The organism is Rhodopirellula sp. JB055 (genome assembly GCF_043100905.1).
GTDB lineage: Bacteria > Planctomycetota > Planctomycetia > Pirellulales > Pirellulaceae > Rhodopirellula.
Genome location: NZ_JBICHO010000208.1, coordinates 1 through 43,003, shown reverse-complemented (window position 1 = coordinate 43,003; position 43,003 = coordinate 1). Strand labels below are relative to the sequence as shown.

At 56.2% G+C, this 43,003-nt stretch carries 31 protein-coding genes; 18 read left to right on the top strand and 13 right to left on the bottom strand.

Annotated features, from left to right (window positions below):
* Window positions 1-659 precede the first annotated feature (659 nt).
* Together ACF8AM_RS08680 and ACF8AM_RS08675 are read right to left on the bottom strand one after the other, a co-directional pair.
* Complete coding sequence (locus ACF8AM_RS08680; RefSeq protein ID WP_392555252.1) at window positions 660-2,054, bottom strand: DUF1552 domain-containing protein; 1,395 nt, start codon at window positions 2,052-2,054, stop codon at window positions 660-662.
* Window positions 2,055-2,071: 17 nt separating this feature from the next.
* The gene (locus tag ACF8AM_RS08675; protein WP_392555251.1) at window positions 2,072-4,018 is read right to left on the bottom strand and encodes a DUF1592 domain-containing protein; all 1,947 of its coding nucleotides are present in this window, start codon (window positions 4,016-4,018) and stop codon (window positions 2,072-2,074) included.
* Between the two features lie 232 nt (window positions 4,019-4,250).
* Between ACF8AM_RS08675 and ACF8AM_RS08670 the strand changes: the two genes are divergently transcribed.
* The 4 genes from ACF8AM_RS08670 (at window position 4,251) to ACF8AM_RS08655 (ending at window position 9,515) form a co-directional block, all read left to right on the top strand.
* Window positions 4,251-4,880, top strand: a complete 630-nt coding sequence (locus ACF8AM_RS08670; RefSeq protein WP_392555250.1) for a PH domain-containing protein — start codon at window positions 4,251-4,253, stop codon at window positions 4,878-4,880.
* Window positions 4,877-6,520 carry a PH domain-containing protein gene (locus tag ACF8AM_RS08665; protein WP_392555249.1) on the top strand — a complete coding sequence of 548 codons (1,644 nt, stop codon included), beginning with the start codon at window positions 4,877-4,879 and terminating at the stop codon, window positions 6,518-6,520. The genes ACF8AM_RS08670 and ACF8AM_RS08665 overlap by 4 nt, the downstream gene beginning before the upstream one ends.
* Window positions 6,521-6,621: 101 nt before the next feature.
* Window positions 6,622-7,641, top strand: coding sequence for an ATP-binding cassette domain-containing protein (locus ACF8AM_RS08660; protein ID WP_392555248.1), 1,020 nt, complete (start codon window positions 6,622-6,624; stop codon window positions 7,639-7,641).
* On the top strand, window positions 7,638-9,515 hold the full coding sequence (locus ACF8AM_RS08655) for an ATP-binding cassette domain-containing protein (protein ID WP_392555247.1): 1,878 nt from the start codon (window positions 7,638-7,640) through the stop codon (window positions 9,513-9,515). The genes ACF8AM_RS08660 and ACF8AM_RS08655 overlap by 4 nt, the downstream gene beginning before the upstream one ends.
* Before the next feature lie 409 nt (window positions 9,516-9,924).
* On the opposite strand, the gene ACF8AM_RS08650 is transcribed toward ACF8AM_RS08655, so the two are convergent.
* On the bottom strand, window positions 9,925-10,845 hold the full coding sequence (locus ACF8AM_RS08650) for a sugar phosphate isomerase/epimerase family protein (RefSeq protein ID WP_392555256.1): 921 nt from the start codon (window positions 10,843-10,845) through the stop codon (window positions 9,925-9,927).
* A 249-nt stretch (window positions 10,846-11,094) separates the two neighbouring features.
* Here ACF8AM_RS08650 and ACF8AM_RS08645 point away from each other — a divergent pair, with 249 nt between their 5' ends.
* The gene (locus ACF8AM_RS08645) at window positions 11,095-12,279 is read left to right on the top strand and encodes an NAD(P)-binding domain-containing protein (RefSeq protein WP_392555246.1); all 1,185 of its coding nucleotides are present in this window, start codon (window positions 11,095-11,097) and stop codon (window positions 12,277-12,279) included.
* A gap of 52 nt (window positions 12,280-12,331) precedes the next feature.
* On the opposite strand, the gene ACF8AM_RS08640 is transcribed toward ACF8AM_RS08645, so the two are convergent.
* Complete coding sequence (locus ACF8AM_RS08640) at window positions 12,332-13,945, bottom strand: amidophosphoribosyltransferase (protein WP_392555245.1); 1,614 nt, start codon at window positions 13,943-13,945, stop codon at window positions 12,332-12,334.
* A gap of 135 nt (window positions 13,946-14,080) precedes the next feature.
* Entirely contained in the window at window positions 14,081-15,571 is a 1,491-nt protein-coding gene (locus ACF8AM_RS08635; RefSeq protein WP_392555244.1) for a sodium/glutamate symporter, read from the bottom strand.
* A gap of 261 nt (window positions 15,572-15,832) precedes the next feature.
* Between ACF8AM_RS08635 and ACF8AM_RS08630 the strand changes: the two genes are divergently transcribed.
* Together ACF8AM_RS08630 and ACF8AM_RS08625 are read left to right on the top strand one after the other, a co-directional pair.
* Window positions 15,833-16,636 carry an MBL fold metallo-hydrolase gene (locus tag ACF8AM_RS08630; protein ID WP_392555243.1) on the top strand — a complete coding sequence of 268 codons (804 nt, stop codon included), beginning with the start codon at window positions 15,833-15,835 and terminating at the stop codon, window positions 16,634-16,636.
* 51 nt (window positions 16,637-16,687) lie between these two features.
* Window positions 16,688-18,220 carry a GMC family oxidoreductase gene (locus tag ACF8AM_RS08625; protein WP_392555242.1) on the top strand — a complete coding sequence of 511 codons (1,533 nt, stop codon included), beginning with the start codon at window positions 16,688-16,690 and terminating at the stop codon, window positions 18,218-18,220.
* 21 nt (window positions 18,221-18,241) lie between these two features.
* On the opposite strand, the gene ACF8AM_RS08620 is transcribed toward ACF8AM_RS08625, so the two are convergent.
* Entirely contained in the window at window positions 18,242-18,808 is a 567-nt protein-coding gene (locus tag ACF8AM_RS08620) for a MaoC family dehydratase (RefSeq protein WP_392555241.1), read from the bottom strand.
* 526 nt (window positions 18,809-19,334) lie between these two features.
* On the opposite strand from ACF8AM_RS08620, the gene ACF8AM_RS08615 reads away from it, so the two are divergent.
* Window positions 19,335-20,111 (top strand): DUF1080 domain-containing protein, encoded by a 777-nt coding sequence (locus tag ACF8AM_RS08615; RefSeq protein ID WP_392555240.1) that lies wholly within the window; start codon window positions 19,335-19,337, stop codon window positions 20,109-20,111.
* Between the two features lie 319 nt (window positions 20,112-20,430).
* The gene (locus tag ACF8AM_RS08610; protein ID WP_392555239.1) at window positions 20,431-25,797 is read left to right on the top strand and encodes an SUMF1/EgtB/PvdO family nonheme iron enzyme; all 5,367 of its coding nucleotides are present in this window, start codon (window positions 20,431-20,433) and stop codon (window positions 25,795-25,797) included.
* 45 nt (window positions 25,798-25,842) lie between these two features.
* On the opposite strand, the gene ACF8AM_RS08605 is transcribed toward ACF8AM_RS08610, so the two are convergent.
* Complete coding sequence (locus tag ACF8AM_RS08605; protein ID WP_392555238.1) at window positions 25,843-27,354, bottom strand: C1 family peptidase; 1,512 nt, start codon at window positions 27,352-27,354, stop codon at window positions 25,843-25,845.
* A gap of 160 nt (window positions 27,355-27,514) precedes the next feature.
* On the opposite strand from ACF8AM_RS08605, the gene ACF8AM_RS08600 reads away from it, so the two are divergent.
* The 5 genes from ACF8AM_RS08600 to rimI all read left to right on the top strand — a co-directional run bounded on the left by ACF8AM_RS08600 (window position 27,515) and on the right by rimI (window position 30,238).
* Window positions 27,515-27,982 (top strand): hypothetical protein, encoded by a 468-nt coding sequence (locus ACF8AM_RS08600; protein ID WP_392555237.1) that lies wholly within the window; start codon window positions 27,515-27,517, stop codon window positions 27,980-27,982.
* Between the two features lie 9 nt (window positions 27,983-27,991).
* Window positions 27,992-28,948 carry a glycosyltransferase gene (locus ACF8AM_RS08595; RefSeq protein ID WP_392555236.1) on the top strand — a complete coding sequence of 319 codons (957 nt, stop codon included), beginning with the start codon at window positions 27,992-27,994 and terminating at the stop codon, window positions 28,946-28,948.
* A 141-nt stretch (window positions 28,949-29,089) separates the two neighbouring features.
* Window positions 29,090-29,365 carry a hypothetical protein gene (locus ACF8AM_RS08590; RefSeq protein ID WP_392555235.1) on the top strand — a complete coding sequence of 92 codons (276 nt, stop codon included), beginning with the start codon at window positions 29,090-29,092 and terminating at the stop codon, window positions 29,363-29,365.
* A gap of 7 nt (window positions 29,366-29,372) precedes the next feature.
* Complete coding sequence (locus ACF8AM_RS08585; protein WP_392555234.1) at window positions 29,373-29,498, top strand: hypothetical protein; 126 nt, start codon at window positions 29,373-29,375, stop codon at window positions 29,496-29,498.
* A gap of 263 nt (window positions 29,499-29,761) precedes the next feature.
* Window positions 29,762-30,238 (top strand): ribosomal protein S18-alanine N-acetyltransferase, encoded by a 477-nt coding sequence (gene rimI, locus ACF8AM_RS08580; protein WP_392555255.1) that lies wholly within the window; start codon window positions 29,762-29,764, stop codon window positions 30,236-30,238.
* A gap of 137 nt (window positions 30,239-30,375) precedes the next feature.
* Here the strand turns inward: rimI and ACF8AM_RS08575 are convergent, their stop codons facing one another.
* The 6 genes from ACF8AM_RS08575 to ACF8AM_RS08550 all read right to left on the bottom strand — a co-directional run bounded on the left by ACF8AM_RS08575 (window position 30,376) and on the right by ACF8AM_RS08550 (window position 36,916).
* A complete protein-coding gene (locus ACF8AM_RS08575; RefSeq protein ID WP_392555233.1) occupies window positions 30,376-31,584 on the bottom strand; it encodes a lichenase in 1,209 nt (402 codons plus the stop codon).
* Between the two features lie 15 nt (window positions 31,585-31,599).
* Window positions 31,600-31,806, bottom strand: a complete 207-nt coding sequence (locus tag ACF8AM_RS08570) for a hypothetical protein (protein ID WP_392555232.1) — start codon at window positions 31,804-31,806, stop codon at window positions 31,600-31,602.
* 241 nt (window positions 31,807-32,047) lie between these two features.
* On the bottom strand, window positions 32,048-33,244 hold the full coding sequence (locus ACF8AM_RS08565; RefSeq protein WP_392555231.1) for a DUF1559 domain-containing protein: 1,197 nt from the start codon (window positions 33,242-33,244) through the stop codon (window positions 32,048-32,050).
* Window positions 33,245-33,471: 227 nt separating this feature from the next.
* Window positions 33,472-34,608: a cellulase family glycosylhydrolase gene (locus tag ACF8AM_RS08560; RefSeq protein ID WP_392555230.1), complete on the bottom strand. Its 1,137-nt coding sequence runs from the start codon at window positions 34,606-34,608 to the stop codon at window positions 33,472-33,474.
* Window positions 34,609-34,724: 116 nt separating this feature from the next.
* On the bottom strand, window positions 34,725-35,072 hold the full coding sequence (locus tag ACF8AM_RS08555) for a P-II family nitrogen regulator (RefSeq protein ID WP_392555229.1): 348 nt from the start codon (window positions 35,070-35,072) through the stop codon (window positions 34,725-34,727).
* Between the two features lie 443 nt (window positions 35,073-35,515).
* Complete coding sequence (locus ACF8AM_RS08550) at window positions 35,516-36,916, bottom strand: ammonium transporter (RefSeq protein WP_392555254.1); 1,401 nt, start codon at window positions 36,914-36,916, stop codon at window positions 35,516-35,518.
* A 1,466-nt stretch (window positions 36,917-38,382) separates the two neighbouring features.
* On the opposite strand from ACF8AM_RS08550, the gene rho reads away from it, so the two are divergent.
* The 4 genes from rho (at window position 38,383) to ACF8AM_RS08530 (ending at window position 42,796) form a co-directional block, all read left to right on the top strand.
* Window positions 38,383-39,648 (top strand): transcription termination factor Rho, encoded by a 1,266-nt coding sequence (rho, locus tag ACF8AM_RS08545; protein WP_392555253.1) that lies wholly within the window; start codon window positions 38,383-38,385, stop codon window positions 39,646-39,648.
* 68 nt (window positions 39,649-39,716) lie between these two features.
* Complete coding sequence (ribH, locus tag ACF8AM_RS08540; RefSeq protein WP_392555228.1) at window positions 39,717-40,184, top strand: 6,7-dimethyl-8-ribityllumazine synthase; 468 nt, start codon at window positions 39,717-39,719, stop codon at window positions 40,182-40,184.
* Between the two features lie 91 nt (window positions 40,185-40,275).
* Window positions 40,276-41,595: an ATP-binding protein gene (locus tag ACF8AM_RS08535; protein WP_392555227.1), complete on the top strand. Its 1,320-nt coding sequence runs from the start codon at window positions 40,276-40,278 to the stop codon at window positions 41,593-41,595.
* A 199-nt stretch (window positions 41,596-41,794) separates the two neighbouring features.
* Window positions 41,795-42,796: an SGNH/GDSL hydrolase family protein gene (locus ACF8AM_RS08530; protein WP_392555226.1), complete on the top strand. Its 1,002-nt coding sequence runs from the start codon at window positions 41,795-41,797 to the stop codon at window positions 42,794-42,796.
* Window positions 42,797-43,003 lie beyond the last annotated feature (207 nt).

The following is a 43,003-nucleotide window of genomic DNA, read 5'->3' as shown; positions in this document are numbered from 1 at the left end:
CAGCTCATCCAGGCGGCGCCCTGTTTTCTCGGTTGGATGGTTCGACGGAGTTCCTCACGTCGAGCGTCGATGGCGAGTTGTTCCGCAGTCTGATCGATCCCAAAGACGGTGCCCCCTGAATCGAGATTAGTTGATCTTGCGAGAGAGGCCCGGAGGGCCGGCAGATCCTCTGCCGGGGCCGTGAGGCCCCGTGTATGGATTGGACAATGTAGCAAGCCCTGAAGGGGCGACAGAGTTGAGTGTTCTCTGTCACCCTTTCAGGGTTTTAGTTGTGGGGGTGGGAGCTGTTCCGGGGCCTGACGGCCCCGGCAATGGCTGTGTCGGCCCAATCGGGCCTGCGTGCTAGCCGGTGCGTTGCGTAAGAGGCCCAGAGGGCCGGCAGATCCTCTGCCGGGGCCGTGAGGCCCCGGTGCATGGATTGGACAATGTAGCAAGCCCTGAAGGGGCGACAAAGTTGAGTGTACTCTGTCACCCCTTCAGGGTTTTAGTTATGGGGGTGGGAGCTGTTCCGGGGCCTGATGGCCCCGGCAATGGCTGTGTCGGCCCATTCGGGCCTGTCGCGCGTGGCAGGGAGGTCGCTGGATTCGCCAGAATTTCGATGATCCGGTTTGGATGCGACCGGATTCTTGGCGAATCCGGCTACGGTGAGTGGTGCCCAATCAGGTTCCTGCCAATTCGGTGAGTTCTGCTTCGCTATCGCCGAATCGTTCGAGGTCCAATCCGTAGCGTTTGGCCATCGAGAGATACAAGTTGCAGACGGGGACCTGGCCTTTGGCAGCGATGTGACGACCGGGCTGGATCGTGCCGCCGCCGCGACCGGCCAGCAACAACGGCAGGTTGTCTGGGTCGTGACGGTTGCCGTCGGAGAAGCTGCTCCCGAACATGATCATGCTGTTGTCGAGCAGGGTCGAATCGCCTTCCTGGATCGCTTTCATCTTTCGCAACATGCGGCCGAATTGCTCCGTGTGCCAGCGATTGATGAGCTGGTACTGAGCGATTTTTTCCTCTTTATTCTCGTGATGCGATAGTTCATGGTGCCCTCCATTGACGCCGTCGAGGAAGCGGAACGAGCGCCCCGACACATCGTTGGCGAACATGAACGATGCGACGCGAGTCGAATCGGTTTGGAAAGCGAGCACCATCATGTCCAGCATCAGATCGATGTGCTCGCGGAAATCACCCGGTGTCCCGTTTTCTGGGATCTCCATGGCGTGACCGTCGGCGATGCGTTCTCTTTCCGCTTCGTAGCGTTCGCGATGACTTTGGTCACGCGTGGCAAATTCAATTCGCTTTTCCACTTCGCGGACGGAGTCAAGGTACTCGTCCATCTTGAATTGATCGTCGCGACTGAGTTTACCGCGAACGAGATGAGCGTCCTCCAAAACATAGTCCAGCAGGTTCTGGTAGGAACGAGCCTCTGGTGTGCTCGTCTTCATTCGTTTGCCAAACAAGCGTTCGTAGACGACTCGCGGGTTGATGGCTTTGGCGACGGGGCGAGTCGGTGACTGCCACGAAATGTGCGAACCATACAAACGGGTGTAGCCAACGTTGCTGTCGATGCCGCTGATCACGGGGTCGATGCCCAATTCCAATGAAGGCAGAGGCGTTTGGTCGCCCACCTTGGCAGCGATCAATTGGTCGATGGAAACACCACCGCTGCTGATGTCTTTTCCGGTCGTTTTGGCGACCGGCATGCCAGTCAGGTAGTTGGCCGTTTTGGCGTAGTGCCCATCGCCGCCGTGCGAGTGTTTTTTGTCGAGACCAGACAATACGAGGAAGTCGTCTTTGAGATCCGCCAGCGGTTCGAGAGACGGTGACAACTCGTAATCCGCTCCCTCGGTTTCAGGCACCCAGTCCTTTTCCCAGACGCCGTTGGGGAAATACAGAAATGCTGTGCGAAGCGGCGGTTGAGGCTCGTCATTGGAGCGGCCGGACGAACTCGAATCTTGGGGCCAAGGACCAGCCATGGTTTCTGCCATGGAAGCCATCCAAGGCAGTCCGAGCACGGCTCCGCTGCCACGCAAAAAGCGACGACGAGGAATAGGCGTTTGCATGATCTACCTAAAAGGGCTCAAGGGGTGGCGGGCTTGAAAAAACGATTTCGGAAGGGGTAACTGGTCACAATGGTTTCCAGCACCACCGTGGCGCGTTGGTCGTTCTCGTCGAGTGCTTCCAAGCAATCGTCGACCACGCAACTGTCGAATTTGTTCAGCGAACGGCCCATCGCGAAACCGAATAGTTTTTTGACGAAGTGCTGTTTGAATTCACCACTTCGTCGCAGCAGCAACTGTTTCAATTCCTCCGGGCCAGAAAACGTTTCCCCCGAAGGCAGTTTCCCGCTGGAGTCGATTGCGAGACCGTCTTGGTCGTTCCGCCAGCGTCCGATTGCATCGAAGTTTTCCAACCCGAATCCAATCGGGTCCATTCGATTGTGGCAGGCGGCGCACTGAGGGTTCTTGCGGTGAATTTCCAGTTGTTCGCGCAGCGTCGCCGCATGGTCCGCTTCTGCTTCTTCCAGTGCGGGAACCCCTGGTGGTGGCGGTGGCACACGTCCGCCCAACACCTCTTCCAATACCCAGCGACCACGCAGCACGGGACTGGTCCGGTGACCGTAGGAAGAGCGAGTCAGTACAGCGGCGAGCGTGATCACGCCTCCACGGCGGCGATCCGAGAGTGGGATGCGTTTCCACGTCTCCGAGTCGTCGGATTCGGTCAGCCCTTGTTCGGAAGCATCCAATCCGTAGTAGGATGCGAGTGTCGCATTGGCATGAATCGAGTCCGCATCGATCAATTCCATCAACGGACGGTCGTCTCGAAAAACGTTCCAGACCGTTCGCACGGCTTCTTCTCGCATCGCAGCGGCCAAGTGTTCGTCGAAGTCCGGGAACAAGTTCTTGTCGGGTTTGGACTCGCCTTCGAACTGCGAAAGCCCCAACCATTGCAAACCAAAGTTTTCACCCAAGGCTCGCGATCGTTCGTCGGCGAGCATGCGATGCAACTGCGTGAGGATCTGTTCGTCGGTTGCCAGTTCATTGGCATCCGCCGCATTCATCAGCGTTTCATCAGGAACCGACGACCACAGAAACAACGCCAACCGCGTGGCCAGTTGATGTGGTGTCAAAGGTTGCACGCCACCGGCTTCGGATTCCGTTTCGACAACGAACAGAAAGTTGGGTGAGACGAGGATGGCCTTGAAAGCATCCGCTGTGGCTTCGCGAATGGAGAGGCCTGATTGTTGCGACGCATTCATCAACGCCATCAAGCGATCGACCTCCGAAGTTTCGACAGGGCGTCGCCAGGCTCGGCGAGCAAACTGGTGGATCGCCGCTCGAGCCTCATCTTCGTTGGATAAGCTGTTCAGCAGGTGACTGGCCAGCGAAGAATCGCCACCGGATTCCAACGCGTCTTGGATGACTTGGTTGGCAACGGCGAGGTACTGTTCGATGTGCAAGGCTGACGTGAACAGTGCGTCACCAGCGGTGTCAAACCCTTCGCCGCCCGAGCCATCCGATGGGATTTGCAACGATTCATCGACTGGCATTCCGACCAGATCGTGAATCGAGTTGAGGTATTCGGTCCGCGTGAGACGGCGGCTCATCACAACGCCGCGGTACCAGGCCTGGGTTTCTTCGTTGGCGAGTTTGGCACACTCGTTGTCGTCCGGTTTCGAATCGAACCAGCGATGAACGAGCGCTTTTTGTTCGTCGTTGAGTTGCGGGCTGCCTTCGGGGGGCATCTCGTTCAGACGAACTCGTTTGGCGACTTCTTCCCAAACCGTCGCGTTTTGCTGAAGATCCTTTGCCGCACCAAATCGATCCATGTCAAAACCTTCGGAGTCCGCGCCCCGGTGGCACTCGGAACAGGCCTGATCCAAAATCGGATAGATTGCTTCTTCGTACTGTTTTCGCCACGCGGCGAACGGATCATCGTCTGAAAACGAGATGGTGGGCACTGAGACGACCGCAAAGAATACGGCGCAGCAGAAAACGGGGCGGGCGAGTGATTTCGCTGGGAACATCAAAAGGATGCTCAAACGGCTGGAGGTGGGGGATTTCGCGTTCAAAGTGGAATTGTCCGCGGGCGGGACCTCTAGTCTACCCAATTCGGTCTGATCCTCCAACTTGAATCGGGCTGGGAAGGGAACGAATCGCGGAGGTGTTTTTCGGTTCCGTCCCATCAATCTCTTGTCCCCTTGAATCTCTAAGCATTGTGTCTCGTTGAAGACTTGCCCCCCGAAAGTGAATTGACTGATGAGCACGGACCCTGACACACATGCGAAGGAAGAGGTGATGAGGGAAGTTGAACCCGTCCTCGTTCCAACCGCGGAGCATCTGCCTGCCAGTGGACCCGGGCTGCAAACAGGCGGTGAAGGGGGATTTCAATCGTTGCCGATCGAGGCGTTGCGTTTGGATCGATTTGTGGGCGGCATTTTCATCGCGATTGTTGTGTTGGTTTGTTTGATCGGGATGATGATTCCCTTGTTTGTCTCCGAGGCAACGCTGGAAGTGTTGGGATGGGCAGCGACGGGGTGTTTGATGATATTGGGAGCGGTCATTTACGGAGGTTGGTTCTATCCCAAAGCGGCACACCGTTGTGCATCTTGGCGGATCAGTGAACATGGTTTGGAAATCCGCCGAGGCGTCTGGTGGCGACATCGAATCGTGATCCCGCATTCGCGAATGCAACACAGCGACATCGAGCAGGGGCCTCTGCAGCGAATGTATTCGTTGGCGACGCTGGTCATTCACACAGCGGGAACCAAGGATTCGTCGATTCAGCTGGAGAATTTAAACTTCGAAACTGCCGAGCAACTGCGAGATGCCCTGACGAGCGGTCACGGAGAAATGAGTCTCTTGCCTGAACGATCGGTGACGGCATGAGTTCAGAGCCGAAACCGCTGCATCCGATTTCGATCGTCTTTCAAACCGTCGCGGTTTTAAAACGCACGATCCTTCCACTGGTCTTGGTTGCTTGGAACGCAGCCCAGTCGAGTTGGCTTGGGTTCTTGGGGGCGTATGGATTTTTGGCGGTGATGGTTTCGGGTTTCGCGGTGATCGGATTTGTCCGCTACTGGTTCTATCGCTACCAGTTAGCGGACGGAGAATTGATCGTGACGTCCGGCGTCATTTTCAAGTCCAAGCGAAACGTCCCCGTCACAAGAATTCAGAACGTCGATCTGGTTCAGAATTTGTTTCACCGGATGTTGGGTGTCGCAGAGGTTCGCGTGGAAACGGCCAGCGGCACGGAACCCGAAGCGATCCTCAAAGTGCTCTCGCTCAGTGAAGTCGAATCGCTGCGTGAGCGAATCGAATCAGCGCGGCAACAAGGGGGGGCGTCCGAAGCGTCTCGAAACGGCGTCGCGGCAGAGCCAGTGGGCATTGGGTCAGATTCCGTTGGCACCGTTCCGAATGAGGAGACCTCGTTCGCAGACGCTGGACCGGTTTCGGCGACCACGACTTTGCTGGACATCCCGTTGAAGTGGTTGGTGCAAGCCGGTTTGGCCAGCAACCGCGGGTTTGTGATGGTTGGGATTGTCATTGGGATTCTCTCGCAACTCCTTGGCCGAGGCGATGAGTTGGCTCGCCGGATCACAAAGAGTCTGATTTCAACGAGTGATCTAAGTGTCCGAAACTCGCAATCCAGTTGGTGGGAATCATGGTTGGTTTGGATCGGGGCATTGGTGCTCGTGTTGGTGGTGATTCGTTTGCTTGGGATCGCTTGGTACGTGCTGCGGTTTCACGGTTATCGGTTGGAACTTCGTGACGAAAACTTGCAGCTCTCATGTGGTTTGCTCACGCGGGTCTCGGCCACGGTACCGCGACGCCGTATTCAGTGGATCAGCATTCATCGCACACCGCTGCAACGCTGGATGAAGCTGGCGTCGATTCGAATCGAAACCGCCGGTGGCGCTGGCAAGCAAAACGAAGACGCCGCGACGACAGTCACGCGTCGTTGGTTCGTCCCGATCATTCCCGAATCCCGTTTGGATGAATTGATCGAGCATCTTCGCCCGGGGTTGGATTGGTCCGAATCCGCGTTGACGTGGCAGTCTCTGGACGATCGGGCACGCAGGCGGATGCGGAAAAAGTCCATGTTGCGAGCCCAGGGCATCAGTCTTCTTGTGGCTGGAGCGGCTTTCCTTGTTTCGGATTCCCTGTATTCCTTGGCCTTCGGATTGTTGGCTGCACTGGTGTTGATTCCATGGAACATTTGGGTTTCGCATCGCAGGCATCACCATTTTGGATTCGCGGAATTGCCATCGGGCGAGGGAGTCGTCATTCGCGAGGGATTTTGGAACCGAAAGGTCAGTTGCACCTTCTACGACCGGATTCAATCGGTGAGTTGTTCGGAAAGTCCTTTTGACCGTCGGTGGAGGATGCAAACACTGCGGATTGATACCGCCGCAGCGGGCCCGGCCGATCACACATATCGGCTGCCGATGCTGTCTCAAGAGGTTGCCAGCGAGCTGTTCGAACGCTTGGCCAGCAAGACGTCACGAATTGAGATGGTTTGGGATTGAATGGGCGATCAGGGTGGGTGCCGCCTCGCGAGATTTGGAACTGTCCTTACAATGGCTCGTTTTTACGACCGAAATCGCACGTCTTCCTGCAAGTCCAACCCATGTCGATCATTGAAGTTCGCGATTTGACGAAGAACTACCGCGTTTATCAGAAACGCGAGGGGATCGGCGGCAGTATTCGCGGCCTGTTTCGTCGCGAATTTCGCGAGGTCACCGCCGTTCGCGGGATCGATTTGGAAGTCGATCAGGGTGAATTTGTTGCTTTTCTCGGTCCCAATGGAGCCGGAAAGACGACGACGCTGAAGTTGCTCAGTGGGGTCATTCAGCCAACCTCTGGCACCGCTAGCGTGATGGGGTACGTGCCTTGGGAGCGCGAAGATGGATACCGTCGCCGGTTCGCGTTGGTGATGGGGCAAAAGAACCAACTGTGGTGGGATTTGCCCGCCCGCGAATCGTACCGTTTGCACCAGCACATCTACGGGATTCCAGATAACGAATTCAAGACGCGGTTGGACGAGATCAGCGATCTATTGGACGTGACGCGTTTGCTCGATCAACCCGTTCGCGAGCTTTCGCTCGGCGAAAGAATGAAAATGGAATTGATCGCGGCGTTGTTGCACAATCCCGAGGTGTTGTTTCTCGACGAGCCGACCATCGGGTTGGACGTGATCGCTCAGCACAACATCCAGCAGTTCCTTCGGTACTATCAAGAGAAACGCAAGATCACGATTCTGCTGACCAGCCACTACATGAAGGACGTCGCCGCACTTTGCAAGCGTGTGGTGGTGATTGCGCAAGGCACGATTCAGTACGACGGTTCTTTGTCTGGGATCGTTGACAAATTCAGCGGCTACAAATTGGTCACGTTGCAATTCGCGGCTTCTGAAAATCTCACGCGTCCCGAACGGCTCGGGGATGTCGTGGACGAAAATTGGCCCAAGCTGACTTACAAAGTGCCACGTGCGGACGTGCCGCGATTGTTGGCTGAGACCTTGCGAGACCATGTGATCGAGGATGTGGTCGTGGAAGACCCACCGCTCGAAGATGTGATCGCTGACCTGTTCCGAGAGTCCATGGACGATTCCACCAACGACGTTTCCGAAAGCACCGCGACAGCATGATTTCACTGGATGATTTGACCATCGGTTTTCGCGGACCAGCTTTGCTGGACGGAGTCTCGGCACGCATCGAACGCGGGCAACGCATCGGCTTGCTCGGTCGCAACGGGGCCGGAAAAACCACTTTGTTGAAGATGCTGTCCGGCGACGTCACGCCGGACAACGGGCAAGTGATTTTGGATTCCAACGTGCGATTGGCACGGCTGACTCAGGACGTTCCTCAAAACGTGAAGGGAACCGTCCAAGACATCATGACGTTGCCTGCCGAACAGTTCTCGGAAATGGGGACGACGGCTGGGTTGGGAACGGCTCTCGGTCCGACGGATCACGCCACGTGGGAACCTTGGGAGATCGAACAAAAGATCGAGGAAACGCTCTCGCGAATGAACCTTGATCCGCAGACCGAATTCGAGAGTCTTTCCAGTGGGATGCGACGTCGCGTGTTGCTGGCCCGAGCCATTGCCAGCGAACCCGACATGCTGCTGCTCGACGAACCGACGAACCACTTGGACATTCAGTCGATCTTGTGGTTGGAAGATTTTTTAAGTCGTTGGTCGGGCACGTTGATGTTCATCACGCACGATCGATCGTTTCTGCAATCACTCGCCAACCGGATCTGGGAAATCGATCGCGGACGCCTGTTCGATTGGACATGTGACTACCAAACGTTTCTCAAACGTAAAGCCGCGGCATTGGATGCCGAAGAGAAGCAGAACGCTTTGTTCGACAAACGCTTGGCCGAAGAAGAGGTGTGGATCCGGCAAGGCATCAAGGCTCGGCGAACGCGGAATGAAGGCCGTGTTCGTGCCCTGAAAGCAATGCGGAACGAAGCCAATCAACGCCGCACCGTCGAGGGCAAAGCCAAATTGAATCTGCAGGTGGCAGAACGCGGCGGGGCTTTGATCACAAAAATGGAGAACGTTTCGTTCGCCTACCCAGGAACCGATCGAGTGATCATTCGCGATTTCACGTCGCTGATCATGCGTGGGGACAAGATCGGAATCATCGGCCCCAACGGGGCTGGCAAGTCGACTTTGTTGAAGTTGATCCTGGGCAAACTGGAACCAACATCGGGTTCGGTGAAATTGGGAACGAACCTGAAGATCGCTTACTTCGACCAGTTGCGCGATTCATTGGATCCAGAACTCACGGTCCAAGAGAACGTCGGCGAGGGCAGTGACAAGATTCAGGTTGGCAATGCGACCAAACACATCATGGGGTATCTGCAGGATTACTTGTTCACGCCCGAGCGAGCACGAACGCAGGTCAAGTTTCTCTCCGGTGGTGAACGCAACCGCGCGCTGCTCGCCAAATTGATGACCCAGCCAGCCAACGTCATCGTGCTGGACGAACCGACGAATGACCTCGATGCAGAGACGTTGGAACTGCTGGAAGAGCAATTGGTGGGCTTCGACGGACCGCTGTTGATGGTCAGTCACGACCGGACGTTTTTGAACAACGTTGTGACGAGCACGTTGGTGTTCGACGATGATTCGGATCCCGGGATCGTCAACGAATACGTGGGCGGGTACGACGAATGGGAGGCGGTGGCCAAACGGCGGAGAGCGGAACAAGGCACCACCAAAACCAGCGGCAAGAAATCGACTTCCAAGCCACCTTCGAGCAATGGAGATTCGGAGAAGTCGGCAGCGAAACCGGCCAAGCTTTCTTACAACGAGCAACGCGAATTGAAGCAATTGCCAGGAAAGATTGAAAAGCTTGAGGCGGAGATCGCGACGATCCACGAAGAGATGGCGGCGCCGGAGTTTTACCAGTCCGGCGGGGATGTGATTGCCAAGAAGAGCGAGGAATTGAAAGCGAAGGAAGAGGAACTCGCCCAGTCTTACGAACGCTGGGAAACGCTCGAAGCTCACTGAGTCCAGGGCATTGAGTCCAGGGCATTCGTGGAAGTGATGCGCACGAGAGTAGAACAGTTGTCCTCAACTGTTCCGTCGGGCAGCGTTCAGCCGCCAAGCCTCACCCCACCCGAGGTCGTTTCAACCATTGCGTCACAAGGCATCAACGAGGCGGCATCTCCTCACGTCGTCCCCTTCCAGGGCGACCGTTTGTTCTTCGCGATCGTTCTCGGGGCTCCCACCCCGAGCGAAGGATGCCGGCCCCATACGTGGCGATGCGTGGAGGTGATGCGCGCGAGAGTAGAACAGTTGTCCTCAACTGTTCCGTCGGGCAGCGTTCAGCCGCCAAGCCTCACCCCAACCGAGTTCGTTTCAACCATTGCGTCAACGAGGCGGCATCTCCTGCGCCGGCACCATCCGGGGAGATGCGTTACATCCTTGGCAGGAACATTCGGAGGTAGTCGTGGCTTTGTTTTAGAGCTCGGATTCGGTTTTCGATCGATCCTTCGTAGGCTCGGTCTTCGACTTCCACGCACACGGGGCCGCTGTACCCTGTATCGGTCAGGATCGAAAAGAATTGGCCCCAATCGACTTGTCCCAGTCCAGGGAGTTTAGGCGTGTGCCATTCGTTCGGGTTGGCGAATACGCCGACTTGATCCAACATCGCCTGATCGACCCGGACGTCTTTCGCGTGGATGTGCACCAAGCGATCTGCAAACGCTCGCATCGGTGTCAGGTAGTCCATGTGCATGAACACGGGGTGGGATGGGTCGTAGTTCAGACCAAAGTGTTCGCTGGGAAATGTCTCAAACATCCGCCGCCAAATCGCGGGGCTGGTCGCCAAGTTCTTGCCGCCCGGCCATTCGTCGTCGGTGAACAGCATGGGGCAGTTTTCGATTCCGATCCGCACATCGGCTTGGTCGGCTGCTTCAATGATCGGACCCCAGACCGATTCAAATCGGGGCCAGTTTGCGTCCACCGTCTTGGTCCAGTCACGACCCACGAAGGTGGTGACGCGGCCGATCCCGAGTTTGGAAGAGGCCTGGATCAACTGAATCAGGTGCTCCGCCGCGAGCCTGGATTCGTCTTCGTCTGGTGAAAGAGGGTTGGGGTAGTAGCCGAGCGAACTGATCGCGACGTCGTACTGTCGGCAGAGCGATTGGATTTCATCAATCCGTTCGTCCGATAGTTCGGTGACATCGATGTGGGTTGTTCCTGCGTACCGACGTTCGGCTTTCCCTGGGGGCCAGCACATCACTTCCACGCATTCGTAGCCACACTGACTGGCCACCGCGAACACTTGTTCTAAGTCGTACTCGGGCAAGATGGCGCTGACGAAACCAAGCTGCATCATGTGATTCACACTCGTAGGGGGCCGACGGCAGAAGTGAACAGGGGACGGTTTCGCGATTCGAACCGGTCCCGAATTTTGGTAGAATATAGCGGGTTTGATCATCGCTGATTGGCCGCAGGGGGTCTTCTTGCCAATCCATCACAATGTCTCGTTCCCGCATTCATGGCTGATTCAAAGACGTGCTGTCCTTGCGGATCAGTATCGTGAATTTGCATTCCCTTTCAAAATTTCATTGCCGGCAGTCTCGTGAAACCAACCGAATCCAGTGACGCAGCACCTCATGAACCCAATCGCGTTTGCGATGTGGTGGTGGTCGGTGGCGGGCCCATTGGGATCGAAACCGCGATTGAGTTGCGACAATACGGCATCGACGCGATTGTGTTCGAGGCTGGTCCGCTCGGGCATACCATTTCGTGGTGGGCACCCCAAACGCGTTGGTTCAGCAGCAACGATCGAATCGCGATTGCGGGTGTGCCACTGAATACCGTCGATCAATCCAAAGCCAGTCGCGAAGAGTATCTGAACTACTTGCGATGCGTGGTCGACCAGTTTGGCGTTCCGGTGCAAACGTTTTCAAAAGTTGACAAGATCGAGGCGCGTCCCGACCAGCCTCGTCGTTGGCAGGTGCAGGTGCGTTCGAAGTGGATTGAAGCGTCGGCGGTGGTCTTGGCGATCGGCGGAACGGATCACCCCAATCGATTGAATGTTCCTGGCGAGACACTTCCGCACGTGGATGGATACTTGCGAGAGACGCACCATTACCACGGTCGTCGAGTGTTGATCGTGGGGGGACGCAACAGCGCGGTCGAAGCGGCGATTCGTTTGCACCGCGTCGGTGCAAAGGTGACGTTGAGCTATCACCGAGAGGAGTTGCCAACGACCAGCATCAAGTACTGGTTGCGTCCTGAGATAGAGGGGTTGATTCGCAGCAAAGCAGTGGAGGCGTTGTTCCAAAGTCGCGTTACCGGAATCACTCCTGAACGAGTCGATCTAGAGCAGACTTTGCCCGATGGTCGTCATCACACGTTGCACATGCGTTTCGACGATGTGCTGACGTTGATCGGTTACGACCAAGACAAAACGCTTTTCAAGCAGCTCGGGATTCCAATGGAAGACCCTGGCAAAAAGCCCGTTTACGACGAAGCCACCATGGAAACCAAGCTGCCTGGCATTTATGTCGCGGGAACTGCGGTTGGTGGAACACAAAGCAGCAAGTACCAAGTCTTCCTGGAGAACTGCCACGTTCACGCAAAGAAGATCACCCAGCATTTATTGGAAAGCGGCCTGGGAAGTCCTTCAGGTAATGACGATGGAAACTCGAAGACCGGAAAGCGAACTTCCAGCGGCAAGCAATCCGCCGTGCGGGCAAGCTCCGCTTCCGGTTCCAACGAAGCCCTCACGCGCCAGATCGAGATGAATCCCGAAAGCTGAAGGCTTCGCAGGCGGTTGGTGGATTTACCCGTTGTTGGAACGCCGCTGCGAATCACTCGCTGGCAACGGCGGCGGCGAGTTGTTCGTAGGTGCGTTGATTGTTAACGCGAGTCCCACGATTGTCGCAGGCGATCTGGTACAAGTGTTGGCCGATCGGGGTCGGATACTTGCCCGTCACGCAGGCTTGGCAGAGGTGGTCCTCGGGCAAGTTGATCGCCCGTGCGATCGCCGACACCGGCAGGTATTGCAGTGAGTCGGCACCGAGATCGTCTGCCATGCGTTGCTGAGATTCTTCGTCCAGTTCGCCGGTCAACGAAAAGTACTTTGGCGCGATCAATTGATCGATTGTGCTCATGTCGATGCCGTAGAAGCACGGAGCAACGATCGGCGGGCACGCCACACGAACATGGATTTCTTTGGCACCGCCAACGTCACGGATTCGGTCGAGCAGCGCGTTCATGGTCGTGCTTCGAACGATCGAATCCTCGACCAAGATGACTCGCTTGCCCTGCAAGACTTCGCGGAGAGGCGTGTACTTGGCGGCTGCCTTGGCTTTTCGTGCTCGTCCACCTTCGATGAAGGTTCGTCCCGCGTATCGGTTGCGGATCAAACCTTCGCGGCAAGGGATCGACAACTCGTAAGCCATCGAGTCCGCGGCGGCTTTGCTGGTATCGGGAACCGGAACGATGATCGTGTCTGGATCGTCCAAATCCACGCGTCCAAACTCCCGCTCTGCGGTGGCCAGTTCGCGCCCTAGGTTGGTGCGCGAAAGGTAGACGCTGCGATCGTCCAGCGTGCTGGCGACGTTCGCGAAGTAGATCCATTCAAAGAAGCAATGTTTCGGGGTTTCCGGTTCCGCGAATCGTTCCATTCGGAAACCTTCTTCGGGATCGATCAAAATCGCGTGGCCTGGTGGCAACGATTGAATTTGATCGGGTTCGAAACCCAGGTTCAAAAGTGCGACGCTTTCACTGGCACAAGCGAACAGGGGGCCTTCATGGATGTAGCACATCGGTTTGATGCCCTGCGGATCGCGAGCGACCAGCATTTCGCCTTCGGCAGTCAACAATGCCATGGAGTAGGCACCGTCGAATCCGGCCGTGACTTCTTTCAGCACATCGATCCAGTCGACTCGTTCCTGCGATTGAGAAAGCAAGCGAGCGATCTCGTGCAGAATGATTTCCGTGTCGGTGTCGAGCGCCAGGTGGTGGTCGCCATCGGCGAGCAGTCGTTGCTTCAGCAGCGTGTAATTGGCCAGTTGGCCGTTGAAGCAGAAACTGAACCATTTGCGTTTGTGGATGTGCCGACGTTCGAACGGTTGAGCGTAGTTCCGGTCATCGGCACCGCAGGTGGCGTAGCGAACGTGTCCAATCGCGGCTCGCCCGGCCAATGATTTCATCAGCGATTCGGCTTTCGCCCGGTGATTCAGCCGGAAGACCTCCGTCACCGTCCCAACGTCCCGCCGGGTTTTCAACAGCGCGGGACGATCCGGGTCGAAGGTGGACATCCCGGCGGCAAGCTGCCCTCGATTTTGGATGTCGAGCAACATGCGGGGCAACAGACGCGAAATTTGTCGCGGTCCGTCGTCCGTGCACACGGGGCTGCGCCCGCGACCAGAAAGATGGTAGATCGCGGCAACGCCGCATTCGTGATTCAATTCAGCCATGAAATCTGCTAGGAGGTGATCGCTGGGGCGAGGAAACTACAGTCTACCGATGCCAGGCAATAACGCAATTCGCTGAACTACCTGGTTTGCCAAACCCGCCGCCATTCGGGCGGGGTGAAGGGCGGTTTCGACGGGTCAATGGGATCGTCTCGATCGGGCACCCAGGACGATCAGTACCACCAGCAAGGTCGCAAGGATCAAGGCTGGCCAAGCGATCGATACTCGCGAAAGCACGACCAAAGGCATCGCAACGGTGATCATGCCACCGCCAATGAACGGTGCTGACAAGGGGGCCGCCAACGCGTAGTCCTCTGCCGCACCGGACTTCAATTCCGGGTCGACGACCCGTAGCAATACAAACCCAGTCGCTGTGGTGCCAGTTGACATTCCAAAATTGATCAAACCCAGCGAGAACCAATTCTCGGGCGGCAAAATCCTTCGAGACAAAAACAACAAGCAAAACGTCGACCAGATCGATCCGGCCACAAGAAGAATGGTCAAAGGCACCCACAAAGACGCCACGGCTGCCAAATTCAGCGTCGTCACCGCCGCAACGACCAGCAAGTCCATGGATGTTCCGGAAATCCGATGGATGGTTTGTTCGTCGATCAAGCGAACCTGGCCGATCGCTCGCAGCAGCATTCGCACGATCGCACCGCCAAACAGCGTGTAAATGAACAGCGGAAAAGACCCAACGATGCTGGCGGGAGTCAATCGCGATCGCAGTTGAGACTCGCCGGCGTCCGGGGCTTCACGCTCACCGACGATACCACCAGTGTCGACTGTGGTTGGTTCGGCGGATTCAGCAACGGAGTTCGTGCCGATTGCGTCGGCGACCCAGCCAACACCGCTCTGCATCGCGACGCCAATTCCCATTGCCAGAGCCAACCAGATGATTTGCAGTAGCAGCGGGTCCAGCACACTCCCGTCAATTCGGGATCGGCCCAACGAGCCCGCTTGGGATGGCGGGGCTGGCTCGGTGGTTGCCGGGGTTGCCGGATGGGGCGTTGAATCGTCGGGTGATTTGTCAATCTGAATCCAGTTCAGCCGAATCGCGAATTGGATCCAAAGGATTCCCGAGACCAGGCCGTAAACCAATCCGCCGGTCGCCATCATGACGCCCAAGTCGAATCCTTCCTCCCAGCCGATGGAGGAATGTTTGAACACGTCGCCCATCGCCGCCGCGGTTCCATGCCCGCCAGCAAAACCGGTTTCGATCAACATTCCTGCCGAGGATGGCAGATCAAACTGCGGCCCGATCCACCACCAAGTGACCCACAGTCCGACGACGGTTTGGCCCAGCACGATGATCCAAACCATCAGGCCTTGTTGCATGACATCGCGGACCAAGTGCCCGCTGGCCGATGACGATTCCTTTTCGCTTTTGCCCAGCAACATGGCGGCAAAAACAACGGCGATCAACGTCGAGGGCCAGGGTCCGAGAGCGGACACGATCGGTTCCAGCGTGTCGTGTTCGTTCCAACGGAAATATTGAACGATGCCCAGCCCGATGAATCCAGCGATCAAGGACGCCGGGATCAATCCCTGGCGAAACCATGCGACTTGTTGACGCAACCCGACTCCAAGGATCAACAAGGCACAGACAAAAACGATGGCGTGAAGCATGGTCCTCGATCCGGAAGTTTCGGGTGCGGCCGTCACCGCTGCCGCGAGCATTTGTTTTGTGCCGCTGCCCCTCGGTTGTGGATGTCGCCAAAGGAGTCGCACCAGTGTCGCTGGTCGCGGAGGGCACGCAAGGTGACGGGAACGGATTGCGGGTGAGAGATGGGCAGTGACAAAGTTCCCAACGCAGCCTACAACATTTGCTCCGGAGTCCGCCTCGGCGACTGCTTTTCTCCGTCAGCCTCCGTCTTTTCGCAACCCAATATGCTCGCAAGAAAACCACTGTTTCCCGGCGTGATCGAGTTGAACTTTCAAGCTGGAGAAGTGCTTGGGTGCAACGTCTATTTGGTCCACGATTCGAATGAGTGGATTCTGATTGACATTGGGTATGAAGAAACCGTCGATGACTTCATCGAAATCATTCGTGGTTTGGATTTCCCGCTTTCGCGGTGCAAAACCCTCGTCGCCACGCACGCGGATGTGGACCACATTCAGGGGCTGGCCAAGGCCAAGCAAATTCTGAAGACAACCATCTCGGCGCATCCCAACGCGGTGGAGCCTCTGACGACCGGCGACACGCTGAAAACCTTGGCGGTCATCGAAGCGCAGGATTTGAAGATGGCGATGCCTCCCGTCGAGATCGAAAATCAAATCAACGACGGAGACATCCTCACCGTTGGGTCAAAACAAATCGAAGTCTGGCACACGCCCGGCCACACCGACAGCCAACTGGCGTTCCGAATCGACGATGTGTTGTTGTCCGGTGACAACCTCTATCGAGACGGATGCATCGGTGCGATCGACGCTCACCACGGCAGCGACATTCGATCCTTCGTTCAATCTCTGACCCGCATTCGCGAAAGTGATGTGAAGTGGTTGGCTCCTAGTCACGGTCCGATCTTCGCCAAGGACAACGCGATGTTGGACCGAGTCATCGAACGTGTCAGTGGTTACCTGCACATGGCTGACTTTGGAACGCTCGCAGAAGATTGGCCGTTGATGAATGAGTGGGACGATGAAGTCGCCCAGGGAATTTTGCCCGATGGATGGCAAGCTCCCGCGGAGTGACCGTTTCGTGTTCACTGACATTCGATTCGGCCCACAACCAACCAACTCAACGTGAACGCTTCTCAGTCACTCTTTCCAAGTTCGAATCCCGCTTCAAACGGGACCGACTGTCCCGATCAATTTTCGGATGGAGTGGTGATCCTTGGTGGTGGTTTGTGTGGCCTGCTTTTGGCTCATGAGTTGGCACGCAAGTTTGCCGTTCGATTCGGTGCCGACGCACCTTCCATTTGGGTGGTCGAATCGCCGTGTGGCGAAGTCTCCGCATCAGATCAACAACGTCCCGCTCGTTGGCTTCGCCTGATCGGTAGCGAAGCGGACTATCAATTCCGAACGCAGCCCGCCGAAGCGTTGGCGAAGAGAGCAATCGCATGGCCACGCGGGAAAGGGTTGGGAGGCAGCGGTCGGATCAATTCCATGATCTGGTTCCCACCGACTTCGGGCGATTTCCGGTTGCTAGCGAAATCTCTCGTGCCGGAACAACCGCCGAAGGATGACTCATTGGCGGATGCGCAGCAACGACTTCGCCGGGCATTCGCTCGCGCTTGCCAGATCATTCGTCCAGAGCGAACCCGGTGGCTCAGCCCAACCAGTCAGGCTTTTTTGAAGGCGGTCACGGAACACGATAGTGGAAGCTACCGGGCTTACGAACGATTGAACCGAAATGGACGACGGTGGACCGCGGTGGATGCGATCAACGATTTGCAGCACAGCGATCCGGTCGCGGCGAAACTGATTCACATCGTCCGGGCGAACGTGCATTCTTTGGAACTCAGCGATCACACGGTGACCGGGATCCATTGGGCCGATGGCCGGACGAGTCAGGTTGCAGACGGTGTGCGAGTGATTTCGTCACTGGGCACAATCGCGTCACCGACGTTGCTGCATCGCAGCGGACTGACCGACCCGCAGATTGGCGGGAATCTGCATGACCACTTGATCATGCCCATCATTCATTCGCACGATGGTCCCGCGTTTTCCGATTCGCACCCTGACATGATGGCGTTGGCCCAGTGGCAACACACAGGCGGAGGCCCGATTGCGTGCAACATCGCCGAGTGTGGTGGTTTGGACAAAGCTCATCGCTGGCAGTTGCATGTGACTCCCACCGACTACCTTCGGTTCCCCAACGACACACGGCGATCCGCGATGACGATCGGCGTCAACGTGACGCATCCGCGTTCGCGAGGGCGGATGACCTGGACGGCAGAGGAGACGGTGATCGACGCGGGCTACTGGAATGACGATCGCGATCGGACCGAATTACTTGAAGGAGTCCGCTGGGTCCGAGAATTGGTCCAGCGGTCTGGGGTGGATCGAAAGTTGCAATCCGAGATGATTCCCGGGGCCAAGCGACAATCCGAGGAAGCGATCACCGCGGCGATGGCCCGCTACTCACAAACGCTGTATCACCCGGCGGGCACGTGTGCGCTGGGAAGTGTCGTCGATTCCCATTTTCGCGTTCGGGGCCTCGAGAACTTGCGGGTTGTCGATGCGTCGGTGTTGCCCGAGCCGACGACTGGGAATCCAACGGCGACCCTTGCAACGTTGGCATGTTTCGCGGCCGAAAAATTGGGCGATGCCTGAGCGAATCTCAGGCGACTCAGGTCAGCGAGGTTGGCGACGGTAGCGTTTGTTGGAAGCCACCAAGGTCACAAATTTACCCTGTTGCAACGTCCGGCCGTCGTCGCTGACCAATTGGCGGTGCCAAGTGATTTTCGCGGCGCGACGACCGTGGGCTTCGGATGATTCGACGGAGGTGACCACGCGAACACGTTCCCCGAAGAAGACTGGGTTTTCGAAGTTCCATTCGCTGACGGATACCAGCGCGAGCGTCGCGGCACGTGGGAATTCCGTTGACAACCCGGCCAGGACACTCAGCCCCAGCAGGCCATGTGCAACGGGGCGACCAAACGGCGAAAGGGGCATCGCGGTTTCGTCATTTTCCTCTTCCTCGTGCAGCGGATCGAAGTCACCTGTCAATTCCGAAAAGGCACGCACGTCATCGGCCGTGATGGTCCGCCAAGGACTCAGCCAATTCTGCCCGACGGTCAGGTCTTCGCAGTAAAGCGTGTCGGTCGGCTCGATCGCATCCTTGGCGATGACAACGGGATCCGGGCGAGTCGCATTCTGCGAAGAGAGGATCGCATCGTGAATTGGTATCGAATCGGACATACACGTCATTCCTTGTTTGTTGGCACTTCACCGTGAGCCGCGTGAATCAGTCAGACACGTGGATCGAAATCCTTGGTTGGCCGCGCCTCAGCCGCCGTCGGTGAAGATCATTCAGGCCTCGCAACCGTGCGAGTCGAACCTGTGGTTCGCCTGGTAGGCACTTTGACCAATCGAATCACGTGAAGCAATTCGAGGACCAGACATTCGCTTAGAATATGCCAAACCCTGCTCAAGGCAATCTGGCTGAGGCGATTGGGCGAACTGTGCGGGCGGAAGTTTTTTGATCCGAATCAGTTCGATGACGTTTTTTCCCGGTTGAGGACGCTCTGGTGACCGTCTGTCGCCGCATCGCTGTCTTGGTTTGCCGGAGGGGAGCCTCGTGCTCGGCAGAGGGAACGCCGCCAGAAAGAATTTCAACCGCGAAATGGCTCAATGGTTGGCGACGGCGTTTCGTTCAACCATACTCTCCCTCGATCAATTTGATCTTTGCCTCTCGCTCCCTCCTTCCCCAACGGGTCCCACCTCCATGAGAAAATCGCTTTTCGTAAATACCCTGGCCCCCTCCAAAATGACTTCGTTCGCGTTTTGCGTCGCGGTCGCTTTTGCCAACGTCCTCACCGTGCAAGCGGATTCGCCCTCAACGTTGCCTGCCGAAAGCGGCATGACCTCGATCTTCAATGGCAAGGACCTGACCGGCTGGAGCGGTGACGAGCGACTGTGGTCGGTACGCGACGGTGTCATCCATGGCGAAACCACTCCCGAGAACAAAGCCAACGGAAACACGTTTCTGATTTGGGAAGACGGGAACACGAAGAACTTCGAAGTGCGTCTCTCGTTCCGTTGCAACGCAGCGAACAACTCGGGGATCCAGTACCGATCCAAGCACATCACCGACAAATCGGCTCGCAACAAGTGGGTTGTGCGTGGGTACCAGCACGAACTTCGCAACGAGAACAAATTCCCGAATATCTCCAGTTTTATCTATGACGAAGGGGGCCGTCGCGGTCGCATTTGCTTGGTAGGCGAGAAAGCTGTTTGGAAAGACGGAAAGAAGCAAGTCCTGGATACCTTCATGGACGAAGCTGAATTCCAAAAGTTGTTCAAGTTGGATGACTGGAATGAAGTGGTCATCATTGGAAAGGGGAACCACATTCAGCACTTCTTGAACGGGAAGTTGGTGCTGGACTTCACGGATGAACAACCTGAGTTGACGCTGCTCGATGGCAAATTGGCTTTGCAGCTCCACGCTGGCAAACCGATGTGGGCCGAATTCAAAGACATTCGCTTCAAGTCATTGGACTGATAGAAGCCTCGTCACAGACTCCTGGACGAGAATTGAAATGACATCGTCACGCGTTTCAATCTGAAACGCGACGACCGATTGAAAACAGGATGGTATTGATGCCACACATCGCGAATTGATGTGCGGTAAGCTGGACACTTGTGGGAGACGTTCCTGAACGTCTTCCACTGGTTTGTCAGGATTCCCCTTAGAGGACGAAGGTTTGGCTTCCGACTCGGACCTTCCCAGCAACACTCCGCCCAGTCGTACTCCGCCGAGTGATATTCCGCCGAGTGATAATCCGTCGGGGACCAACAGGCGACCATCCGGGACCTCCCAGATGGACGCAACGATTGCGTCCGGCAAGAACGTGGCTGCGATTGAAACGCCAGATTGGATCGGGCGGTATCGAGTCATCCGTCGTATTGGCAGCGGTGGTTTCGGATCGGTCTTTCAAGCGAAAGACCAATCGCTGAATCGTGACGTCGCGATCAAGATTCCGCTTCGATCACTGCAAGACGTCAGCGATGAATTCCAGTGGGCGACGGAAGCCCGCATGGTCGCGAAGTTGGATCATCCCAACATCGTCCCGGTTTACGATGTCGGCCATTCGGACCAGTTTCCCTTCTTCGTTGTTTCGCGATTCATCCAGGGAGTGGATCTTCGCGAACGTTTGCAGGCGGCCAAGCCGTCGATCGAAGAATGTCTGAATTGGGTTCGCTGCATCGCCGAAGCACTCGATCACGCTCATTCCAGCGGGGTTGTGCACCGAGACATCAAGCCAAGCAACATTCTGATTGACCCTCAAGACCGAGCTTGGTTGACGGATTTCGGGTTGGCGATGAGCGATGATGCACCACGCCCGAGTCGAGCTGGATTGCTGATCGGAACCTACTCCTACATGAGTCCTGAGCAAGCTCGCGGGGAAGGTCACCTGGTTGACGGCCGTGCCGACATCTTTGCGCTCGGGATTGTTCTGTACGAGCTCTTGACGGGGCGACGTCCCTTCAGCGGTGGTTCCAACCAACAGTTGTTGCAGGACATCGTTCGGGCCGAACCGAGACCGCTTCGACAATTCAATCCGCGATTGCCGGTTGAACTGGAACGCATTTGCTTGAAAGCCTTGGCTCAGCGCGTATCGGATCGCTACGACACTGCCGCTGCGATGGCCGCCGACCTCGACGCTTACCAAAACGAAGAGTGCACGGTCGACTACAGCGTGGGATTGTCGGCAACGTTCGTTCCGACTGCGAGCTCATTGTCGGCACCGGACGACTCATCGAGCAAGCCTCGGTCCCTCGCGGAACCACGTGTGATCCCAAAGGGACTGCGGGCGTTCGATCAGCACGACCGTGATTTCTTCTTGCAACTGGTTCCCGGTGCACGTGACGCTCGCGGGATTCCCGAAGTGCTTCGGCAACTGAAGATCCGAATCGATTCGCGAGACATGGACGATGTGTTTCGGGTGGCGCTGATCTACGGTCCGTCTGGTTCAGGCAAGTCTTCGTTGATGCAGGCGGGTTTGGTGCCGTTGCTTGATGCTTCGGTGGAAGTGGTCTCGGTGGAAGCCAATGCTCAGCACACTGAATCTCGACTGCTAGCTGCACTTCAAAAAATGGATTCGATCACATCGACTCAGTCGACCTTGATCGGCGCGATGGCATCGATTCGAAAGAATGGCGTCAGCGGCGGCAAAAAGGTTCTGGTGATCTTGGACCAATTCGAGCAATGGTTGCACGTCCACCCAAGGATGCAAGACGAGGTCTTGGTCGATGCGATCCGTCAGTGTGATGGTAAGAACCTGCAATGTGTGTTGTTGATCCGGGATGATTTTTGGATGCCGGCGACTCAGTTCTTCAACGAATTGGACCTGCGATTGGTCCAAGATGTGAACTGCATCGCCGTGGATCGCTTCGATCGCAAACACGCGAACTACGTCTTGACCGAGTTTGGTCGGGCTTACGGATGTCTGCCTGAAGATCTGGGAGAGATCAGCAGCGAACAATCCAAGTTCATTGCTCGCATCATTGATGCGGTTCAGGAAAACGGACGCGTGATTTCGATTCATTTGGCAGTGCTGGCTCAGATGCTGAGAAGCCGCTCTTGGAATTTGAAGACGCTGGCAGAGTTTGGCGGCGCTCAAGGCGTCGACATGGTTTACCTGCAGTCCACGTTTGAAGATTCCAATGCCTCTCCTCATCACCGCAGGCTACGCGATCCGGCGAAAGCGGTCTTGGCAGAGTTGTTGCCCGAACGAGGCACCAACATCAAGGGGCAACTGAAGGACTGGGGACGCTTGCAGTTGGTCTCCGGTTTGGACGATGCGACGTTTGGTGAATTGATCGAAGCTCTCGATGGAGAACTTCGGTTGATCACGCCTACCGCAGCAGTGGATGGTGTGAATTCCGGATTGTCACAGCGTAGCTACCAGTTGACGCACGATTTTTTGGTCGAGCCCATCCGTGATTGGTTGACTCAGAGCGATCGGCAAAGCGTTCGTGGGCGAGCCCGATTGAGACTGAATGAGTTGGCCGAGTATTGGAAACACAACCGCGAAAATCGGTTTTTGCCGAGCGGTTTGGAGTACCTGCGTTTTCTCTTGCTGACGGAATCTGCTCAACGCACCGATGATCAGGCCAAGCTGATGTCGGCTTCGGCTCGATTCCATGGGGCGCGATGGGCCACGGCGGCTGTCCTGCTCGTTGTGTTTGGGCTCGTCGTTGCTGCGATCAATCGGAACATCGCACACCGGATGGCGATGCAGGAAATGGATTCGGCGGTATCCCGCTTGCTAGCCGCTGATGTCGCAATGGTGCCCGAAGTGATCAAAACCATGCAGCCATTTCGCGAGGAGGCCAAACCTCGTTTGCAATCCGTTTTGAACGATCCGGGCAAAACGGACCGGGAAGTATTGGCAGCTAGGTTGGCTTTGGTTGACCAGGACCCAAGCCAAATTGAGTCATTGGTGGATGCCATTCCAGATGCCAACCATGACGCACTGGGGGTGATCGCAGAAAGGCTTCGTTTGCAATTGGAGCCCGCGACCGAACTTTTGTGGGCGCGGTTCCAATCCGATGAGTTGGATGAAGACCAACGACTTCGCCTGGCTTGGGTGCTCGCACAACTCGATCCCAATAACCCCGAGTGGACGAGTCACTCGCCACGATTGGTCGAAGCGATTGTGAACCAAAATCCAACGCGAGTCATCGAGTCCACGCCGGGTTTCACTCGCATTGCAGAACACATCATTGAACCCGCCGCCGAGTATTTCGTTCCAGCCTCCGATGGAAATCCCTATGGGGAGGAAGATGATGTGTGTTTGAACGCAGCGTTTTTGATATCGCATTGCCTTCAGCCATCCGATCCGATTCTGAAGGATTTGTTAGTTGTCGCAGACAAGGATCAATTCGAGCTGTTGTTGTCGGTCGCGGAAACGGACCCTGGTTCCGTTTCGCAGTTCCTTAGTGAAGAACTGAAACGCGAAGCGATGCCCAGTTGGGCGGACACCGCGAGCATCGAATTGCTCCCCGATCTCAATGCGGAATGGAAGAATGAAATCGTTGGGATGCTGGGTTTCGCCGAAGAGTCCTTCGCGATGATCCAACGCTGCCCGCTGTCAAGATTTGAATCGTTCGCGCGAGCGATGCATTCTTTCGGGTATCGTCCCGAGTGCGTGCGAGTTTATGCCTCTGGGACGGAAGCATACGTCGCATCCGCTTTTAAACGCGATGAACTGGATTGGCGGTTCACTCCTGATGTGACACGCGAATCTGTGGGGGACGTTCAACAAACAATGCGTGACGATGGGTTCTATCCCTGCGACGTCACCGCGATTCCTACTGAATTGGTGGGCGAAGAACCAACGCAGGCATTGCAGACCTACGGTGTGCTGTGGACTGAATGCCCGGAGGGAGTCATCGATGCTAAAATCTACTTGGGCCTGACCGAATCAGAGCACCAATCGAAAGGCTGGGAACCGCTGTTGCACAGTGGGTTTGTGCCCAAAACGAACTTAAAACGCCGGCATCCGAGCGGGAGTGATCGCTACAGTTCGGTCCGCTATCGGTTGGTTTCACCGCCGATCACGGAAGACACCTGGAATGAAAGTCCTTTCAGTTTTCAATCGCGGGTGGTGCTGGGGAAATGTCAAACGGACATCCGTTTGAATCCTCCGGGTGAGTTCGACGAAGACGCCGTGAGCTATTCCGCCGTTTGGAGAAATGGCGGAGCGTATGAGTCAACGACACTGCAGCGACTGCCTATCGCAGATCACTTGAAAGAGGCCAGTCAATTGGCCGCGGAGGGATATCGGCTGGGCAGCCTGTCGTTGGTGGAAGACGACGAAATCATTGCAGCGTCGGTTTGGATTCGTTCCGTTGTGAGCGATGAACAAAAAGACCATGTTGCCAGTCGGCAAGCAAACGCGATCATTGCGTTGGCCCGTCTGGGATCCACGGAACATCTTTGGGAATCCTTGGAGAACTTGCCTGATCCTCGGTTGCGATCGTTCTTGATCGATCGGATGGCGTCGCTCAGCGTTCCAGCCTCGATTTTGCTTGACCGGTTGGAGATGGAAGACAATGAGTCACGCCAGTCTGCCTTGTTCGCAGCACTGGCGCACTACCGTCCGGAGCAATTGCCTGCTGATGAGCTTCGGGAATTGAAAGCCTCGGTGAATCGTTTGGGAGTCGAGCATCCTCATGCTTCCATCCATTCCATTTGTCGCTACCTCGCCAACAAGTGGAAGTGGAAGGATGTTGTGAAGCGGATTGACCAGGCCCAACGACCAATTCTGGCGTTGGAAAACTCTGAAAGTGAGTCGGATGGCCGAGGCTCTGAGGAACTCGCTCCCGTTTGGGAGCGAAATGGGCAGGGGCAGACGATGGTGACCATCGCGGGACCAGTCGATTTTGTGATGGGATCACCGGGGCACGAGTCTTTTCGTGATCACTCGTTGGAGATTCCGATTCGCACCAAAATCCCGCGGACATTCGCGATCTCGGATGCCGAAGTGACTTTGGAGCAATACCAACGCTTTGATCCCGACGCGAGTTATGCGACCCAGTACGCGCTTCACCCGGATTGTCCGATGACTTCCGTGGGGTGGTTCAATGCGATCAAGTATTGTCGTTGGCTGAGTGAACAGGAGGGCATTCCTCCATCGCAGATGTGTTATCCATCCATTCCTGAAATCGAGCGTGATTACCAGTCGCCGGAAGGAATCAAACGTCCCAAGAATTTCCTGGAACGCACTGGTTACCGACTGCCGACTGAGGCGGAATGGGAATATGCTTGCCGAGGGCGCACGCACACGCCTCGTTCTTACGGGTACGCTCCCGAATTGTTGCCTCAGTACGCCTGGACAACGGAAGGCTCCGCCCAAAATTCTCGAGTTTTGTTTCGTCCGGTCAAGCAATTGATGCCCAACCCGTTTGGTTTATTCGACACGCTCGGCAATGTCATGGAGTGGTGCGAAACGCACGATGTCTCACGCCGGGAGAACAAGAAAATGATCGTCGACACGGCGACTGGATTGATTGACAACCAATCGACGTACCGGGTCGCACGAGGCAGTGCTGTTTTCTACATCCCCACGACCATGCGTTCCGCCAAGCGAGAGGAAGAGAAACTGTACACGTATCATCCGTACCTCGGTTTTCGTGTGGCACGCACTGTGAAGGTGGTGGAAGAACGTGGGGCGGAATGAGTGGCCAGACATCGTCTGGTTGGCGATGGCTCGCGATTCCAATGGTCAAGGATTGGGCTGAGTCAACGTGCTCCATTGGCCGTCGGCCGTCCGTTGGTACACGGTTCCTTCGTTGGTAATCACTCGGAGTTTCTGGTGGACGGTTCGCAGATCTGTCGGCTTGCTGCCGCTGTGCGGCAATCCAACGACGGACCAATTCGCGGAGTTGGGGTCATACTGGTAGAGCTGTTGGTCCTCGGTCAAAGCATGAAGCGGATGCGAGTCGGCGGCGGCCAGCATGCAGACCTTCTTTCCCGTCAAAGGGGCGTGGCTGAGGTGCAACCAACTGACGCCTGAGAGGTCATCTTTCATTTGGTAAACGGTTTGGTCGCGAGCTAGCAGAAACAGGTGCTTGCGATTGCAAACCAAATCGTCCACTTGCCATGACGAGGGCGAGATGGGCTGCCCATTCTCGTAGACTTTCCGGTCGTTCTTCAGCAAGAAACGTCGGCGGACAACGGGCGGTGGTGGAGCGAACGGGTTCACGGGACCATCCGCATCGGTTCTGACCATCCAAGCTTCGTAGGGTGCGTGATCCTTGATTCGCAACACGTGAGCTTCCGCGCACCAGCGGCTGACATCGATCGAATCAAAGTTGTTATAGGATGCCCAACAGAACCCCTGGTCTTTCCACTGTGTGCCCCAGGAATTCATCAATCGAAGTGCTCTCTTTTGGTCGTCGTAACCGACCGCGGTGACAGCGTGGTAGTTCGCATCCGCGGATGGATCTGTTGTCCACTGGTATGGGGAACCATCGCTCGCATCATCTCGGAAGTCCGTTTCCATTCGCACAATTAGGATGACTGGAAAACCTTCGTGTAAATACAGTTTGATCTCATCGAGATTGCGAGCACGAGTGTTTTCGAGCAGTTTGAACGTGCTCGCCTCCACCGCCGCGTTTGGCAAAGCATCTCCATTTGCGTGATCCACGTTTGCGCGGGAGGCACAGCCGTTGAGTTTCAAAAACTCAATCGCTCGCAGAACGGTCACCCCTTCTCCATTGCTGGAGATCTGATCGTAGACGTACTCGGGGCTGAAGTGATCACTCGCGAAAGTTGGTTTTCGCCGGCGTTCTTGGCTGATTTGGCAAGTGTAGGTCGAGTACGCGACCGCCCATGCGACGCAATCGTTTTGAGATTGTTTCCCGGGGATGGGCAAGTATCCCTGCAGATCGACTCGGTCTGGCAACTCCATTGAGTCATCTGAGCCCCAGCGCTGGTCAATCCCGGGGGCCATGCTGTAGGCGGCGTTCATTTGTGGGATGTCAGAAGGCAAAGCACTTCCTGAGGGGAGGCTCGGCGGAACCGATCTCTCGGGCAGTGCGATTGTGCCGGGATTCTCGGAGTGCGGGATGGCCGCATCGTTTGACGGCCAATCATCTCGCGTTGGAATCTGTTCGTAGACTGGTTGCGGCAGCAAGATGACGCCCGGATTGTCGGCTGACTGAGCGGCCAAGTTGCTTGGGATGGTCGCCGAGAGGATCGTGCCGGCGAGAACGGACAATAGATACAAACGCATGCTGTCTGGCCAAAGTGAAAATCAGGAGAAGAAGTTCGAAAGATGTTCTTTCTGCGACGCTCGCCCAACTGGCAAACTTGCGTGCGGGGTGAAAAAGGAATAGCTTCTTTTTCGTGGGGTGAACGAACCGTCCGTTAGCAATGTATCCGAGGCAAGCATCGTGAGTAAAAGTCCAGAGCAAGTTCGTGCCATCGCGTTGTCTGGAACCGTGTGCATCCCGCCTCGATTCCCTGAGCTGGCAACCATCTCATTCGAGAAAGGCGACGCCGTTGCGGATCCCGCGTTTGTGGTGGCAAGCCAGCAGTTGTCGCCCAAACTGACGATCAAACGAAGTTTCTACGCAATGGACGTGAAGTGTTTGTTCGTGCCCAAATCAACCACGCATGTGGACCTGGAAGACGGTGAGTGGTTTGAGGGCGAAAAGCTGGCTCAGAAAGCCTACTCGTTGATGAATCAAGGCAAGGTGAAGGGGATTCTCTACGTTCGAGAGCAAGCTCAATCGTTACTGGAAATGGAAGTCGGCATGACGGCCGCAGAGAGCGCTGAGTTCTATCCACCGTTGCCAGAGGATCGATCGGTCAACCATTACAACATGGAACCGTCTGGGGTTACCGCCGGTTGTCACTGAGATCAATTGATGAATTTCATTCCAACAATTGATCTTGCGCTGCTGACACGAGATGACCAGCCTTTGCAGGATTCCGTTCGCAATGCGGTTGAGTCGCAAGTGGGCGTTCGATTGAATGTTCACCGAATCATCGGTCAGCCCAGCGGAACGGACGCGAGTCGGATCGCAACCATCGTTCGTGCCCGGAACGAGGCGGTTCGTCGTGCACGTTCCGAGCACATGATGTTCCTGGACGATGACGTGGTGCTTGCAAAAGACTGCATCGCTCGGCTGCATCATGGTTTGATCGCGAGATCCAACTACGGCGCGATCGCCGCCGACTACTTGGGGGAATCATCCCCTCATCGCGATTCGCGTCACGTCTCGATGGGAGCAACCTTGTTCCGTCGTTCCGTGCTACGCCGAAACGCGTTTCGATGGGAGCCGTCCAAGTGCGAATGCCTCTGCCAATGTGAAGACATCCGACGAAGCGGAGCACGCATTGGTTATCTAAGCGGCGCCAAAGCTTGGCACCTGACTCGCCGTCAATCCGCTCGGCGTTGTGCGAATTCCAGCACTGTGACCGCCAATCCTCCACCGACCTACGTGGATCCGGAGGTGGTCCAAACGGCAAAGATTCTGGTGGCGTTCAATCGTCGTGATGTGCGCCGTTTTCAAGATGTCTTTCTGAGAACGCTGCGGGCTTCGGGAAATACACAGGAAGTGATCGTGGTGGGATATGGTTTGTATCCCAGTGAGATTCAAAGTCTGCAGCGGTTGGCAAACGTGCGTTTCATTCGCCAACCGTACAACGGTCAACTTCCGCCCGTGCGGCGATTGAGTGATTTTCGCGACATCGTCTCTCTGTTGGCCCCCAGGACCCCGGTGGCTTACTGGGATGCGGGCGATGTGTTGTTCCAAGGCCGACTGGATTCGCTGTGGCAGCAAACGCAGCAGCACCCCGATCAAATTCTGTCCGTGAGCTAACCACAGGGCTTTCCTCATAACAATGCGATTCGAGGGTGGACGCGAACGATCCAGAATCCATCTGAGCGTCGGCGCGCATTCGAACTTTTCGCGTCCAATCCGTTTCTGAACAGCGGCTTCGGTGCGGGCACGGCTGAGTCCATGCGCCGATACTTTGCCGAGGCGGTCCGTTTGCGTCAGACGTCGCTGGCTGGAACAACAGATTGGGGCGACCAAACGGCAATGAACCTTTATTGCCACAGCGATCCCAGTCGCTGGGTGGAAGTCTCGGAAAGTTGGAATTTTTGTGTTCATGACCGCCGGCGCGGTGACGTACGTGTGACGCCCGACGGACAAGTCTTGAACCGCCAAGGGAACGCCATGCCTGTTGTGCATGGAAACGCCCGCTCGTTGACACAACTCGCGATCATCCGATGAACCATCTATGAAACACATCGATGAAGACACGCCGACCTTCGTGATCAGCACACTCGACGAGCAATCACAAGATCGGGTGCGTCAGATCGAGTGGCACCTGAATAACCCGGAATCCGATGGCTTGGGTGAGTGATATCGTAGGTAGGACAGAGGTTGCCTAAATTGCCACGGGGCCTTCGCAAAGCCCCTGGTTTTCCATTTCAGCCGGGGAATTCGGTTCGGAATTTCATCTTGGTGCGGTCAAAGGGTTCTGCTAATTTCCCTCCATCGCCGGAGAGCCAGGAAGGCCCCCGCAGACGGCGATGCGATCTTCACAGAACCGGAAGGGAGTCCGACGTGGAAAACACGCACAAAATTGGCCCAAGTTTGACCGGACAAGCCGCTCATATTCGTTGGATGATTCGACGGGATATGCCGGATGTCTTGGGAATCGAATCCAACTGCTTTGAGTTCGCTTGGTCAGAGGATGATTTCATCCGCTGCCTCCGCCAACGCAACTGCATTGGCATGGTGGCAGAATGTGATGAGCGTGTGGCGGGTTTCATGATTTATGAACTGCACAAAAACCGATTGCACATCCTGAACTTTGCCGTTCACAGCGACTACCGCCGTCGCGGCATCGGCAACACGATGATGCGAAAGTTGTTGGGCAAGTTGTCTCAAGAGCGTCGCAATCGAATCATGTTGGAAGTTCGCGAAACGAACCTGGAAGCCCAGTTGTTCTTCAAGTCGTTGGGCTTCAAGGCGATCTCAGTCTTGCGTGATTTCTATGATGACGCGACAGAAGACGCTTACCTAATGCAGTTTCGCTATCAGCCCACCGCGGAAGAATTGGCTGCACCGCACAACCGCATCACACGGATGGCGGGCTGAGTCAAAGGCGGGCCGTCTGAGTGGCTTGCCATGCAGGGCGTTGAGTGTCAACGCCGTTTATGCTTCTGAAATTTCGCTGGGTGAATTCCGGCGACAAATGTGTTGGCCGTCTGAGGCGTCGAGTTGCAGCAAACGCATCACTGACGCGGTTGGATGGTCCACGCTCGAATGCTTCTCACGCGGACCTCATCACGGCCTTGTTTGATGAGGTCTCGGTTGGTGGGTGTGGCAACGTTTCGGCCATACAGTCCCGCATCAACTGGAATTCGTTCACCATCGGCGCGAAGGTTTTGGTGATCGCTGGACAGGCCCGCTCCGGTGTTCGCTTCTCGCGAAACGATCAGGTACATCGGAACCGTGGGAACGAGTTTTGAGTCGCGGACAACGGCTTTGCCGTCGACAAACCAAATCAGAGCTTGTTCGGTCCAGAACAACCCAATTTTGTGCCAGCCTTGGTTGATCCCTGGAACTTGGATGGACGTTTTGCCGTCATCGCGAAGTTCGTTGAACGTTGTTGGTGGATTGGTTTTTCCGCCGATGCACTTCATCAGCAAGATGTTGTTGCGAGATTCTGCTTCGGGAGCATCCTTTTCGACGACCATTTCGTGTTCGTAGATGTCGATCTCAAGTCCATTGCTCGGGTCGTCGTCATACGCTCCGCTTTGTTCAGCGGCTGGCATCAACCAAAATGAGTGCCGGTGAGCGAGTGCTTCCATGCCCTCAAAGTTTACCTCGATTTCGAAGAACGTGCCGGGGGCAAAGGTGATGTTGGGGGAAGCCGTATCGGTCTTGCCCGGTTGTCCCCAGAATTGATCCTTCGGGACTTGTTCGTCGGTGCGATCGACCGGGACTTGTTCGCCTTCCACGTTTTTGAGCGCGAAGGTGTCAAACCAGGACGTGTGGATTTCGAAGTCGGCAAAGTTGACTTCGCCACGCGCTGCATCTTTGGGATCCGGATCGACGTAAGAGAAATTGCGAGGCGAATCGCCGGCGTCACGGCTGACGAATCCGGGCAAGTCCGAATCGGCAACGAAGCCACGTTGGATCAAGACACCGTTTTCAACGGATGCGGTTTGGTCGTGATATTTGTCGTACCAAGCGGCGTGTCGCCGTCCAGGCCCTTGGCGGTGTTGACCGGCGTTGTTGCTGACGCCCATGTCTTCTCGGCGGAGGAAGCCGGCCTTCGGATCGAGCGAGTTGGGGGCCGAGAAGTCGACATCGTAGGTGAGTTGAAACTCAAAGCGTTGGTGAGCGCGTTCATCATTGATTTGCGGGAGTTCTTCCGCGATCGCAGGTTTCAGCAGGAGGGAGGCGATGGCGATCGCGGTAAGAGTTTGGTTGCGCATCGGGATGGATCGTTCTCAGTTCGAGGGTTGTTTGGCAGCGTCGGTCGACGACTGTTGAGTTGCCTGCTCGCTTTGGTTGATCAAAGCTTGGATCTCAGCGAGCTCTGCTTCGCTGGCGTCTTCCACCACGCTGTGGGCTTCGTTCGAGCTGCAGCCGGCGAGGCACAGCGTGCACGCCCACAGGAGAAAACTCGAAAACGCGACGAGGAGGTTCTTGTGCATTGTAGTGTTGGGTTGAAGGAAACGACGAATCGTCTTTGTTGGGGCGTTTGGAGTTGAAGATCAGAGAGCTGAATGGCAAAAGGCTGATTCGTCTGCGGTGCCTGAGTAGGAATGCAGGCGTCTTCAGCGGTGTGAGTGTTTTGGGGTGTGAGTGTTTTGCGGTGGCGCGGTTCCGGCGCGAGACACGAGCGAATGCGCGGGCAGTTCGCCTCGTTGTGCCGGATCATTCCAGGCGATCAACCTAGAATTCGCCGTTGATCACTTCTCGGGACGCTCGCGTGCCCAGTGCGCCCCACAGCCCGTAAGGGCTCTCGGCGCCCGGGGAGTTCCATCGCCAGATCGGTTCCGCACCAGAGTTTCCGGCTTCAATGGAATCGGTGATGAACTTCACTGCTCCGTCGCCCATCAGTGCGTGCACGCCGCCTTGGTGGCGACTGGACATTGGGAACGATGTCAGCAGCGACGCTGTATCCGTCGTGCAGAGTTCTCGATTGGGCGCGAGTGCTGTGTTGCAGGCACTGAAGTTTTGATACGCGTCGGCCCAGCGGAAGCCGCGGCCGTCTGTGGCTGGCACGCGCGGATCGGCTGAAGGGCCCCAGAACTGAGGCCGTTCCGGATCGATCCAGTCGGGCGATTGGACCGAGCACCATTCAGGGTTCTTGGACGGACCGGCGATCCAGGAAGCTTGATCGACCGCGATCGTTCGTTTGTCGTCGTCACCCAAGTCCGTCGCGATTTCTCCGGCGGCGATCGTGTTGGAGAGGCCATCCAGTATGTCGCGGAAGGCTTTGCTTTGATGCATCACAAAGAAGCCACGCGCCGACGCTCGGGTCTCCTCCGCGCGAACGGAGGTGGGTTGCAGGTAGTCGTCAAGGCCGCCTTCGTGGACGTTGTAAACGCTGTCGCCAAAGCAGGCTGCATAGTTCGTGCGTCCGAAAGCTGGCAGTCCTGAGCCAGGATCACTTGGGCAGCGAAACGTTGGTAACTCCGTGACCCATGGTCCATAAGAAAGCTGTGTTGGTGAAGGTCCCATCGCGGGCCAAGGCGGCGTTCGCGTGGACTTGTCTGCGTTGAGGCCGTTGGGTTGACTGATCGAATCCCACAAGGCTTGCTGTTCCATGAAGGGAAGCAGTCCCACGAGCATGCTCAGGCGAAGGTTGTTGGCGACCTCGCTGCTGGACCACCATGCGGCAGGTCCGGAATTGATTGAGTCGTAAGTGCCCGTGCCTTGAGCCGGCAGGCGATTGTAGGCCGAGTGGTAGTTGTGCATCGCCAACCCAATCTGCTTGAAGTTGTTGCTGCAACTCATTCGCCGCGCGGCTTCTCGGGCGGCTTGCACCGCGGGCAATAGCAGTCCCACGAGTACGCCGATGATTGCAATCACCACCAGGAGTTCAACGAGAGTGAAACCTGGACTGGAAGTCTTCTTGGAATGCATGGTCAATGGCCCGATGACGCTGGAGACGATGGGTGACGATCAAATGCTGGAATGGCATGGAATCCAAGCGATCGTAGTTTGCCTCGGACGACTGAAAACCCCTCTCGTAGCTGAACGTTTGTGAAGCGGTGGAGGGCAGTCGGTCAGCGGGTTGGAGTACGCCTTTAAGTTGCCATTCAGGTGAGGAATCACACAAGAAAACAGGGGCGAAAAAGGTCGGCGACACTTCAATTTGTGACCGGGGAGCGGACTTTGGGTGCGAGTTTTTGGAATGCCTCCAGCCAATTGGCGGTGATGGCTTCGGCGATGCCCGCGTCGTCTTTTTCGCGAAGTTGCTTCGCGGTGGTTCCCCAGTAGAAACTGATCCACCCGTCGACATCAGGTTGAGATTGAAGAACGAAGTCGGTCAGCTCTTCGGTACCGCACTTCAGTGGGAACATCTCTTCGACCACCAATGGTTTTCCAACTTGGTAGATCTGTAGTGAACGGAGGGCGTGTTCCAGTTTCCCTTTTTCCGGGTAGAAGTGGACTGACGCGAAATCCAAGTGTTGGCCAACGGTGGGTGAGTAGAAGAGTGGTTTTCCGCCTCCGAAAACAAATGCCCAGGGAATCACGCCGACGGTGATCATCGTCTCGGCGTCGTTTTTGCGAATTGCGTTGACCATCCGTTTCACCCAGGCTTCGGCGATCTCTTCACGGCTTCGTCCGTTGCGGTCCAGGGCCAAACGCTGGACAAAGAACTTGCCGTCCAGTTCGCCGGCCAACCACTCCGACTCGGGGGACTCGCCAGGCAAGATGGGTTCGTTGATCAAGTCGTAGCAAAAGATCGCGGGACTGCCCGCGCACGTGTTCGCTACCGATGACCAGAATTTGGCTTGGACGTTCCATCGCTGGGGTTCATCGAGTTCGTTGAGCCAATTGGGAAGGTTGGCTTTGTGGTAGCAAGCCAGTCCAGTGATATCCAGATACAGACGTTTGGACTCGGCAAGTTGGATCAACCGTTTGAGTTGAGTCACCTGAGCCTGGGAGACTTGCTCGGCGGATTCCATCCACAACCCAATCTGCAGGTGGATGCGAACGCAGTTCGCGCCGAGTTGTTGGATTTCGGCAAAGTCCTCGGTGACTTTGTCCCATTCCTTGATCCAGTACTCGTCGAGCAGGCGTCCTGATTCGTCGTGATCGTAGTTCACTCCCCAGACCACGAATGGCTGTTGGGAGTCGGTTTCTACGAACGACCGCCCGTCTGGGCTGACTCGGATTGCGGTCAGAGGTTCCGCGGAGTTGCCGACGCGACGGTCGATTGATCCAAGGGTCCAAAGCAGGCAGAGTGCTGCCGTAGCGGAGTGCCGCCAAATGGGATGCATGTCAGTTCCTTTAATTTGGAACATCCATGATAGCAGTGTTGGCCGAAGGACTTGTGCTTTCCGCCGCGGCAACCGAATTGACTGAGACGCTTATTTCCAGTCGTCTCGCGACCTGTTTAGATGGCTTCTCCGCCGCGTTCTCCCGTGCGAATGCGGACGCAATCGTCCATAGGAAGAACGAAGATTTTGCCATCGCCAATTTCGCCGTTTTCACCGCTGCGGCCGCCTTCCAAAATGGCATCGATGGTGGGCTGCACGAATTCTTCGTTCACGCCGATTTGCAGTTGCACTTTGCGAAGCAAGCTGACGCCGTAGTCGCGGCCTCGCATGGATCCGGTTTGGCCTCGTTGTCTGCCAAACCCCTGGCAATCCACGACCGTCAAGCGGTGCACCTCCACGCGGGTCAATGCCTCTTTGATGGCATCCAGTTTGGAAGGTTGGACGATTGCGATGATCAATTTCATGGACGGTGCAAATCTGAAGTCGCGAGCCGGCAAATCGAGCGAGCCATTCGAGCGGGCAAGGTGGGGGCCCTTTCGGCGTTCAGGTCCGCTCCTGATCGCTGAGCGAAAGCTGGTGGCATCGATGGCCAGCTAGAAATTTAGTCGATTGCAAGTTCTTCGCGTAGCCCAGTGTTTTCACTTGGCTTCTGTGAGTTGAGGTGTGCGTCTGAGTGGGATCAGCGTTTCCGAGTTCGCCATGCTTTGAGAAAGCGACTGCGTGGGGGGAATCATCACCGACAGCGCAAAAAAAAGACCCCGATCCGCAACAGGTGAGGCGGACACCTGTCACGGATCATTGGGGCTTCTTCTGGCCCAGGCAAGAGCCGAGAAGTTCAAAAGCACCGCGCTGCGACGCCGCCGATGTGGTAACGGCACATTCGGCGACATCACTGCGGTGGGTAGAACTAGACCACCGAGCCGCCGGCGACGGCGTCCGATGGATAAGCGTGCATACCGTGTTCGCTGATATCCAAACCAGCTTGTTCTTCTTGAGGCGAAACTCGCAGCATGCCCACAGCTTTGAGAACACCGAAGACGACCGACATGGTGATGAAGGCCCAAGCACAGATCGAAGCGGTTCCGATCAACTGAATCATGAAGCTGGTTGAACCAGATTCGAGGTGAGCGTTTGGCAGGATGCCGAGAGCCATGCAGCCCCAAACACCGCAGACGCCGTGGACTGGGAAAGCACCGACGGGATCGTCGATTTTGGCTTTGTCGAGAACAACAATGCTGAGGACAACCAAGGCACCGGCGACGCCACCAACAACGATCGACATCGTGTTGCTCATCGCGTCGCAGCAGGCTGTGATGCCAACCAATCCGCCCAGAGCACCATTCAGGCCCATGGTCAAATCGGGTTTGCCGAACAAGCCCCAGGAAACAGCGGTTGCGACGATCACGCCAGCGGCTGCGGCGAGGGTTGTGTTCACAGCGATGAATACAGTTGCGTCAATGTCAGCCGACGATTGGAAAGCCAATTGGCTACCAGGGTTGAATCCGTACCACCCCACCCACAGGATGAACACACCCAGAGCAGCGAAAGCAACGTTGTGACCTGGCAATGGAACGCTCTTGCCTTCAGCGGTGTAGCGACCCAGGCGAGGGCCGAGGAAGATGGCACCAGCGAGGCCAGCGAAACCGCCGACTGCGTGAACCACTGCGGAGCCAGCGAAGTCTTGGAAGCCCATGGCGTACTCGCCGTCGACCAAGTCACCGAACTGCATCAACCATCCACCGCCCCACTTCCAGTAACCGCTGATCGGGTAGATCAATCCAGTCAGGATGGCGCTGTAAACCAAGTAAGCGTTGAATTTCATACGACCTGCAACTGCACCCGAGACGATGGTTGCGGCGGTTGCGGCGAAGACGGCTTGGAAGAACCAGTCGACTTGTGGTGAGAATGTTTGATCAGGACTGGATTCGTAGATTCCGGTGCCACCGAAGGCGAAATAGCCGTTCGTGACGTCCCCGTAGCTACCGGGATACATCAAGCCGAAGCCGATGAAGAAGAACAACAACGCTCCGACGGACAAGTCCATCAAGTTCTTGGAGAGAATGTTGATCGTATTCTTGGAGGAGTTCAGCCCGACTTCGACCATTGCGAAGCCAGCCTGCATGAAGAGAACCAAGACGGCACAGAGAAACAGGAAGCCATTGTCGAAGGCGTACCCTACTCCCGCATCCGCAGCGGGTTCCTCTGGATCAGCGTCACCCGCGTCGGCGACCTCTGCAGTTTCCATTGCAGCCGAGGGCTCATCCTGAGCCGAAGCTACCGACGCGAGTGAACCGCCGATCCCCATCATCCCCACAAGGAGAACCATAGTGAGCCAGGCAAAACGGAACCCTGTCCGTCCGCCGCCAAGCTCGTGTGTTGTAAATGCTGAGATCGAACTCATGTGGTCTTCCTTCTCGTAAGACAGTTGGTGTGACGCGACACGTTGCCTTCGGCACCCATTGCCAAAGTGAATCATTCACCATGCCGAATCGTTTCGAACCAAGTGCTACTCCGCCGTCCACCGTCCAACTCCTGCCCGGGCCATCCTGAATCGCTCGTGAGTCGTGCGTTGTCCTTTTGGGAAGCACTTCTTTTCGGAGGAGGGCTATTGGCACACTTTGGGCCAAACGCAACGGAGTTGTTTCGGAAAGAGTTGTAAGTTGCTTGCTGGGAAGGACTTAAAAATTTCGATGTGGATGGCGTCTTTGATTGAGGCCACCTCGGAAATTTTGTTGTGCCTAAAACTTAGGCGAGTCGGCCCGGAGGTCGCTTAAAAGCGAGGCATCATGTTTCGCCGCTGGAGGGAGATCAAAATTCGGGTCTCTGGCTTTCGGATTTTGGTCGGTTTCCAACGCCATCAGAGGAGGAGTCTGGCTGCACACCATCCTGTCCATGTCGTGGGTGCATGTCGTCGTGCGGCTCGGTGCACTCGTGCGCGTGGGAGGTTGGCGGGTCATGGATGCGGAGCGGGATGTTCGTCCCGTTCATCTCTCATCCGGGCCGGTCTTCTCACTTCCGAGAAAGTTCTCTGCACGCTTTCATTTCGGCCCTCGTCATGCCAGTCGCTTGGATGTGAGCCTAATGGCCTGTCGCGACTTGTTATTAGCGTCGTGGACGAGGCGAGCAGTCTTGGATTTGACACCAGTTCAGGACTCGCCGCCTCGTCCACGTCGGCCAACCCTCACATTCAGCTTTGACAAACCACTCGGATCTGTGATGGTGACGCCGTTCGGGAAACCGAAGTTTCAGGAGCAATCGCGCGGAGAATGGTACCGCTGGATGAACTCGATCGGCGGTTGATGCGTCTAGAACCAAGAGATAAACAGCGAACTGTGCTGGGCCGGGGGCGTACCAAACCGCCTAAGGTGTAGAAGCAACCGAAACCCGTTTCTTGTGGAGTTTGTGACGCCGTCTTCACATCCCCCTCATAATTACGCCTGACAGGGGGCATGCGTTCGTTTAAACTCGTGTGCGGATGTTGGCTATCCAGCATCACACCCACCCACCCGGGCGAATCTCGTCCGTGCTCCTCTCTTTTCATCCCACCGATTTGGTTCTTTCCTCATGGAACCTTCCTCCACGCCGGGTCCGGCGCGCAATGGTCGTCGCAGCAACCGACGCATGCGCCATCCAGACAAAGAAGTTGACAAACGTGTTCGTGAGCTTGATGCCGAGCGCGATCCGCTTTCGTTGCCCGAAGAGATCGTTAGTGAAGTGACACGCGCGGGCGGCCGAGTTGGCATTCCTCCCAAGGACCAACCGCCCAAGCAAGCCTTGAACATCAACGACCTGCAGAAGCTCAATCATGACGAGCTGCTGGCGCTTGCCGAACAGGAAGGGCTTCAAGAGATCGCAGCGATACCACGGCAGGATCTTGTTTTCCGTCTGTTGAAAGCGCGGATGAGCGCGAACGGATTGATGTACGGCGAAGGCACGCTGGAAATTCTGCCCGATGGGTTTGGGTTCCTGCGGAGCGCGCAGTACCACTACCTTTCGTGCCCCGATGACATTTATGTCTCGCCCAGTCAGATCCGACGGTTTGGTCTGCACACGGGATCGCATGTCGCCGGACAGATTCGTCCTCCCAAAGAAAACGAACGTTACTTCGCGCTCTTGCGGATCGAAGCGATCAATCACGCTGATCCAATGCAGCGACAGCGTCAGAAACCCTTTGACGACTTGACGCCGCTGCACCCACGAACGCGAATTGTGACGGAGTATGACGCTCAGGAGCTGAGCACGCGCGTTGTCGATCTGTTCACACCCATCGGATTTGGCCAACGTGGGTTGATCGTCAGTCCACCGCGAGCCGGCAAGACCATGTTGATGCAGAGCCTTGCCCGTGGTGTGCTCAACAATTATCCGGATGCTTACGTGGTGGTTCTGCTGATCGATGAACGGCCGGAAGAAGTCACGGACATGGAACGTGAAATTCAGTCGCCTCAATGTGAAGTGATCAGCAGCACGTTTGACGAACCACCGGCGCGGCACATCCAGGTCGCCCAGATGGTGGTCGAAAAAGCCAAGCGGATGGTTGAATCGGGAACCGATGTCGTCATCTTTCTCGATTCGATCACGCGACTGGCCCGAGCGTTCAATAGCGACACTGATTCGGCGACAGGCAAGCTTTTGACGGGCGGTCTGGACGCTGGCGCAATGCAAAAACCAAAGTCAATCTTTGGTTCTGCTCGAAAGGTCGAAGAGGGTGGTTCGCTCACGATTCTAGCGACCGCCTTGGTCGATACTGGCAGCCGCATGGATGATGTGATCTTTGAGGAATTCAAAGGCACCGGCAACTTGGAAATCGTTCTGGATCAAGATCTCGTGGCTCGTCGAGTTTGGCCCGCCATCGATCTGACACGCAGCGGAACACGTCGCGAAGAAATGCTGCTCGATCAGGAAGAGCATCGCCGAATCGAAAGTTTGCGGCGAGAGTTGGCCGATCATTCGCCCGTCGATTCCATGACGGAACTCACCAAACGCATGCGGAAGACGCAGAACAACGCGGAGTTCTTGATGAGCGTCCAGCCTCAGGATTGATGTTTCGACTGTCACCTTGATTCCTCACCCAACCACTCCTCCCTCCAATTCTTTCTTCGAGAATTCGAATGCCCTCCATTGATGGAACCACCGGAAACTTGCCCAGCGGTCGTGTTGCGATTATCGCCAGTCGCTACAACGCCAACATCTGCGATTCGATGGTGCAGGCAGCGTTGCAATCATTGAACGACGCCGGCATTGCCGAAGACAAGCGTTGGTTGATTCGTGTGCCTGGTGCCTGGGAATTGTGCTGGGCGGTGGAGCAAGCATTCCAGCACGCCGATGTGATTGGTGCGATCACGCTGGGGTGTGTCATCAAAGGTGAAACCACTCACGACGAACACATCAATCGCGCGGTCAGCGATATGTTGATGAAGCAATCCGTGCGAAGCGGTCGCCCAATTGGGTTTGGATTGTTGACGTGCAACACGGTGGAACAAGCCATCCAGCGCAGCGGAGGAACGGTTGGCAACAAGGGCCACGAAGCAGCCGATGCAATGTTGGAAATGCTGCGTCTGCAAACCAAACTGCGTTGAGCAGATAGGTTTGAAACGGAGTCAATGCTTTGCGAACGGAACCTGACCCCGTTTGCATGGAGGGATTCTTTCGCCGCAACCGGAGCCACGCATGACTCGATTGTTCATTCAGTTCTATTGCGGTGTGCTGCTGATCTTGTTCATCGCTTGGGTGATCCAGGCGTATGTTTTTCGCGGCACGACGGAGGCTCAGAATATCTCGGTCATTGAAACGGCGCTGAGTGGTGGTGCGCTGCTCGCTCGCGACGAGATCGCCGCCGGTGGGATCGAGAACTTCGACGAGACCCTTGCGGGGATCCAAGCCAGATTCGCTTATCCGGTCAGCGTCGTCGAACGTTCGGAAAGAAGTCTTTCGGAGACTTTGTTTCAACGTCTCGACGAAGGGGAAGCCGTGTTGGCTGGTGAGAGCATTTATGTGTCGCTCACGGGAACCTCGCGGTTGGTCGAACTCGGCCCGCTTCCGCGGTTTGTTGGGCCCCGACGCAGCGACATTCTGCTGGGTTTGACAAGCGTTTTTCTGTTGGTCGCGTTGGCGATCGCGATCTTATTGCGTCCCATTGCCCGGCAGTTCCGTAGCGTCGAGCGAACGGCCTTGGCCATCGCCGAAGGAGATTTCGCGGCGCGGATCGAAGGCACCGGTCGGCGACGCAGCCTTCCAATTGTGGGGGCATTCAACACGATGGCCGATCGTGTGGAGTCGCTGCTGCGATCACAGAAGGAATTGCTGCAAGCGGTCTCGCATGAGTTTCGAACACCGCTCGCTCGCATCAAGTTTGCAACCGAGTTGGTTCGCTCGGCCGATACTGATGAGAAGCGAAATCAACGAGTCGATTCGATTGACGATGCCACCGACAAGCTTGATGACTTGGTGGCGGAATTGCTCAACTACACTCGCACGGATGAGCAATCTCAAGTCGCGCCACGTGAGCGTGTTTCAGCGAAAGGGATTGCCATGGACGCCATCGGACAACACGCTCCACTGCATCCCGACATCGAATTTGAGCCACCGGCTGGGGCGGAAGAAATTGATTTGGTGACCTATGAAGCCGGCTTGGTGCGAGCACTTGGCAACCTTGTTGGCAACGCAGGCAAGTACGCTCAGTCCAAGGTTCGCGTGACGATCTCGAATGGTTCCAATCGCGTTCAATTTCTGGTGGAAGACGATGGGCCGGGGATCCCGCCTGCGGATCGGCGTTTCATCTTTGAACCTTTTCATCGGCTTTCAGGTGACTCGCAACCCGGCACCGGCTTGGGGCTGGCTCTCGTGAGACGCATCTGTCGTCGACTGGGAGGCTCTGTCACTGTGGACGACAGTCCTCTTGGTGGTGCGGCATTCAAGATTGATTTGCCGCAGAGTTTGCTGCCGATGCCGAGACATTCTATGGTGCCAGGTCGAGCCGCTGGGCGTTGATCGCGGTTGCAAAACTCGCGACAGATTTCTTGCCGTTTTGAAGTGAGTGATCAAGACACGGTGTCAACAAACGAGTGTGCCGACAAACGAAAGTGCACAGCGATCATGCTTGCGCTGTTAAAATGCACGTGGAACGAGTGAATCGCTGCGACGCTTCGCTTCCATTCAGCGATTCGGCCAGCTTTCAATGAGCAATCGCATGAAGACCAGGACTCCTCTGACAAAAACGGCGTCTGACATTCGACGAAGATTGTTGTTCATGGTTGGTGTCATCGTTATTCTCGGTGTCCCCGCCTACCTGGAGTTCAAACTTCGGCGTCCTGTCGGCGAGGGACCAGCAGGTCCGCAGATCGCAATGGAACCGTTCCAGAGCGTTTGGACGCAGCGACGTGTGCACTTGCTCGGGGTGGGCGACAGTGTCACGCGAGGTCTCGGTGCTAAGTCAAATTTGCATTCTTACTTTGAGCGATTGAAGCAAAACCCAAAGGATGAATGGCCGGACATGCAAGGCAAGCATTTGTCGGCGGTTCTGCCAAACCTCACCGCGACCAACGTTGCTGTTTCCGGTTCCACTTCAATCGATCACCAGCGCGTCATCGAAACCGAGATCGAGCCCTTCGAAGAGGACGTGTTCGGATTGGTCGTGATGACCACCGGCGGAAACGATCTGATCCACAGCTACGGTCGCCGCCCGCCCGAAGAAGGCGCCATGTACGGTGCGACTTTGGAAAAAGCTCAGCCCTGGATTGAATCGTTTGAACGAAGGTTAGGTGGAATGCTGCAATCGATCAGCGATCGTTTTTCAGCGGGCTGCGTCATCTTTCTCGGCGATATCTACGATCCGACCGATGGCGTCGGCGACGCACCGAGTATCTTTCTGCCTGATTGGCCGGATGGTTTGGCCATCCACGCGGAGTACAACCGCGTCATACGCCGGGTGGCAAATCAGTTCGGGCATGTCCATGTCGTGCCGCTTCATGAAACGTTTTTGGGGCACGGTTCGCACTGTCGCCAATTTTGGCGAAGCACCTATGACTGGGATGATCCCACGTACTGGTTTTACACCAACATCGAAGACCCCAACGATCGTGGCTATGACGCGATTCGTCGGGTCTTCTTGCAGGCCATCGTCGATCAACGCCAAGCGTTTGTGTCTCTGTCCGATCGCGAGCCGGACTTGAGCCTCGGAATTAACTTTTGAAGTTGCGCGTATCTCAAAACCCGAAGCGTCAGCGAGGAAAAAACGATGTTGACTTCGCCTCGCTGACGCGTCGGGTTATGAAAAAGCCAATGCCTCACGCAAAAGCGCAACTTCAATACGCGTCAGCGAGGGACCCACCGGCTCGTTGCGATGGCATGCGGTCCCTCGCTGACGCGCCGGGTTACGAAAAAACCAATGCCTCACGCA

Bases quoted from the DNA above. Each gene is read 5' to 3' on its own strand.
- ACF8AM_RS08680 (WP_392555252.1), bottom strand. From the start codon at position 2,054: ATGCAAACGCCTATTCCTCGTCGTCGCTTTTTGCGTGGCAGCGGAGCC.
- ACF8AM_RS08675 (WP_392555251.1), bottom strand. From the start codon at position 4,018: ATGTTCCCAGCGAAATCACTCGCCCGCCCCGTTTTCTGCTGCGCCGTA.
- ACF8AM_RS08670 (WP_392555250.1), top strand. From the start codon at position 4,251: ATGAGCACGGACCCTGACACACATGCGAAGGAAGAGGTGATGAGGGAA.
- ACF8AM_RS08665 (WP_392555249.1), top strand. From the start codon at position 4,877: ATGAGTTCAGAGCCGAAACCGCTGCATCCGATTTCGATCGTCTTTCAA.
- ACF8AM_RS08660 (WP_392555248.1), top strand. From the start codon at position 6,622: ATGTCGATCATTGAAGTTCGCGATTTGACGAAGAACTACCGCGTTTAT.
- ACF8AM_RS08655 (WP_392555247.1), top strand. From the start codon at position 7,638: ATGATTTCACTGGATGATTTGACCATCGGTTTTCGCGGACCAGCTTTG.
- ACF8AM_RS08650 (WP_392555256.1), bottom strand. From the start codon at position 10,845: ATGCAGCTTGGTTTCGTCAGCGCCATCTTGCCCGAGTACGACTTAGAA.
- ACF8AM_RS08640 (WP_392555245.1), bottom strand. From the start codon at position 13,945: ATGGCTGAATTGAATCACGAATGCGGCGTTGCCGCGATCTACCATCTT.
- ACF8AM_RS08635 (WP_392555244.1), bottom strand. From the start codon at position 15,571: ATGCTTCACGCCATCGTTTTTGTCTGTGCCTTGTTGATCCTTGGAGTC.
- ACF8AM_RS08630 (WP_392555243.1), top strand. From the start codon at position 15,833: ATGCTCGCAAGAAAACCACTGTTTCCCGGCGTGATCGAGTTGAACTTT.
- ACF8AM_RS08620 (WP_392555241.1), bottom strand. From the start codon at position 18,808: ATGTCCGATTCGATACCAATTCACGATGCGATCCTCTCTTCGCAGAAT.
- ACF8AM_RS08615 (WP_392555240.1), top strand. From the start codon at position 19,335: ATGAGAAAATCGCTTTTCGTAAATACCCTGGCCCCCTCCAAAATGACT.
- ACF8AM_RS08610 (WP_392555239.1), top strand. From the start codon at position 20,431: ATGGACGCAACGATTGCGTCCGGCAAGAACGTGGCTGCGATTGAAACG.
- ACF8AM_RS08605 (WP_392555238.1), bottom strand. From the start codon at position 27,354: ATGCGTTTGTATCTATTGTCCGTTCTCGCCGGCACGATCCTCTCGGCG.
- ACF8AM_RS08595 (WP_392555236.1), top strand. From the start codon at position 27,992: ATGAATTTCATTCCAACAATTGATCTTGCGCTGCTGACACGAGATGAC.
- ACF8AM_RS08590 (WP_392555235.1), top strand. From the start codon at position 29,090: ATGCGCCGATACTTTGCCGAGGCGGTCCGTTTGCGTCAGACGTCGCTG.
- ACF8AM_RS08585 (WP_392555234.1), top strand. From the start codon at position 29,373: ATGAAACACATCGATGAAGACACGCCGACCTTCGTGATCAGCACACTC.
- rimI (WP_392555255.1), top strand. From the start codon at position 29,762: ATGATTCGACGGGATATGCCGGATGTCTTGGGAATCGAATCCAACTGC.
- ACF8AM_RS08575 (WP_392555233.1), bottom strand. From the start codon at position 31,584: ATGCGCAACCAAACTCTTACCGCGATCGCCATCGCCTCCCTCCTGCTG.
- ACF8AM_RS08570 (WP_392555232.1), bottom strand. From the start codon at position 31,806: ATGCACAAGAACCTCCTCGTCGCGTTTTCGAGTTTTCTCCTGTGGGCG.
- ACF8AM_RS08565 (WP_392555231.1), bottom strand. From the start codon at position 33,244: ATGCATTCCAAGAAGACTTCCAGTCCAGGTTTCACTCTCGTTGAACTC.
- ACF8AM_RS08560 (WP_392555230.1), bottom strand. From the start codon at position 34,608: ATGCATCCCATTTGGCGGCACTCCGCTACGGCAGCACTCTGCCTGCTT.
- ACF8AM_RS08555 (WP_392555229.1), bottom strand. From the start codon at position 35,072: ATGAAATTGATCATCGCAATCGTCCAACCTTCCAAACTGGATGCCATC.
- ACF8AM_RS08550 (WP_392555254.1), bottom strand. From the start codon at position 36,916: ATGATGGGGATCGGCGGTTCACTCGCGTCGGTAGCTTCGGCTCAGGAT.
- ribH (WP_392555228.1), top strand. From the start codon at position 39,717: ATGCCCTCCATTGATGGAACCACCGGAAACTTGCCCAGCGGTCGTGTT.
- ACF8AM_RS08535 (WP_392555227.1), top strand. From the start codon at position 40,276: ATGACTCGATTGTTCATTCAGTTCTATTGCGGTGTGCTGCTGATCTTG.
- ACF8AM_RS08530 (WP_392555226.1), top strand. From the start codon at position 41,795: ATGAAGACCAGGACTCCTCTGACAAAAACGGCGTCTGACATTCGACGA.